This is a genomic window from Flavobacterium sp. MFBS3-15, from assembly GCF_026107645.2.
Taxonomy (GTDB): domain Bacteria; phylum Bacteroidota; class Bacteroidia; order Flavobacteriales; family Flavobacteriaceae; genus Flavobacterium.
The window spans coordinates 230,687-288,357 of sequence record NZ_JAPCHV010000003.1 but is presented as its reverse complement, the minus strand read 5'-3'; the positions used below and the strand labels follow the sequence as shown (position 1 = coordinate 288,357).

General features: G+C 46.9%; 47 protein-coding genes and 2 tRNA genes (2 of these 49 running past the window's edge). 19 read left to right on the top strand and 30 right to left on the bottom strand.

Annotated features, from left to right (window positions below; translation table 11 throughout):
- The 3 genes in view from infB to rimP are tightly spaced (at most 51 nt apart) and all read right to left on the bottom strand, a layout consistent with a single transcriptional unit that may run on beyond the window.
- Positions 1-313 carry the start of a translation initiation factor IF-2 gene (gene infB / locus OGH69_RS04915; RefSeq protein ID WP_265173334.1) on the bottom strand. 2,501 nt of this gene lie to the left of the window's left edge, so only the first 313 of its 2,814 coding nucleotides appear in the window; the start codon lies at positions 311-313; the stop codon falls past the left edge of the window.
- Between the two features lie 51 nt (positions 314-364).
- Positions 365-1,606: a transcription termination factor NusA gene (nusA, locus tag OGH69_RS04910; RefSeq protein ID WP_265173333.1), complete on the bottom strand. Its 1,242-nt coding sequence runs from the start codon at positions 1,604-1,606 to the stop codon at positions 365-367.
- Between the two features lie 17 nt (positions 1,607-1,623).
- Positions 1,624-2,088: a ribosome assembly cofactor RimP gene (gene rimP, locus OGH69_RS04905; protein WP_265173332.1), complete on the bottom strand. Its 465-nt coding sequence runs from the start codon at positions 2,086-2,088 to the stop codon at positions 1,624-1,626.
- Positions 2,089-2,278: 190 nt separating this feature from the next.
- Between rimP and OGH69_RS04900 the strand changes: the two genes are divergently transcribed.
- Positions 2,279-3,124, top strand: a complete 846-nt coding sequence (locus OGH69_RS04900; RefSeq protein WP_265173331.1) for a universal stress protein — start codon at positions 2,279-2,281, stop codon at positions 3,122-3,124.
- 259 nt (positions 3,125-3,383) lie between these two features.
- Here OGH69_RS04900 and OGH69_RS04895 read toward each other — a convergent pair.
- A tRNA-Gln gene (locus tag OGH69_RS04895) sits at positions 3,384-3,454 on the bottom strand.
- Positions 3,455-3,648: 194 nt separating this feature from the next.
- On the opposite strand from OGH69_RS04895, the gene OGH69_RS04890 reads away from it, so the two are divergent.
- The 8 genes from OGH69_RS04890 (at position 3,649) to arsB (ending at position 15,911) form a co-directional block, all read left to right on the top strand.
- Entirely contained in the window at positions 3,649-6,936 is a 3,288-nt protein-coding gene (locus OGH69_RS04890) for a glycosyltransferase family 117 protein (RefSeq protein WP_265173330.1), read from the top strand.
- A gap of 126 nt (positions 6,937-7,062) precedes the next feature.
- Positions 7,063-7,878: a GIY-YIG nuclease family protein gene (locus OGH69_RS04885; RefSeq protein WP_265173329.1), complete on the top strand. Its 816-nt coding sequence runs from the start codon at positions 7,063-7,065 to the stop codon at positions 7,876-7,878.
- A gap of 32 nt (positions 7,879-7,910) precedes the next feature.
- Positions 7,911-9,704: a serine hydrolase gene (locus tag OGH69_RS04880; RefSeq protein ID WP_265173328.1), complete on the top strand. Its 1,794-nt coding sequence runs from the start codon at positions 7,911-7,913 to the stop codon at positions 9,702-9,704.
- A 281-nt stretch (positions 9,705-9,985) separates the two neighbouring features.
- Complete coding sequence (locus OGH69_RS04875) at positions 9,986-13,267, top strand: glycosyltransferase family 117 protein (RefSeq protein ID WP_265173327.1); 3,282 nt, start codon at positions 9,986-9,988, stop codon at positions 13,265-13,267.
- Between the two features lie 113 nt (positions 13,268-13,380).
- A complete protein-coding gene (locus OGH69_RS04870) occupies positions 13,381-13,710 on the top strand; it encodes an ArsR/SmtB family transcription factor (RefSeq protein ID WP_265173326.1) in 330 nt (109 codons plus the stop codon).
- A gap of 61 nt (positions 13,711-13,771) precedes the next feature.
- Positions 13,772-14,245, top strand: coding sequence for a DUF6428 family protein (locus OGH69_RS04865; protein WP_265173325.1), 474 nt, complete (start codon positions 13,772-13,774; stop codon positions 14,243-14,245).
- A gap of 19 nt (positions 14,246-14,264) precedes the next feature.
- A complete protein-coding gene (locus tag OGH69_RS04860; RefSeq protein WP_265173324.1) occupies positions 14,265-14,876 on the top strand; it encodes an arsenate-mycothiol transferase ArsC in 612 nt (203 codons plus the stop codon).
- A 3-nt stretch (positions 14,877-14,879) separates the two neighbouring features.
- Positions 14,880-15,911 (top strand): ACR3 family arsenite efflux transporter, encoded by a 1,032-nt coding sequence (arsB, locus tag OGH69_RS04855; protein WP_265173323.1) that lies wholly within the window; start codon positions 14,880-14,882, stop codon positions 15,909-15,911.
- A gap of 92 nt (positions 15,912-16,003) precedes the next feature.
- Here the strand turns inward: arsB and kynU are convergent, their stop codons facing one another.
- Positions 16,004-17,287: a kynureninase gene (gene kynU / locus OGH69_RS04850; RefSeq protein ID WP_265173322.1), complete on the bottom strand. Its 1,284-nt coding sequence runs from the start codon at positions 17,285-17,287 to the stop codon at positions 16,004-16,006.
- A gap of 101 nt (positions 17,288-17,388) precedes the next feature.
- On the opposite strand from kynU, the gene OGH69_RS04845 reads away from it, so the two are divergent.
- Positions 17,389-18,219: a hypothetical protein gene (locus OGH69_RS04845; protein WP_265173321.1), complete on the top strand. Its 831-nt coding sequence runs from the start codon at positions 17,389-17,391 to the stop codon at positions 18,217-18,219.
- Between the two features lie 15 nt (positions 18,220-18,234).
- The gene (locus OGH69_RS04840; RefSeq protein ID WP_265173320.1) at positions 18,235-18,783 is read left to right on the top strand and encodes a hypothetical protein; all 549 of its coding nucleotides are present in this window, start codon (positions 18,235-18,237) and stop codon (positions 18,781-18,783) included.
- On the opposite strand, the gene queA is transcribed toward OGH69_RS04840, so the two are convergent.
- From queA to OGH69_RS04780, 12 genes are all read right to left on the bottom strand, one after another.
- Positions 18,750-19,799 carry a tRNA preQ1(34) S-adenosylmethionine ribosyltransferase-isomerase QueA gene (queA, locus tag OGH69_RS04835; RefSeq protein ID WP_265173319.1) on the bottom strand — a complete coding sequence of 350 codons (1,050 nt, stop codon included), beginning with the start codon at positions 19,797-19,799 and terminating at the stop codon, positions 18,750-18,752. The genes OGH69_RS04840 and queA overlap by 34 nt on opposite strands.
- 140 nt (positions 19,800-19,939) lie before the next feature.
- Complete coding sequence (locus OGH69_RS04830) at positions 19,940-21,217, bottom strand: 3-phosphoshikimate 1-carboxyvinyltransferase (protein WP_265173318.1); 1,278 nt, start codon at positions 21,215-21,217, stop codon at positions 19,940-19,942.
- Positions 21,218-21,220: 3 nt separating this feature from the next.
- Positions 21,221-21,427 (bottom strand): hypothetical protein, encoded by a 207-nt coding sequence (locus OGH69_RS04825; RefSeq protein WP_265173317.1) that lies wholly within the window; start codon positions 21,425-21,427, stop codon positions 21,221-21,223.
- A gap of 29 nt (positions 21,428-21,456) precedes the next feature.
- Entirely contained in the window at positions 21,457-21,783 is a 327-nt protein-coding gene (locus OGH69_RS04820; RefSeq protein ID WP_265173316.1) for a nucleotide pyrophosphohydrolase, read from the bottom strand.
- A gap of 1 nt (position 21,784) precedes the next feature.
- On the bottom strand, positions 21,785-23,719 hold the full coding sequence (locus OGH69_RS04815; protein WP_265173315.1) for a transglutaminase family protein: 1,935 nt from the start codon (positions 23,717-23,719) through the stop codon (positions 21,785-21,787).
- A gap of 9 nt (positions 23,720-23,728) precedes the next feature.
- A complete protein-coding gene (locus tag OGH69_RS04810) occupies positions 23,729-25,735 on the bottom strand; it encodes a transglutaminase family protein (RefSeq protein WP_265173314.1) in 2,007 nt (668 codons plus the stop codon).
- A gap of 10 nt (positions 25,736-25,745) precedes the next feature.
- A complete protein-coding gene (locus OGH69_RS04805) occupies positions 25,746-27,692 on the bottom strand; it encodes a DUF3857 and transglutaminase domain-containing protein (RefSeq protein WP_265173313.1) in 1,947 nt (648 codons plus the stop codon).
- Positions 27,692-29,596 (bottom strand): DUF3857 domain-containing protein, encoded by a 1,905-nt coding sequence (locus OGH69_RS04800; RefSeq protein WP_265173312.1) that lies wholly within the window; start codon positions 29,594-29,596, stop codon positions 27,692-27,694. Before OGH69_RS04800 ends, OGH69_RS04805 begins: the two co-directional genes overlap by 1 nt.
- A gap of 51 nt (positions 29,597-29,647) precedes the next feature.
- The gene (dtd, locus tag OGH69_RS04795; protein ID WP_265173311.1) at positions 29,648-30,100 is read right to left on the bottom strand and encodes a D-aminoacyl-tRNA deacylase; all 453 of its coding nucleotides are present in this window, start codon (positions 30,098-30,100) and stop codon (positions 29,648-29,650) included.
- On the bottom strand, positions 30,100-31,077 hold the full coding sequence (gene rsgA / locus OGH69_RS04790) for a ribosome small subunit-dependent GTPase A (RefSeq protein WP_265173310.1): 978 nt from the start codon (positions 31,075-31,077) through the stop codon (positions 30,100-30,102). The genes dtd and rsgA overlap by 1 nt, the downstream gene beginning before the upstream one ends.
- Before the next feature lie 319 nt (positions 31,078-31,396).
- Positions 31,397-33,061: a hypothetical protein gene (locus OGH69_RS04785; protein WP_265173309.1), complete on the bottom strand. Its 1,665-nt coding sequence runs from the start codon at positions 33,059-33,061 to the stop codon at positions 31,397-31,399.
- A gap of 107 nt (positions 33,062-33,168) precedes the next feature.
- Positions 33,169-34,251, bottom strand: coding sequence for a bifunctional 3-deoxy-7-phosphoheptulonate synthase/chorismate mutase type II (locus OGH69_RS04780; protein ID WP_265173358.1), 1,083 nt, complete (start codon positions 34,249-34,251; stop codon positions 33,169-33,171).
- A gap of 144 nt (positions 34,252-34,395) precedes the next feature.
- On the opposite strand from OGH69_RS04780, the gene gldA reads away from it, so the two are divergent.
- Both gldA and OGH69_RS04770 read left to right on the top strand, forming a co-directional pair.
- Positions 34,396-35,301, top strand: coding sequence for a gliding motility-associated ABC transporter ATP-binding subunit GldA (gene gldA, locus OGH69_RS04775; protein ID WP_265173308.1), 906 nt, complete (start codon positions 34,396-34,398; stop codon positions 35,299-35,301).
- A gap of 104 nt (positions 35,302-35,405) precedes the next feature.
- On the top strand, positions 35,406-36,401 hold the full coding sequence (locus OGH69_RS04770; protein ID WP_265173307.1) for a metal-dependent hydrolase: 996 nt from the start codon (positions 35,406-35,408) through the stop codon (positions 36,399-36,401).
- Between the two features lie 149 nt (positions 36,402-36,550).
- On the opposite strand, the gene OGH69_RS04765 is transcribed toward OGH69_RS04770, so the two are convergent.
- Positions 36,551-37,345 carry a DUF2797 domain-containing protein gene (locus OGH69_RS04765; protein WP_265173306.1) on the bottom strand — a complete coding sequence of 265 codons (795 nt, stop codon included), beginning with the start codon at positions 37,343-37,345 and terminating at the stop codon, positions 36,551-36,553.
- A 40-nt stretch (positions 37,346-37,385) separates the two neighbouring features.
- On the opposite strand from OGH69_RS04765, the gene OGH69_RS04760 reads away from it, so the two are divergent.
- From OGH69_RS04760 to OGH69_RS04750, 3 genes are all read left to right on the top strand, one after another.
- Positions 37,386-38,918, top strand: coding sequence for a GH3 auxin-responsive promoter family protein (locus OGH69_RS04760; RefSeq protein ID WP_265173305.1), 1,533 nt, complete (start codon positions 37,386-37,388; stop codon positions 38,916-38,918).
- Between the two features lie 10 nt (positions 38,919-38,928).
- Positions 38,929-39,513, top strand: coding sequence for a hypothetical protein (locus OGH69_RS04755; RefSeq protein ID WP_265173304.1), 585 nt, complete (start codon positions 38,929-38,931; stop codon positions 39,511-39,513).
- A gap of 104 nt (positions 39,514-39,617) precedes the next feature.
- Positions 39,618-39,800, top strand: coding sequence for a hypothetical protein (locus OGH69_RS04750; protein ID WP_265173303.1), 183 nt, complete (start codon positions 39,618-39,620; stop codon positions 39,798-39,800).
- A gap of 515 nt (positions 39,801-40,315) precedes the next feature.
- On the opposite strand, the gene clpX is transcribed toward OGH69_RS04750, so the two are convergent.
- The 7 genes from clpX to OGH69_RS04715 all read right to left on the bottom strand — a co-directional run bounded on the left by clpX (position 40,316) and on the right by OGH69_RS04715 (position 47,929).
- Complete coding sequence (gene clpX, locus OGH69_RS04745) at positions 40,316-41,548, bottom strand: ATP-dependent Clp protease ATP-binding subunit ClpX (RefSeq protein ID WP_265173302.1); 1,233 nt, start codon at positions 41,546-41,548, stop codon at positions 40,316-40,318.
- A 73-nt stretch (positions 41,549-41,621) separates the two neighbouring features.
- The gene (clpP, locus tag OGH69_RS04740) at positions 41,622-42,305 is read right to left on the bottom strand and encodes an ATP-dependent Clp endopeptidase proteolytic subunit ClpP (protein ID WP_265173301.1); all 684 of its coding nucleotides are present in this window, start codon (positions 42,303-42,305) and stop codon (positions 41,622-41,624) included.
- Between the two features lie 95 nt (positions 42,306-42,400).
- Positions 42,401-43,726: a trigger factor gene (gene tig / locus OGH69_RS04735; protein WP_265173300.1), complete on the bottom strand. Its 1,326-nt coding sequence runs from the start codon at positions 43,724-43,726 to the stop codon at positions 42,401-42,403.
- A 310-nt stretch (positions 43,727-44,036) separates the two neighbouring features.
- On the bottom strand, positions 44,037-44,387 hold the full coding sequence (locus OGH69_RS04730; protein ID WP_265173299.1) for a phage holin family protein: 351 nt from the start codon (positions 44,385-44,387) through the stop codon (positions 44,037-44,039).
- Between the two features lie 208 nt (positions 44,388-44,595).
- On the bottom strand, positions 44,596-45,696 hold the full coding sequence (locus OGH69_RS04725) for a DUF4407 domain-containing protein (RefSeq protein ID WP_265173298.1): 1,101 nt from the start codon (positions 45,694-45,696) through the stop codon (positions 44,596-44,598).
- 122 nt (positions 45,697-45,818) lie between these two features.
- The gene (locus OGH69_RS04720; RefSeq protein WP_265173297.1) at positions 45,819-47,561 is read right to left on the bottom strand and encodes a M56 family metallopeptidase; all 1,743 of its coding nucleotides are present in this window, start codon (positions 47,559-47,561) and stop codon (positions 45,819-45,821) included.
- Positions 47,558-47,929, bottom strand: a complete 372-nt coding sequence (locus OGH69_RS04715) for a BlaI/MecI/CopY family transcriptional regulator (RefSeq protein WP_265173296.1) — start codon at positions 47,927-47,929, stop codon at positions 47,558-47,560. Before OGH69_RS04715 ends, OGH69_RS04720 begins: the two co-directional genes overlap by 4 nt.
- A gap of 219 nt (positions 47,930-48,148) precedes the next feature.
- Here OGH69_RS04715 and OGH69_RS04710 point away from each other — a divergent pair, with 219 nt between their 5' ends.
- A complete protein-coding gene (locus tag OGH69_RS04710) occupies positions 48,149-48,568 on the top strand; it encodes a DoxX family protein (RefSeq protein ID WP_265173295.1) in 420 nt (139 codons plus the stop codon).
- 30 nt (positions 48,569-48,598) lie between these two features.
- Here OGH69_RS04710 and OGH69_RS04705 read toward each other — a convergent pair whose 3' ends face one another.
- From OGH69_RS04705 to OGH69_RS04685, 5 genes are all read right to left on the bottom strand, one after another.
- Positions 48,599-49,105: an endonuclease V gene (locus tag OGH69_RS04705; protein WP_265173294.1), complete on the bottom strand. Its 507-nt coding sequence runs from the start codon at positions 49,103-49,105 to the stop codon at positions 48,599-48,601.
- Entirely contained in the window at positions 49,102-49,797 is a 696-nt protein-coding gene (locus OGH69_RS04700; RefSeq protein ID WP_265173293.1) for a hypothetical protein, read from the bottom strand. Before OGH69_RS04700 ends, OGH69_RS04705 begins: the two co-directional genes overlap by 4 nt.
- Positions 49,787-50,326, bottom strand: coding sequence for an RNA polymerase sigma factor (locus tag OGH69_RS04695; protein ID WP_265173292.1), 540 nt, complete (start codon positions 50,324-50,326; stop codon positions 49,787-49,789). The genes OGH69_RS04700 and OGH69_RS04695 overlap by 11 nt, the downstream gene beginning before the upstream one ends.
- Positions 50,326-50,763, bottom strand: a complete 438-nt coding sequence (locus tag OGH69_RS04690) for a WG repeat-containing protein (RefSeq protein WP_265173291.1) — start codon at positions 50,761-50,763, stop codon at positions 50,326-50,328. The genes OGH69_RS04695 and OGH69_RS04690 overlap by 1 nt, the downstream gene beginning before the upstream one ends.
- Positions 50,764-50,877: 114 nt before the next feature.
- On the bottom strand, positions 50,878-52,266 hold the full coding sequence (locus OGH69_RS04685; protein ID WP_265173290.1) for a dipeptidase: 1,389 nt from the start codon (positions 52,264-52,266) through the stop codon (positions 50,878-50,880).
- Between the two features lie 144 nt (positions 52,267-52,410).
- Between OGH69_RS04685 and OGH69_RS04680 the strand changes: the two genes are divergently transcribed.
- Both OGH69_RS04680 and OGH69_RS04675 read left to right on the top strand, forming a co-directional pair.
- A tRNA-Leu gene (locus OGH69_RS04680) sits at positions 52,411-52,492 on the top strand.
- 450 nt (positions 52,493-52,942) lie between these two features.
- On the top strand, positions 52,943-57,671 hold the 5' portion of the coding sequence (locus OGH69_RS04675; RefSeq protein ID WP_265173289.1) for a T9SS type A sorting domain-containing protein. The gene runs 2,150 nt beyond the window's last position; only the first 4,729 of its 6,879 coding nucleotides appear in the window; the start codon lies at positions 52,943-52,945; its stop codon lies off the right edge, out of view.

The following is a 57,671-nucleotide window of genomic DNA, read 5'->3' as shown; positions in this document are numbered from 1 at the left end:
TCGCTTTTATCACTTCATGGCGCTGCCTGTCCTCTTCCTGCTTCCTCTTTTCTTCCATCTCGCGTTCGCGCTCTATGCGAAGCGCTTCCTTCTCTTTCCTCTTTTCCTCACTTACTTCGAGGGAAGCGTCTTTTTTTCCTTTGTCGGCAGAAAATTGGTTGAAAAGGGCATTGTATTCGTCGCCTGATATCTTGGCATTAGGGCTGGCCTCAATGGCGTGTCCTTTTTCCTTAAGGAACTCCACTGCCCTGTCAAGCGAAATATTCAATTCCCTTAATACTTTGTTTATTCTTATTGCTCTTTCTTCAGACATACAATCTTATTAAATTATCTTCTTTGTTGTGTTGTGTTGTGTCGGTTAGCCTTAGTCCTCGAATTCCTCCTTCAATATCCTGACAACATCAAGGATGGTTTCTTCCTCAAGGTCGGTCCTCCTCACAAGGTCGGCCACATCCTGCCTTAGTACGCTCCTGGCAGTATCAAGGCCTATTTTTGCAAACTCCTCAATGATCCAGCCCTCTATCTCGTCTGAGAATTCTGTCAGCTCAACATCTTCATCTTCTGCAGCATTGCCTTCGCGGATAACGTCAAGCTCATATCCTGTCAATAATCCTGCCAGCCTAATATTGTGCCCGCCTCGGCCTATGGCCTTTGAAACTTCCTCCAACTTAAGGAATACCTCTGCCCTGCCATTGGCCTCATCGATTTTGATGGAAGACACTTTAGCCGGACTAAGCGCCCTGGATATATACAATTGTGTATTGGTAGTATAATTGATCACGTCGATGTTCTCGTTGCCAAGCTCCCTCACGATGCCGTGGATTCGCGATCCTTTCATACCCACACAGGCACCTACCGGGTCAATCCTGTCATCATAAGAATCTACTGCCACCTTCGCTTTTTCGCCCGGGATCCTTACCACTTTTTTTACGGTAATAAGGCCGTCGAAAACCTCAGGTATCTCCTGTTCGAACAACTTCTCAAGGAACATTTCGGATGTGCGTGACATAATGATTTGCGGCTTGTTGCCTTTCAGCTCCACATTTTCAATGATGCCGCGTACGTTGTCTCCCTTCCTGAAAAAGTCGGATGGTATCTGTTTTTCTTTCGGCAAAACGATTTCGTTGCCCTCATCATCCACCAAAATTACGGCTTTTGGCCTTACGTGGTGTACTTCTGCCGTATAAATATCGCCAATAAGATCCTTAAACTGCTTGTACAGGTTGGTATTGTCGTGCTCGTGTATCTTAGAGATCAGGTTTTGTCGTAATGCCAGTATCGCCCTGCGGCCCAGCTGGATAAGCTTCACTTCTTCCGACACATCTTCTCCAACTTCAAAGTCCGGCTCGATTTTCCTGGCTTCGGTAAGTGATATTTCCTGGTTAGGATCTTCTACCTCTCCGTCGGCAACCACTACACGGTTCCTCCATATCTCCATATCGCCTTTATCAGGGTTGATGATGATGTCAAAGTTATCATCCGACCCGTATTTCTTTTTCAGCGCGTTCCTGAATACATCTTCAAGTATCGCCATCAGCGTAACGCGATCTATAAGCTTATCATCTTTAAACTCTGAAAACGAATCTATTAATGCGAGATTTTCCATGCCAACTCTTTATTTTTTTAAAATTTTATTACAACAACTGCTTCTTTAATGTCCGAATAAGGTATCTCAACCCTTTTTTGGACGGTTTCTTTTCCTTTTCCTATTTGTTTTGGCTCACGGGCCTGCCATTCCAAAACAATATGCTCGTCGTTCGCATCGGTTATTTCAGCCTCGATTTCCTGATCGGCCGTTTTAACCTTAAGCGTCCTGCCAATGTTTTTTTTGTACTGCCTCGGGTTTACCATAGGGGTCGTTGCCCCGGCCGAAGCCACTTCCAGCGAAAAGTCTTCCTCTTCACGGTCCAGGTTATGCTCTATGGCCCTGCTGATATCAATGCAGTCCTGAAGGGTTACCCCGTTATCGCCATCAAGCGTTACCACTATTTTGTTGGCCCCTGTTATGGAGAGTTCTATGAGAAAGAGCGAGGGATGCTCTTCCAGGCCCTTTTCCAACAGAGATGCCACTTTTTCCCTGAATGTCATAATTGTATAAAAAGAGGGGACTCCTGTCCCCTCATTATTTAGTGATTATTAAATAACCCTGCAAATATATGACTTTTTTTTATAACTTGAAAATCATTAGATAAATCTTGAAAATCATTGGTTAATCCGAAATTAATACCTACCTTTATTGTATTAAATTTCCAACCAAAATCTTGTTAATTTTAAAACCATGAAAAAAATCCTAGTACCTACTGACTTCTCCGAACACGCTGAATATGCCCTAAAGGTCGCAGCACAGATTGCACGCGAAAATGACGGCGAAATATTCCTGCTGCACATGCTGGAACTTCCGGCACTGGCCAGCGACGGGATTGGCGAAAGCAACGCAGTAGGCAGCAGCAGCGATCTCCCTGAGGTGATGTTCTTTATGGAAAAGACACGCGAGCGTTTTGAAGACATCCTGCGGGAACCTTTTCTTGAAGGCATACCTGTTGTTGAAGCCATCCAGTTCGACAGGGCTTTCGACGGAATCATTTCGCACAGTAAAAAACACGGCATCGACCTTGTAGTAATGGGATCGCATGGCGCCAGCGGCTTCCGCGAAATGTTCATCGGATCCAATACCGAGAAAGTTGTAAGGACATCTGACGTGCCTGTTCTTGTAATCAAAAAAGACGAAGGTGAGTTCAATCCGCAAAAATTCGTGTTTGCTTCAAATTTCACTGACGAGATCAAAAAACCGTTTGCCAAAGTGGTCGACTTCGCCAACATGTTCGGCATCCACCTTCATCTTGTGTTCGTTAACACGCCAAACGATTTTAAATCGACCCACGCCGCCGAAAAGAAAATGCACGATTTCATATCCGGGTTCCAGGTCGCTAACGGCTACACTACCCACGTATATAATGATGTGAATGTAGAAAAAGGCATCCTGCACTTTGCCAACAGCGTCAATGCCGACCTGATAGGCATGTGCACGCACGGCAGGCAGGGGCTCGCCCACTTCTTCAACGGAAGCATCAGCGAAGACCTTGTCAACCATTCGGTAAGGCCCGTGGTAACATTCAGGATATAATTTTTCGACAAAATAACATCTGCAAACCCCAAAAGTCCAAAAACCTTTGGGGTTTTATATTTTACAAAATCCCGGAATCTTATTAAGCAAGAAAACACATACAGATATTCAACATCCCGTCATTGCAAGTGGAAGCATCGAGCGCAGCAATCTTTCATTAACAACCGTATGTTTTAACCAGAAAAGATTGCTTCGTCGTTCCTCCTCGCAATAACAATAAGAAACAAAAAAACCTCTCAATTGCTTGAGAGGTTTTTTGTTGGTCTACTAGGACTCGAACCTAGAATGACTGAACCAAAATCAGTAGTGTTACCATTACACCATAGACCAATTTTTGCTTTTAAACACTACTGCTTTTGCTCGCACAACCGCTGTAGTACCTGATTGCGGGTGCAAATGTAGCACATAATTTTTTTATTGCAAATTTTTCAGGAAAAAATATCAAAAAAATAGTTTCACCGTTTGGTAAGCAGTAAAATAGCTTTTCTTTGTAATATAATTAAACCAATTTCTTACCCAATTACATGACAAACCAGGACTTCAGGAAGTGGAATACCATTACAGGATGGTGTCTCTTTGCCATAGCCTTCATTGTTTACAGCCTTACCGTAGAACGTACCCTTAGCTTTTGGGACTGCGGCGAATATATTGCCACCGCTGCCAAGCTTGAGGTGGGCCACCCCCCGGGTGCGCCGCTCTTCCAGATGGCAGGGGCATTTTTCTCTATGTTTGCACCGGGTGACGATAAAATAGCCCTGATGGTCAACATGGTTTCAGTAGTCTCGAGTGCATTCACCATCCTCCTCATGTTTTGGTCGCTTACGATACTACTTAAAAACCTGGTGTTGGGATTTGCAGAGTTTAACCGTAACAATGCCCTTATGGTACTGGGCAGCGCCGCTGTAGGGTCGCTTGCCTTTTTGTTTTCGGACAGCTTTTGGTTCAACGCTACCGAAGCCGAAGTATACTCAATGGCATCGCTCCTCATAGCCATACTTTTTTGGGCCGGCCTCAAATGGGGCGAGGAAATGCAATCCCCAAGAGGCAACAGGTGGCTGCTGCTCATATCGCTTGTCCTCGGGCTTTCGTTCGGCGTACACTTTTTGGCGTTGCTCACCATTCCTTCGATAGGGCTTATTTATTTCTTTAAAAACTACAAAACGGTAACGGTAAAGAATTTCATCATTGCCAATGTTGTTACTATAGCCATACTTTTCTTTGTATTCAAGTTTCTCCTGCCTTACACCATGGCGCTTTTCGGACGCACGGAGATATTCATGGTCAACAGCCTGGGCCTTCCGTTCAACTCAGGCACCATATTCATTTTCCTTGTCATTGCGGCCTTTTTTTATTTTGGCCTGCGCTACACACAAAAAAATGGAAAAGCCCTGTTGAATACCGTATTGCTTTGCCTGCTGTTCCTGCTCATAGGGTTTTCTACCTGGATGCTGCTCCCAATACGTGCCAATGCCGAAGTAGTGATCAACGAGAACAAGCCATCGGATGCCGCAGAGCTTTTGGCCTACTACAACCGCGAGCAGTATGGCGAACAGAAAACATTCTTCGGGCCGCTTTACACCGAAATATACAGTGGGCTTGATAAGGAGAATCCGTACAAGGATGCCAAGCCCAACTACGAACGCGATTATGCTACCGGCAAATACAAGATTGTAAACAACTACAAGAATGCCAAGCAAAACCCTGATGAAACCCACACCGCATTCCTGCCAAGGATGACCAGCACCGACCATGCTGCCAACTACATGAGTTTTTCCGGGCCGCCAAATTTCAGGATTGACCCCAATTATGACTATGGCAGTGAATTGCTGCGTTATGGCATTGACATCGAGACCATGGAACCGCAGGAAGCCGCCGCTGCCATAGGCCAGATAAAGGGTGAACTGGAAGCGGTTATCAATGAGTTCCGGGCAGCTTTTGCCAAGGGCGATGTAGGCTATAAGGAGTATGACAAGTTCCTGAGGCATTATAAAAATTACCTGACCGTGGAGAAGCCATCTTTTGGCGATAATATGGCTTATATGTTCGAATACCAATTTGGCTACATGTACTGGCGCTACCTGATGTGGAACTTTGCAGGCCGCCAGAACGATGTACAGGGCGAAATGGACAACAACGGCAACTGGCTCAGCGGCATCACCTTTATCGATGAGATGAGGCTTGGCCCGCAACATGCCCTTACCACCGACATGAAGAACAACAAGGGGCGCAATATATATTTTTTACTGCCGTTCATCCTAGGGATCATTGGTGCGGTATACCATGCCAGGAAAGACCTGAAAAGCTTTTATGTACTGCTGGCGCTCTTCCTTTTCATGGGCATTGCACTGAAAATATTCCTTAACGAAAGGCCGTTTGAGGTACGCGAACGCGATTATGTGCTTGTAGGTTCGTACTATGTATTTGCCATGTGGATCGCCTTTGGCGTATACGCCATTTACGACGGCATCAAAAAATACCTGGCTCCCAAAATTGCCATGCCTGTGGTACTTGGAGTAACGCTGCTTGCCGCACCGGTGCTGATGGCATCGCAAAACTGGGACGACCACGACCGATCTGGGCGCTACACGGCACTGTCGATGGCAAAGGCTTACCTGGATTCCTGCGAGCCGAATGCCATACTCTTTACCGTAGGCGACAACGATACTTTCCCGCTTTGGTATGCTCAGGAAATAGAAGGTTTCCGAACCGATGTGCGCATTGTATGCTCTACCCTGTTGCCAACGGACTGGTACATTGACCAGATGAAGCGTAAGGCATATATGTCGGACCCTGTACCTATCACCCTTACACACGACCAGTACGTGGATGGTACACGCGACTTCCTCTTCTACAATCCGCTGGGTAAGGCTAAGGATTCGGCCATGAACATCAACGACTTCATGAAGTTTGTGACCCTTGAAGACGAACGGGCTAAAGTCCCACTGAATAATGGGCATAGTGTAAACTACTACCCCATAAGGAATATACGCTTCCCGGTAGATAAGGAAACCGTAATCAAAAACAAGGTCGTTTCGCCACAGCGTTATGATTCCATCGTCCCGCATATGGACATTACCCTGCCGGACGAAGCCATATACAAACACAGCCTGGTGATGCTGGACATCATACGCACCAACAACTGGAAGAGGCCTATCTATTTTGCAGGCGGAAGGTTTGACGACGAAGACTATGCCTGGCTGAAAAACTACCTCCAACTGGAAGGCATGGTATACAAGCTGGTGCCGGTAAAGACCCCGATACCGGAAGATGGAAGCCCGCTGGACATGGGCTATATTGACGCGGACGATATGTACAGCATAGTCATGAAATGGGACTGGGGCAATGGTGGCGACACCGGCATATACCACGACCCGCAAACAAAGAAAAACAGCATCAGTTTCCGGAAGAACCTGGCACGGCTTGGCGATGCTCTGGTGAAGGAGGGCAAGCTTGACAAGGCCGGTAAAGTGACAGACCTGGCAATGAAGAATATGCCTGTAGATTATTACGGCTACTACTTCATCTCCGAGCCTTTTGCAGGGCTGTACTACCAGACAGGCCGCAAAAAAGAAGCGCGCGAATTACTGACAAAGCTCATAGGCAAATATACCGAAACGCTCAATTACTATAAATCATTACCTGTGGCCGACCAAAACCTTGGCGCAAGCGACATTATGAGTTCAATTGAAGCCTACAGGACGCTTCTTATCATCATGGAAGAGAATAACGATATGGAATTCTTTGAGGCATCTAAAGCGGCATTTAACAAAGCCAACGGTATGTTTGCGAGGTTTAAGAGGCCGAATGAGTAGGTAGTGATTTTAAAGAGGCTCAGTAGTAGCAATCTATTGAATTCTAGTGCTAAAATTTGCCACATTGCGAAGCAGTAAAATTTTTCACAATTCAGGACGAAACCCGAAAAGAAAAGATTATATAAAATGGACAAAATTAAATTAAACGACATATTACTACTTGACAATCTTAACGATGTGAAGATTCGTTTCAATTTAATGTTCGCCCAAAACTGGAATCCGATAGAGCTTTTTAAAAATGGCGATATATCTACAATGCTTGGTGGTCAATATTGGAATTATAACAAGAACAAATCATACAAAGCAGGACAAATCACTATTGGATTTGTTAAGATAAAACGCAATGAAGATCTTTGGTTGTTGTTTCATATTGGAAAAGTAACTAATGACTTGAATATACTTAACGGAGTTGGTTACGAATATCAAGATCTGCCCGAATACAAAAAATATCTAGGTCGTTTAATCGTAACGTTTAAGAACAAAGCACAGACAATGATTCGTAATGCTGAATCGGTTATTGACGATTGTTATGTATATCAAATTTTGCCTGACACTTTTGACAACGACATATTTCCAGGCTACGAAAAAGTAAATATCTCTTGGAACGAAATGAACCGAGTATTAGAAAAGGACACTTGGAAAACTGCACTTCAAAATCAAAAAGGAGTTTACTTAATGACCGACATTTCAAACGGAAAAAAATATGTTGGATCAGCATACGGAGATAACATGATTTTAGGACGCTGGATATCATATGCAAACAATGGTCACGGGGGAAATGCCGGACTTAAAAAGCTAACTTTTGACCACATTAAACAAAATTTCAAATACTCAATTCTTAGCATTTACAAATCAACTACTGACGACCAAATTATTATTAACAATGAAAGTTGGTGGAAAGAAGTTTTACAAAGCAGACAATTTGGTTATAATGAAAATTGAGCAACGAAAAAGAACCAATAAAACACACCTTTATGAATAAATACATTACGCTTACCTTATTACTTTTAATCGGCCTTTCGGCGAATGCCCAAACCGACAAACGCCTGAAAGGCATTGACAAAGACCTGAACGCACTATTGCAGACCGCTCAGGCAGCCGGGTTTTCGGTAGCTGTAGTTGAAAAAGACAAAGTGATCTACTCAGCCGGGTTTGGCTACAGGGACTACGAGAAGAAATTACCTGCCGATGCCAACACGCTCTTCGCAATCGGTTCAAGCACCAAGGCATTTACCTCGGCAGTGCTGGGATTGCTCAGGGCCGACGGAAAGCTGGACTTTGATGACAGCCCACTGAAATATGTTCCGGAACTCCAGTTTTACAACAACGACCTGAACGGCAACGTGAACATTACCGACCTGATGAGCCACCGTACCGGCATACCGCGCCACGACTTTTCGTGGTACCTTTTCCCTACCCACAGCAGGGACAGCATCATACAGCGTATAAAATACCAGGAACCGTTTGCAGGATTGAGGGAACAGTGGCATTACAACAACTTCATGTTTACCGTGCAGGGAGTGATTGCCGAAAAGATAACCGGCAAAAGCTGGGAGGATAACATCCGCGAGCGTTTTCTTACACCGCTGGGAATGTCGCGCACCAATGTTTCGATAGCCGAGATGAAGGCAGCCGACAATGCTGCCTTTGGGTACGACCTGACAAAAGATGTGATAACCAAAACCGATTATTATGACATTGCGGCCATGGCACCGGCAGGAGCCATCAACAGCAGCGCAAACGACATGGCCAAATGGCTCATCATGTGGATCAATAAAGGAAAGTACAACGGCAAAGAGATACTGCCGGAAAACTACACCAGTGAGGCGATGAGTTCGCACGCCGTTATCCATGGCGGGCTGCCGTCGAAGGAATTCCCGAATACCTTCCTGGCCAATTACGGATACGGCTGGATGCTGTCGTCGTACAAAGGGCATTACAGGGTTGAGCATGGTGGCAACATCGACGGCTTTTCGGCCAGCGTGGTGTTTTTCCCCGCTGATGAGATAGGCATCGTGGTGCTCGCCAACCAAAATGGATCGTCGATACCATCACTGGTTCGCAACACCATTGCCGACAGGATGCTGGGCGTAAAGACTACCAACTGGAATGAAGAGCTGAAAAAAAACCTTAGGAAAGAAAAGGAAGCCGAAGAAGAAGCTAAAAAGAGCATGAAAAAAGAGGAAACCGCTTCTAAAGGCGCTTCACACCCGCTGGACGATTATACAGGACTGTTTACCAACCCGGGATACGGCACCTTTGAAATCGTAAAGAAAAACGATTCGCTGTTCGCCGAATTCCAACAGACGAAATTTTACCTGAAGCACAAACACTACGACATCTTTGCACCGTATGATGCTAAGGATGGCATCGATACTTCGGAGGAAAGTAACGGTATGTTCTTTAATTTCTCATCAAATGATGCCGGCGAAATATCAGGTGTAAAAATAAAAGTAGAGCAATCATTGGACCACCCGATAGAATTTAAGCGTACGCCGAAAACCATAACGGTAGAGAACGATGTACTTAACGATTATACCGGGAATTACGAGATTGCCGGAATGACGGTGAAAGTTTCGGTTAGAGAGGGCAAGCTGTATATGTTTGTTCCCGGCCAGCCCGAATATGAGCTTAACCCAACTTCGAAAACAATGTATGTGATCCCGACACTTGACGGTTACAAAGCGGAATTCATTAGTGAAAACGGCAAGGTTAAGGAACTGGTGCTGCACCAGCCTAACGGCAAATTCACGGCAGTAAAGAAGTAAGTAATTACTTAAACAGCATACGAAAGGCCACTTAGCTATATACAGCTTTGTGGCCTTTGCTTTTGATCCTCATGTGGCTGTCACTGCGAGGCACAAAGCAGCCTTTCCTTATAAACCGCAGTCTGAGCAGAAAGATCGCTCCATGACATGCGATGACAAATGCGTAGTCATATCTAATGGAATTTAGGTTAAATTCCTAACATCACTCAAAAAACAGCATAACCTTACACAAAAAAATAGTTTCTTTGCAGTTAGATTAATTCGGAATAACCCATATCTTCATGATAACATTCAATTTCAAAAAATGGAATACCATCCTCGGGTGGGCCGTTTTTGCCATTGCACTGATCACCTATTCGCTTACTGTAGAGCCCACCCTGAGCTTTTGGGATTGTGGCGAATACATTGCCACTGCCGCCAAGCTTGAGGTAGGCCACCCTCCGGGAGCACCGCTTTTCCAGATGATGGGGGCATTCTTTGCCATGTTTGCAACGGGCGACGACAAGGTAGCCCTGATGGTAAACATGATGTCGGTATTCTCCAGCGCCTTTACCATATTGTTCATGTTCTGGTCCCTTACGATCGTGCTTCGCACCGTGATCAGTAAATTTTCCGAATTCAATAACAATAATGCCATAGCGGTTCTGGGCGCGTCTGCCGTGGGAGCGCTGGCGTACACATTCTCTGACAGTTTCTGGTTCAATGCCGTGGAAGCCGAGGTTTATGCCATGGCATCGCTGCTCATTGCGCTGCTGTTATGGCTCGGGTTACGATGGGAACAGGAAATGCATACCCCCCGCGGGCACAAATGGCTGCTAATCATATCGCTGGTAGTAGGGCTTTCGTTTGGCGTTCACTTTATGGCGCTGCTTACCATACCGTCGATAGGGTTCATCTATTTCTTTAAAAATTATAAGACCGTTACGGTTAAGAACTTCATCATTGCGAATGCAATCATTGTAGCAATACTCCTTTTCATCTTTAAATTACTGCTGCCGTACACTATGGCGCTGTTCGGGAAAACCGAAATATTCATGGTGAACAGCCTGGGAATGCCTTTCAACTCGGGTACCATTTTCATGGCGCTGCTCATCATTGCAGGCTTTTACTTCGGCTTGAATTATACCAGGAAAAAAGGCCTTGCCCTATACAACACGATATTGCTTTGCGTACTGTTTATCCTCATAGGCTTCTCTACCTGGATGATGCTCCCGATACGGGCTAATGCCAACGTGGTCATCAACGAAAACAGGCCTTCGGATGCTGCCGAAGTACTGGCCTACTACAACAGGGAACAATATGGCGAGCAAAAGCTTTTTTACGGGCCTATGTATACCGATACTTATGCCGGCCTTGACAAAGACAACCCGTATGAAGACGAAAAACCCAACTACCAAAGGGATTATAAAACCGGTAAATATGTTATTGTAAACAACTACATAAATGCCAGGCAAAATACCGACGACAACCACAAAGGCTTTATGCCAAGGATGTGGAGCACCGAGCATGCGGCCAACTACATGAGGTTTACCAAGCCGGTTACCTTCCGCATAGACCCTAACTACGATTTTGCCGAAGAGCTGATGCGCTACGGGCTTCCGGTTGACCAGCTGAGCGACGAAGAGCTGGGCATGGCCATGGCCGAAGCACGCGGCCAGATTGAGGCCGAACTGAACCAGTTCAGGGCCGAATTCAACAAAGGAAATGTGGATCTGCAGGATTATGACAAATTCCTGAAGCGTTACAGCAGGTATATCCTGGTGGAGAAGCCATCGTTTATGGACAATATGCAGTATATGGTCCAATACCAGTTTGGCTATATGTACTGGCGCTACCTGATGTGGAACTTTTCCGGAAGGCAAAACGACATACAGGGCCGCTGGGACAAGATTGACGGCAACTGGATAAGCGGCATCAAGCCGATAGACACAATGATGTATGGCCCGCAGGACAACCTGCCGTCTGACCAGGCTAACAACAAAGGCCGCAACGTATACTTCCTGCTGCCATTCATCCTCGGAGTGATTGGTTTTGTATTCCATGCCAGAAAGGACGCGAAAAGCTTCTATGTATTGCTGGCGCTGTTCCTGTTTACAGGCCTTGCACTGAAAATATACCTTAACGAAAGGCCGTTTGAACCCCGCGAGCGCGACTATGCGCTGGTTGGCTCGTTCTACGTGTTTGCCATGTGGATAGGCCTTGGGGTGTATGCCATTTATGACGGCGTTAAAAAATACCTCCAGCCAAAAGTGGCCGGGCCGGTAGTAATCGGGGTTACCCTTCTTGCCGCACCGGTACTCATGGCTTCGCAAAACTGGGACGACCACGACCGCTCAGGCCGTTATACAGCATTGGCCATGGCAAAAGCCTATCTTTCGTCATGCGACAAGGATGCCATACTGTTTACCATTGGCGATAACGACACCTTCCCATTGTGGTACGCCCAGGAAATTGAAGGCTACCGCACCGATGTGCGCATTGTGAACACCAGCCTCCTGATGACCGACTGGTACATTGACCAGATGAAGGCAAAAGCGTATGAGTCGGAACCTATGCCAATATCATTTACCCACGAGCAGTATAAGCCGGGTACGCGCGACTACATTTTCTTTAATAAAACTACCGATGCCCGCTGGGCACTTGGTGACTTCCTGCAGTTCCTGGGTACCGATGACCCAAGGGCCCAGAGAGAAATGAGCAATGGCCACATGGTGAACTTTTACCCTACCAACAAGGTTAGGATGACGGTAAACAGGGATGAGATCATACGCAATAAGGCTGTTGCCCCTGCACTGTACGACTCTATAGTTCCGTATATCGACATTGACATTAAGGGCGATGCACTGTACAAGAACCGCATGATCATGCTCGATATTTTCCACAAGAACAACTGGAAACGCCCGATATACTTCACAGGCGGAAGCTTTGGCGACGACGACTACCTGTGGATGAAGGATTACCTGGAGTTGGACGGCATGGTGTATAAGCTGGTACCGGTGCGCACGCCGATACCAAAAGACGGCAGCCCGCTGGACATGGGCCACATTGATGCCGATAAGATGTACGACATTGTAATGTCGTGGGACTGGGGCAACAGCGAGAGCCCCGACATATACCATGACCCGGAAACCCGCAAAAACAGCATTACCTACCGCACCAACCTGGCCAGGCTGATGGAAACGCTGATAAACGAAGGCAAGCGCGACAAGGCTAAAAAGGTTATTGACCTGGCGATGAAAAAAATGCCGGTAGAGTATTTTGGCTACTACACCCTGCTCGAGCCGTTTGTACAGGGCTACTACGAAACCGGGCAAAGGGATGAGGCACGCAGGCTATTGGACAAGCTCATTAAAAAATATCAGGAAAACCTGGACTTTTATGCCGGTTATTCACCATCGGAGCAGCAGGCAGAGCATATGGAGATCATAACCAACATAGAGCGTTACAGGGGACTGCTCTTCCTGATGGAAGACCACCAGGACATGCAATATTATGAAAAGGAAAAGGCCGTATTCAATAAATACAATGCGAAATTCAGGATGCATAAAAGAGAGGACCTGTAAAGATTCTCTTTAGATACATAGAAAGCAGCGGGAGTACCTGCTGCTTTTTTTTTATGGAAAATTAATTGGAGATAAAAATTATTATCGTAATATTGCAATATAAACATACTAATATGGGCATTACAAAAACCGAGATACACACGGATGAACAAAACAAGCTGGCATCGTTCCTGAAAGTTTTGGGCCATCCTGCAAGGATAGCCATACTGCAGCACATCATTAACCAAAAAGCCTGCATATGCAACGACCTGGTAGAAGAACTGGGACTGGCACAGCCTACTATTTCGCAGCATTTAAAAGAACTGAAGAACATTGGCATCATCAGGGGATCGATAGAAGGCAAATCGGTTTGCTACTGCATTGAAGAAGAAGCATGGAAAAATATCCGGGAGGAATTCAATGCGTTCTTCAACCAGGAAATCACCACAACCCAATGCTGCTAAGGCATTTTTTTATCATCATTAATCGCAATATTGCTATATATAATTATTAAAAACACTTTTTATGAAACTATCTGAAATCAAAGAAATATTGCCTGCTCTCGAAGATGTCGCATTTCAGCTGGAGAACGGCGCAATGGTACCCGAACATTTCCATGTGACAGAAGTGGGGCAGATTGATAAGCGCTTTATTGACTGTGGCGGGGTGATAAGGCATGAAAAAGCCGTAAACTTCCAGCTATGGGATGCCAATGATTATGAGCACAGGCTTAAACCGTCTAAATTGCTGAACATCATAAGGCTGTCTGAAGAAAAGCTGGGCCTGGAAGACGGGGAAATTGAAGTAGAGTACCAAAGCGGTACCATAGGGAAATACAGCCTTGACTTTAACGGAAGGGCTTTTATCCTTAAAAATAAGATGACCGCCTGCCTCGCAAGCGATGCCTGCGGTGTGCCGGCCGAAAAGCAAAAGAAAAATTTAGCCGTCCTTACACCGGCCCAATCTGCCGGATGCACACCGGGTTCAGGATGCTGTTAAACACCTATCAGGAAAAAAAATGAACACAACATTATCCAATACAATCGCATCCCTCCAATGGGAGCAAACCGCTGAAGACCGCAAAGCTGTGCTGGAGCCATTGATCAGCTACATCCGCCAAAAAGCAAATAGCAATCTTCCTGTAAACCTCAATTTTATCTGTACCCATAATTCGCGCAGGAGCCACCTGTCGCAAGTGTGGGCTCAGGCAGCGGCAGCTTACTTTGGCATTGCCAATGTGGCCTGCTATTCCGGCGGGACAGAAGAAACCGCTTTATATCCTAAAGTTGCCGAAACGATGGCGGCACAGGGTTTTTCAGTCCTTTCCCTCAGTGGGGGTGATAATCCGGTATATGCCATAAAATACGATGGCAATTCGGTTCCTGTCATTGGTTTTTCTAAAAAGTACGACAGCCCGTTCAACCCCGATTCGGCCTTTGCTGCTATAATGACGTGTTCGCAGGCCGATGGAGGCTGCCCGTTTATAGCCGGAGCTGAAAAAAGGATTGCCGTAACCTATGAAGACCCGAAGGTATCCGACGGTACCCCGCAGCAGGAGCAGGTTTACGCCGAAAGAAGCCTGCAGATAGCCGCAGAAATGTTTTATGTATTTTCCCAAATCAGCAAATAGCCCATGCAGCCCAGATTAAAGTTCCTCGACCGTTACCTTACGCTATGGATTTTCCTTGCAATGGCATTCGGCATCGCTTTGGGGTATTATTTCCCGGACATATCCAATAGTACCGATTCATTAACGATCGGCACAACCAATGTACCTTTGGCTATCGGGCTCATACTGATGATGTACCCGCCTTTGGCAAAAGTTGATTACTCACTGCTGCCTGTAGCGCTACGGGACAAAAAAGCAATCGGCACCTCTTTACTGCTCAACTGGATCATAGGGCCTGTGCTTATGTTTGCACTGGCGATCCTGTTTTTAAGCGATGAACCCGATTACATGACAGGCCTCATACTCATAGGCCTGGCAAGGTGCATTGCCATGGTAATCGTGTGGAATGACCTTGCCAAAGGGAACAGGGAATATGCCGCACTGCTCATTGCCCTCAACAGCATTTTCCAGGTATTTACCTATAGCTTCATGGTTTGGCTTTTGATAAACGTACTGCCGCAATGGCTGGGGCTGGCCAGCTTCAATGTAAGCGTGTCTATGGAAGAAGTTACCCAAAGCGTAATGATTTATTTGGGCATACCGTTCCTGATGGGTTTTATCAGCCGTTATGCTTTGGTGAAATTAAAAGGCATCGAATGGTATAACCGCAAATTTATACCCGTCATATCGCCCATAACCCTGTACGCGCTCCTGTTTACCATCGTCGTGATGTTCAGCCTTAAAGGAGACAAGATTGTCGCTTTGCCCATGGACGTGATCAAAGTAGCGGTGCCATTGGTCATCTACTTTGTCCTTATGTTCTTCATGAGCTTTTTCATCAACAGGTCCTTCGGCATACCTTATGACCGGAATGCTTCCATAGCATTTACAGCGACAGGCAATAATTTTGAACTAGCCATAGCCGTTTCCATAGCAGTGTTCGGTATCCATTCCCCCCAGGCTTTTGTAGGCGTTATCGGGCCTCTGGTAGAGGTGCCTGTACTCATACTGCTTGTGCGGGCAAGCCTGTGGCTGAAAAAGAAATACTACAGCTGAACCATACCGGGCAGCAGTGGCAATTTTATATAAAAAGGGTAAAGCTGTGGAGCTTTGCCCTTTTTATATCGTAAAAATCCTTTACAGGTAAATTACTTTTTATGCGACAATATGCCTGCTTTGAGCACCTGCCCAAACTCGTACATATCCTCATACGAGCAGTACAGCGGCACCGGTGCCAGGCGGATTACATTGGGTTCGCGCCAGTCGGTTATTACGCCGTTTTGCATCAGGTAGTCGAACAGGCTCCTGCCTTCGCCATGGAGGAATACCGATAGCTGGCATGCTCTTTCGGACGGTTCCGACGGGGTAATGATCTCAAATGTGCTGTCAACTTCCTTGTCGATCTCATGCAGGATAAATTCGAGGTAGGAAGTGATGCAATCCCTCTTTTTGATAAGCGCGTCCATACCCACTTCGTCAAACATCTCGACCGATGCAAGGTAAGGCGCTAACGACAGTACCGGGAGGTTGCTCACCTGCCAGCCATGCGCCCCGCGAACCGGGTCGAATTCCGGCTCCATCAGGAAACGGCGCTCTTTGTTATGGCCCCACCATCCGGCAAAGCGCGGCAGGTCGAGGTCGTTGTGGTGCATTTCATGTACAAAGGCTCCCGAGGCATTGCCCGGCCCGGAATTCATGTACTTGTAGCTGCACCAGGCAGCAAAGTCCACATTCCATTCGTGCAGCTCCAGCTTGATGTTCCCTGCGGCATGCGCCAGGTCCCAGCCTACATAGGCACCGGCATCCTGACCTGCTTTGGTGATGGTCTTCATGTCGAAAACCTGGCCGGTGTAGTAATTTACGCCGCCTATGAGCACGAGGGCCAGCTCATCGCCTACTTCTTTTATTTTATCCAGTACATCTTCCAGGCGGATATTGTGCTCGCCCTCCCTTCGCTTAATCTCGACTATGGCATCATTGGGCTCCAGGCCATGGAAGCGCACCTGGCTCCTGATCATGTACTGGTCGCTTGGGAAAGCCTTCTCCTCGCAGATGATCTTAAAACGTTTTGCCGTAGGGTGGTAAAACGTCACCATCAGCAGGTGGAGGTTTACCGTAAGGGTATTCATCACCGTCACTTCCGATGGCAGTGCGCCCACAATGCGGCTCAGCGGCGCTGAGAAGCGCTCATGGTAGTCCCACCATGGCTTGTCGGCATAAAAGTGGCCCTCTACGGCCAGCTTTGCCCAGTCGTCCATTACCTCATCTACGTATGCTTTGGTGCGTTTGGGCTGCAGCCCGAGGGAGTTGCCCGTAAAATAAATGACCTGCTTGCCGTTAACGTGCGGAAACAGGAACTCGTCCCTGTATTTTGCGAGCTTGTCAGCGGCATCCAGCCCTTTTGCGAATTCGCGTGTATTCTGAAATTCCATGTGTTGTTTGTTTGGAGGGTAAAAATATGATTTTAATCATTTTGGAACAAACTTAAAAGCCGCTTAAAATTTTTTGTAGCTTTATCAAAATCTGTAGAACAATGAAACTATTGCTACCCACTGCGGCATTCCTGCTATTAGTGCTGGCTTCGTGTAAAAAAGAAAATACTGCCGGCAATACCGTCACAGGAAATGCCACAACCGCCGATACCATCAACACGCAATTAAAAAGCGTGGCAAGAGCAATGGACGGCCTGTGGATAAGTGACAACTACCTCAGCGGCATCGAAAAAACAAAATCAATTTACAGCAATAAAGAATATGGCACGGTAAACCGCCTGTTGGGCTTTACGCTTTACAAGGACAGCCTGTCTACCGGGACGACAGAACTTTTAGGCTTTACAGAGCATGAAGGCGGCATAGTATATCCATTACTTTATAACGAAGCCAACAAGCAATTTGTTTACGACCCAAAGCGGGCATACGAACTTGACGGGCCAACGCAGCTTTCCCTATACCCTGCTGAGGGTGGCCTCATCGAAATCGCCTACACCCAACCCAAGTCGCAAAAAGACCGGTTCAGGAAAATTGGCGATTCGAAAAGTGACATTGACCTGCTTGACGAAACGCTAAACCAAATGCTGTTTGAAGGAAACTATACCGATGGGGCAGGCAATACCGTAAGTTTTACCCGTGCAGGGAAGGTATCAGGCATCAAGGGGATTGACCACTACTACCTGCTGTATGATTTTGGTGAAGGCCTGGAGTTTGATACTGTTTTCTTTTGGCAGGGCGAAAGCAACGGCGACCGCGTTACGTATCATTTTAAAATTGACGGAAAAACTATAAAGCTCTATGCTACCGGACTAAACGAGGAAAAAATGGAATATGCCATTAGTAAAGAGCCGGTGTTTATATTTTCAAGACAATAACAACCAATTTAAATCATGAGAAAAGCAATTTACCTTGTTGTACTGCTTATTTTTACGGCATCCGCATTTGCCCAAAAGATCACTGAAAAAGACCTGTTAGGCACATGGGATCTCAACACGTTTGAGACTGATGGTGTGACAATCGATTATAAAAATTCTGAAATTCTCCTTTCCAAAAAGATGAAGGAAAAGTATGGGGACAAGGCTGAATCGTTCCGGAAAATGATGTCCGATGAATTAAAAAAGGACAAGCCGAAGCCGCAGGAATTTTTTTTTGAAAACGAAAGCAAAGTAGTGTTCCGCAAGGAAGGCGATGAACCCCTGATATGGCATTACTCCCTATTTGAAAAGGACGGAGCGCAATACATTAAAATGAATGGCGGCGACTTTAAAATGACCATCGCCGGTAAAGTGATTACCCTTTCGGGCACACAAAACAACGGGGAGGAAATAACAATGACCTACGAAAAAAAGAGAAAAGAAATAAAGCAGCCCGAAAGAGCTGCTTTATTTCTATATAAAATCTGTACTTACAGTATCAGCATTGCATCGCCATACGTATAGAAACGGTAGCCTTCCTTGATGGCTTCGTCATACGCCTTGCGCATAAGGTCGTGGCCAACAAATGCCGAGATCATCATGAGCAGGGTCGATTTTGGCGTATGGAAGTTGGTGATCATGCAGTCGGCTACGCTAAAATCATATGGCGGGAAGATAAACTTGTTGGTCCATCCCACATAGGGGTTTAGCGTCTTTGCCGATGATACCGAGCTTTCCATGGCACGCATGGTAGTAGTACCTACGGCACATACCTTTTTCTTGCCCAGCTTGGCCTTGTTCACGATATCACAGGCTTCCTGCTTAATGATAAGCTCTTCAGAATCCATTTTGTGCTTGGAAAGGTCCTCCACCTCAACCGGGTTGAACGTACCAAGGCCCACGTGCAGGGTAATCTCAGCGAACTCAATGCCCTTTATCTCCAGCCTTTTCAGCAGGTGCTTCGAAAAGTGAAGCCCGGCAGTAGGGGCCGCAACGGCACCTTCCTCTTTAGCATATATCGTTTGGTAGCGCTCGGCATCTTCCGGTGTTACCTCGCGGTTGATGTATTTCGGTATCGGGGTTTCGCCCAGCTCGGTAAGCTTGTTGCGGAATTCCTCATACGAGCCGTCATAAAGGAAACGCAGCGTACGCCCGCGCGATGTAGTATTGTCAATCACTTCAGCCACAAGCGAATCGTCGTCGCCAAAGTACAGCTTGTTGCCTATGCGTATTTTCCTTGCAGGGTCTACAAGCACATCCCAAAGGCGCTGCTCTGAGTTCAGTTCCCTCAAAAGGAACACCTCGATCCTGGCGCCGGTCTTTTCCTTGTTGCCATACAGGCGCGCAGGGAATACCTTGGTGTTGTTGAGCACCATTACGTCGCCTTCTTCAAAATAATCCAGTACGTCCTTAAACAGTTTGTGCTCTATGGTCTTTGTTTTCCTGTCTACCACCATAAGGCGTGCTTCGTCCCTGTTTTCCGCAGGAAATTCGGCAAGAAGCTCCTTCGGCAGGTTGAAATTGAAGTTTGATAATTTCATGTATGTAGCTTTCTAATCTAACAGGCCGCCTTAATTGGCATGCCCGGCATTTTTTTAGTTGCGTGCAAATATACTACCCCGAAACAGGCGTTGTCAAGTGTTTTGCCATTTATTTATGAAATCCCTTTGAAAACAAGCCTTTACAATGCCGTAATTTCGAAGCCGAGACGCTTTAGGTCGTCCCAGAATACCGGGTAGGATTTCGACACGACTCCCGCATCCTGTATGATGATGTCCCTTTTTATGGCGAGCGGCGCAAAGGCCATGGCCATCCGGTGGTCGTTGTAGGTTTGGATGGGATCCTCTCCCCAGCCCTCTCCAAAGGAGAAGGAGCCAAGATGCAACACTCCTGCTGTAAATAAGCTGTGTGGGTATAGTGTTAGGGTATCATCGGTTATGTCGACCTTTGCGCCCAGTTTCCCGAGTTCGGCCTTAAGGGCGGAAAGACGGTCGGTTTCTTTTATTTTCAGGGTATGAAGTCCCGTGAGGTGGCAGCCTATGCCCAGGCCGAAGCAGGTTACGGCGATGGTTTGGGCGATATCCGGAGTGTTGTTTAGTTGACAGTTGACAGTTGACAGTTGCCGGTTTTCCTTTCGTAGTGTAATAGTGTCGTTGTCAAATTTCGTTTCCACGCCCAGTTTCCTGTAGATATGCTGCAATGCGCTATCACCCTGGAGGCTGTCTTTTTTATAGGATGATAATGTTATGGCCGTGCCTTCCGGTGACAATGCGATTATCGAATAAAAGTAGGATGCCGAACTCCAGTCGCTTTCCACGGTAAGGTTGATGGTTGCCGGTTGCCGGTTGCCGGTTGCCGGCTGAACAATAATCCTGTTACCTTGGAAATTTGCGGCAATGCCGATTTCCTTCAACAAGGCAAGCGTCATTTCGATATAGGGCCGGGAGGTGATTTCGCCTTCAAGGGTAAGTTCAAGGCCGTTATCAAGCCTTCCTGCAATTAGGAGCAACGCGGTAATGTACTGGCTGCTGATGTTGGCCGGCAGGGTCACCCTGCCACCGGAAAGTTTTCTTCCGATAATCTTCAAAGGCGGAAAACCTTCCTCTTCGGCATATTCTATTGAAGCGCCAAGGCTGCGAAGCGCATCAACCAAAATGGCTATGGGGCGCTCCTTCATCCGTGCCGAACCGGTAAGCACCACTTCCCTGCTTTCCTGCTGGGCATAATAGGCGGTAAGGAAACGCATGGCTGTACCGGCATGGTGAATGTCAACCACATCGTCATTGCCCGCAAGGGCTTTCAGCATCACCTCGCTGTCATCTGACGAGGAGGCATTTTCTATTGTAATACCGGGAAAAAGCGCCTGTAACAGCAACAGCCGGTTGGTCTCGCTCTTGGAACCGGAGATCTTAATATGGCGGTTGGCAACAGCGACAGGTAATGTGAGCCGGATATCCATGGCTTATCGTTTTAGCTTTTCCCTCCTGGCCACCATGCGCTTGCGGAATGGCTCCATGACAAAGGTGTGCATCAATGCCATGCCAAGAGTCCAAATCATGATGAAGCCCCAATTTGACGCAAGGCTTCCCATGGCAATGTATACCATGAGTATTCCAAAAAGGAAGTAAATGATAATGCCTGCTATGAACTGGGCTAATTTGGCTTTCATAAAAAATGCTTTTGCTAAAAGTAGCGATTTTAGCGCAGCTTTTCGTTGTTATGATGGCGGTCGTGGTCGCGTTTGGATTTCAGGTCCATTTTTTTATCAAAGGCTTCCTGAAGGTTTACCCCTGTCTGGTTGGCCAGGCAAAGCACTACAAATACTACGTCGGCCAGCTCTTCGCCCAGGTCTTTGGCTTTGTCGCTTTCCTTTTCGCTCTGCTCGCCATAGCGGCGGGCAATGATGCGGGCCACCTCGCCTACTTCTTCGGTAAGCTGGGCCATGTTGGTAAGCTCGTTAAAATAGCGTACACCGTGTTCCTTTATCCAGTTGTCTACAGCTACCTGTGCATCCTGTATGTTCATCTTATTTCTTTTTAAGTACTATTTTCTCGTTTTGTTTTTCCACTACTTTCGCAAAAAAGTCCCTCAGCGTGCTGTAATAGCTTTGCGATACATTGGCAAAATTGATCTCGAGCGATATGCCCAGCTGGATCACGTTGCCCTTAGCGGTACTGTTGTATTTAAAGCTGCCTATGTTTTCTTCCATGTTTATCACTACAGGCTTGGGAAGAAACTCTACGGTATAGCCATCGGGCAACGTTAGCGTAATGACATACCTGTCCTGGTACGGAAAGCCAAAATCTACCGGATACTCGCGGGTTTCTTTAGTAAACGGGTTCTGCTCCATGGTAAAGAACAGCATCGGGTCAAGGTAGATCTTATCCCCCGCCGCTTCGGCACTGCCGGTACTGACAAACGAATAGGTCTCTGATGCCGGTTTTGACACATCGTTCAGGTTTTCTACACTATAGTCAGTGATTTCGATGCTCCTAAATTTCTTCTCCTTTTTTTCGGCCTGGCTTTGGGTTGCCAAGCCTGCATTTTTCTCCCTGAAAATGTAGCCGTAATAATCATAATGCTGTTCCCTGGCCCGCCCTGAAACCTTTCCGTCGGCATCTACGGCAGCAGTTATGCTTGTAATGTCGCGCGAGCCCGTGCCCGGCATCAGGTCAACTTTAAGGCTCGAACCGTCATTGCGTATCATGCGCCCCTCCCAGTTCAGCACCCTTAGCGGCAATATTCCTGCCGGCGCGTGCCTGCTTGTGGCATCGAGCAATACAATATCTTTACCATTTTCAACCCCCGCCACCACATAGTTATAGGCGGCACGGTTCGGAAACATTGCCACACCGTTCGACCTTGTGCTTACCAGCACCGGATTGGCCGGTATACCTGCTTCCCTCAGCATCGCGGTAAGCATCAGGTTAATTTCCGCCGAATTGCCGGTTTTGTCCTCATAAGCCTTCCGGACACCTTTCTCGCAGTAATAGCTGGTTTCTCCATTCCAGTTCATCCGAGAACTTACATACCTTAAAATGGCATCGGCTTTTTCGGCCTGGGCGACACCCTTCAGCAGCGTTGCCAGATCTTCCTTAAAGTAGGCTGCCTGGCGCAGTTCCTTGCCAAAATCATCGTCATCGTATATCCTTTTTGTTACCGACTCCCACGTAGTGGCATATTCCTCGGTACCCGACGGGAAATGGGTCGATGCCAGTTCGTGCATCAGTATGGAAGTATAATTTTTAAGGTTGTTCACATAGTTCTCTTCCTTAATGGCTTTTACCTCTTTGGCCGTAAAGGTAATCACCGATTCATTAAACCGGCCGCCCTGGCCCAAACGTACTTTGGGTTCGGTCTGGTCTACTTTTACATACCCGCTCAGCACCCGGTTATAATTGAAGTATAACGGCACGGCAATTTCATACGAAACAAAATTGGCAGGGATGTCGTACTGGAAGTACCAGTCCCTGAAAACGGTAAAATAAGGCGTAACTATGGTGTATTTGTATTCAATCACGCTGCCTTCCTTCACGTTGGGCAGCGTTATGGTACGCTGGCTGTAATTTTCCTCTACCTTTTCCTTAAACTCACCGTCGCCTTTCAGCTTCGTCTTTTCTATTTCGCCATTAACAAGGTTATAGGTGCATGCATCCGAGTAAAATGCCTTTACCGTCTTGCCGCCCGTATAGTAGGTAAGCTTATCGGTGGCATACTTATACCCTTCTTTCTTATAAATCTTTATCCTGTACTCTACATCGGTCACCATGGTCCAGTACCCGTCGATGTCGAGCACAAAATAGGTTTGCCCCTTTTTACTGAGTATCGCCGCCGGGGCCGATGTATCTGCCGGGTGGAATTTTTCTTCCAGTTCTTTACGGCTGACTTTCCCCAATTTAAAATCCTGGGCAACGGAAGCAGCAGATGTAAAAAGCAATAAAAGCAGCAATAATCTCTTCATGCTACTAAATTATACTTTTTTCAGCACAACCTTCTCGTTTTGCTTATCAATCATCTTTTGGAAGAAATCCTTAATGGTTGGGTAATAATCCTGCGATATTGCAGCACGGTTGATGTCCATTACCACACCCAGCTGCAGGCTGTTATTTGACACGGCAATGTTGTATTTGAACGACCCCATGCCATCTTCCATAACCACATTAACCGGTGCAGGTGAGGACTCTACCACATAACCGGCAGGCAGTGCTATGGTTATCATGTATTTATCCTGGCGCGGAAAGATGAAGTCAATCGGGTATTCCCTTTTTTCCTGCCTGAACGGGTTTTCATTCTGCGTCAGGAACAGCATCGGGTTAATATAAATCTTATCGCCAATGATGTCGCAAACACTGCTGTGGCTGAACTCATATTCCTCGAGTACGGGCTTACTGCTCAATTTGTCGTCCACAATGTTATAATTGCTCACCTCAAGGCCCTTATGTTTTTTCTCCAGGCGCTCCATGTTGCTTTCCTTGGTCACCCCGCTAAAGTTTTCCCTGAAATAGTACGCATTGTGGTCGTAAAACTGCCCGCGTGCCTTGCCTGTAAGCTTGCCCTGGGCATCAAGCTGTGCAGCAACATTCACTACCTCCCTGGCACTTGCCTGCGGCATAAGGTCTATAGCCTCCGAGCTTCCGTCTTTCCTTATCAGTCTGCCCATCCAGTTGATGGCACGGGTTGGCAGGATGTTCGGCATGGCCGATTTTGATGTAGCATCCAGCAGCAGCAGCTTGCCGTCTGCCTCAACCGCCGCAATAACATAGTTGAACGCTGTCCTGTTCGGGAAAAGCGCAATCATTTTCGAGCGCGTGCTTACCAGTACCGGATTGGCATTCAGGCCCGCATAGCGCAGCATTGCCGTAAGCATCAGGTTGATCTCGGCAATGTTGCCTACTTTGTCAGTATAAGCCTTCCTTACGCCATCGTTGCAGGAATAGCCGGTATAGCTGTTCCAGTTCATCCTTTCCTTCACGTACCCAAAAATGGCATTTACCTTATCGGCAGCCGTAGTTTTACCGGCCAGCAGCGCATCGATATCTTTATCAAAATAGCCTGTCTTGTTGAGTTCAGGGCCAAAATCGTCATATTTGTATATGGTGTTCACCACATCTTCCCATGTTGACGAATAGGACTTCACGGGAGAATTCGGGTACTTCACCATTGTCAGCTCATGCTCTACCCCCGCAGTATAATTCAGGATGTTGTTTACAAAGCTCTCATCTTTCAGGGCAGGCAGGTTTTCCAGCACATAGGTTACCTGCGCCTCGTTATATTCAATCTTGTCGGAAGAGAACGTGGTTTTGGTTACACGGCCGTCGGAGCGCTCTTTTGAGTTGATGATTATCGACCTGCTGTTTGATGTCCTGTTAACTTTTGGCACAAGGAATCCCCTGAAGTTGACATTGTACATGTAGTATTCCGGAATTTTGGTAACATATTCCGAATGGTTTACCGGAATGCTCTCCTGGAACTGCCAGTACGGGAACTTTTCGATGAATGGCGACCTTATGGTATACCGGTACTCAATGATGCTGCCTTCCTTCACATCAGGCAAGACGATCTTTTTCTGCTTCCAGTATTTATTAACCTGTTCGTCAAATTCGCCCTCGCTTCTTAGCTTGGTTTTTTTAACAGCGCCGTCCACAAGGTTGTAGGTCACGGCTTTCGAAATGTCAATGGCTTCCTTAGCGCCCGATGTGCTGTAGTACGGAATTTCCTTATTGGCCCATTGATAGCCGTCCTTATTGTAAATCTTTATTTTCACTTCCACTTCGGTCATCAGCTCAAATCCGTTCTGGTCAGAATATACCATATAGGTTTGCCCTTTGCTGAACAATATGGCGGCAGGAGCCGATGGATCAGTCGCATGCGCTTTCTCTTCCAGTTCGGCTTTGGTCACTTCGCCAAGCTCATATTTTTGGGCTTCGGCAGAAAAACCGGTAATGAGGAATGCGGCAATTAATTTTAAAAGTTTCATTATGGTTGGTTTATTGGTTTTTTACAAGTACTATCTTTTCTTTTTGCTTTTCAATCATTTTGCTGAAGAAATCTTTCAGCGTACGGTAATATTCGTGCGACACCGTAGGGAAATTAATGTCGAAAAACGACGAAAGCTGGATGGTGTTCCCCTGTGCAGTGATGTTGTATTTATAACTCCCTATGTTTTCTTCCATTACCATCGTAACAGGTTCAGGCATCGATTCTACCCTGTACCCTTCAGGCAGCGTTACGGTAATTATATGCCTTTTTTGCAGGGGGTATATAAAATCTACCGGATAGTTTCGGGTTTCGCCGGTAAACGGGTTCTCCTGTTCGCTAAAATGCAGCATGGGGCTAAAGTATATCTTCCCTCCCATCAGGTCGGCATGCATTGAATCAGTAAAACCGTATGATTCCGACAATGGTTTTGCCGGGTTCTTATCGTTGGACAATTTATAGTTGCTTATGGTCACCCCTTTGTTCATCGACTCCAGCTTTTCCACATACTCCTCCATTTGCAATGTTGCCAGCATTTCCCTCAAAACATAGGCTACATAGTCTGCATACAAATCGCGTACCTGCCCGGAAACCGTTCCGTCGGCAGCTATCGCCGCAATTACATTCACCGTTTCCCTCGAATTCATTTTCGGGGTCAGGCTTATTTCACTGCTTTCCCCGTCCTTTTTAATCAGCCGCCCAACCCAGTTCAGTGTACGGGCCGGCAGGACGTCGGGCATGGAATACTTGCTTGTAGCGTCCATAAGCACGGTATTCCCATCTATCGTTACGGATGCAATAACATAGTCATAGGCATATCGGGTAGGAAATAATGCCACCCCGTTTGACCGCGTGCTTACCAGCACAGGGTTGGCATCAAGCCCGGCATGGCGCAGCATGGCTGTAAGCATCAGGTTGATTTCAGCCGCATTGCCCGACTTTTCAGAATAAGCTTTTTTCACACCCCTGTAGCAAAGGTAGCCAGCCCGTTTGTTCCACGACATTCTTCCCCTCACAAACGAGAAAATGCTGTCTGCCTTCTGCCTGGCCGTATATTCCGGCTTTACAACCAAATCGATATCTTTCTCAAAATAGGAATTAAATTTAAGCTCCCTCCCAAAACGATCGTCTTCATATATTTTTTTCGCAACGGTAACCCAGTCTGTCGAGAGTTTCAACGGCGGAAAGTCGGGAAATTGTACGGATGCGATCTCATGCTTTAATATCGATGTGTAATTATCAATATTGTTCACATACTCCTCATCTTTTATTGCCGGGACATTAACCGCTTTATACGAATAATGCCTTTCGCTCACATCCGTCTTTTTATTGAATGTAATGCTAAGTGGCTTCTCTTCTATTTCGACGAAGCCCGTCGAATAAATATTATAGGTGAAATAGGTCGGTATGATAACATCATACCTTACATCATCTACAGGTATGTCAAACTGGAAGTACCAATCATTCAGCGCACCAAAATGAGGTGTCTTTATTGTGTACTTATATTCTATTATGCTACCCTCCTTCACATTGGGCATTGCAATTTTTTTTATGGTGAATTCCTCCTCAAACTCTTCCTCAAACTGGCTTTCTTCGTTAAGAGGTGTTTTCTCAATTGCGCCGTTTACAAGGTTATAAGTAGCTGCTTCGGAGAAAAACCCTTTTGCCCTCCTGCTGTCAGAAAAGTATAAAATCTCGGCGTTGGCATATTCATAGCCTGCCTTGCGGTATATTTTCAGGCGCGTATAGACCTCTGTGACCATCACCCAATCATCGTTTTTCTTTTCAAACCAGGTTTTGCCGTAACGGTATTTGTAAGCCGCCGAAGCGGTGCTGTCCACCGGGTGTGCGGCTTCCGAAAGATCGCTTACCGTAACCGGCGGCGGCTTTGGGGTAGCTACCTGGGCCTTCAGCGGCAGGGTGGCAAAAAGTATGGTGACAAGGAATGCCCTAAACATTATTTTGTATTTTTAACCAATACCACTTTCGCATTGTCATTCCTGGCAATCTTCTCGCGAAACTGCCTGTAATTCTCATACTCCGCGCTGTCATAAAAGCCTTCATTGATGGTTAGCGAACGCTTAAACAGCATCTGCGTAGGGCTTACCATGGCATACTCGGCGGTATAGGTGCCAAATTTTTCGGTAATGGTAATGTTCTCCGGCCTGGCGTCCATGGTAAATCCTTCCGGCAGCGATATGGTTATCTCATCCGTATCATAAAAACCCCTCGGTATCTCAAACGGGTTTTTGCGGTCGCGGTACCTTTGCGGCACGTGCGAGAACTGGTTGAATGCATTTACGGCAAACATCATCATGTTGCCGCTCCTGCTGCAATAGTTCTCTGCTTCAAGGGCAATGTCCTCCACAAATTCCTGGCTGTCCTTATTGTTTTTAAGCGCTGTTTTCTTCAGTTTCAGGTTACTTATGTTGCTAAAGCCCGATTTGTAAAATTCATCCAGCTCATCTTTGGGCTTCGATTCCAGCACATACTTGCTGTCATACTGCGTGCCTTTCGAAGTAATCACTACCCCGCCGGCCAATGCCCCGTTTTCAGTTATCGTATAATTACCCTTAGAAACCTGGCTATTGCCCATTTTGTCATATATGGATGTGCGTACCAGCTCACTCTTTTCCGGCTTGACCACCAGTGCCATCCTGTCGTCGGTAAAGTCGCCCTGGAACCCAAACGGCGTCACCTGGCTTGTACATTCCAGCCAGGTATATTTCTTTCCGTCCGGAACGGCAAGTATCATGTGGTTGCCCTGCATGCTCACAAAGTCTTCCCTCATGTCGCGCTTGTCATTGCCACCGTATACCACGACACAGTAGGAGTCTACGCCCACAGCCTTCAGCAGCGCCCTGGCATAATTGCTCAGCGCCTTGCAATCGCCGTATCCAAGCCGGTCCACATCTTTGGCCAGCATGGGTTTCCATCCGCCTATGCCCAGCTGTATGCTCACATAGCGGGTTTTCCCCTGCATGTATTCGTACACTATTTTTGCTTTTTTCAGCGGGTCGGTCTCGCCGCCCACCAGCGTTTTGATCTTGGCCTGCGTTTCGGGCGAAAGCTCATCGGTGCCGGCAATCAGGCTGCTGTACATCCACGAACCCAGGTTTTCCCAGGTGTCTGCCTCGCCATCCACGCCCTCAAGCTGGAATTTCTTCACACCAAACAGCACATGGGGTACAAACCTTTGGTACGATGGCGAAAAATCCTCACGCTTTGGCGCCGGGATATTGGCCGCCGACAATGAAAGCCCGTTGGGGATTTCCTTTTTTTCGAAGGGCTGCCCCTCAAAATTGAATTCCTTATGCCGCAACCCAAGCTCAGGGTTGCAGGTAATCGTAAATTCCGACTTCTCAACTGATGCGTAAGACCCCTCCAGGGGCGACCAGCGTGGCAGGAATGCCGTATTGGAGGTTTGTGTTTCGCTTGTGTACACTACGGTAAACGGGTAGGTCACCGGTGTATAATCAAGATATATCATCCTGTTATCAGTGATCACCGAACCTTCCGAAACAGCCCTGTCCTTAAAATCCTTCTGCTTTATTTTTTTGATCTCCTGCCCGGCGGCGTTGTATATCACCACCCGGATGTCTTTTATGCTTGTCGACTTGTCGTAGTATTCCGATGCGTCAATAAAATCCTGCCCATTTGCATTAAGTACGGTAACCACGCGGGTTTTCTTTACGTTCATCGACCTGCGGGATGACAATGCAATATCGGTGCGGTCCAGCCGTATTATGGCATTGGCATTTTCGGTTAACGGCTTTGGGATTGAGGAAACTGCCAGATTTTCCTGCGCAACGGCATTAAGCTGCAAAAACAGCATCAAAAACAGGGAAATTCTTAAAAACATGTTAAAGTTGATTTTTGTCAAAAATAGTTGATTTTACTAAAAATCAAAATTTTATTCCCTGTTTTTGGTATCGATGAGGATGGTTACCGGGCCGTCATTCAGGAGTGCCACCTTCATATCGGCGCCAAACTCCCCGGTTTGAATCTTTTTACCCAGCTCCTGCTCCATTTGGGCTACAAATTTCTCATACATAGGGATGGCAAATTCGGGTTTGGCAGCTTTTATGTACGATGGGCGGTTGCCTTTTTTGGTTGCAGCGTGCAATGTAAACTGGCTTACCACAATGATGTCGCCATCCACATCCTGAACCGATAAGTTCATTACCCCGCCGTCATCGCCAAAAATGCGCAGCTTCACGATCTTGGCTGCCAGCCAGTCGATGTCTTCCTGTGTATCGGCATCCTCAACACCTACCAGGATCAGCAGACCGGTGCCAATCTCGGCTACTTTATTACCCGATATGGTTACCGATGCTTCGGTTACGCGCTGGATAACGGCCCTCATTATTCTTCCATGCCGTTATCGTTATTTTTCCCGTCGGCATACTGGTCGGTGCGATAATGCTCGTCTTCGCCTTCCAGCATCTGGAGGTAGCTGCGGTAGCGGGACCATGCGATTTCGTCATTTTCCAGCGCATCTTTTACAGCACACTGCGGCTCTTCCTTGTGAAGGCAGTTATTGAATTTACACTGGTCCTTGAGCGCGAAAAATTCCGGGAAATAATCGCCTATTTCCTCCTTTTCCATGTCTACAATGCCAAAGCCGCGTATCCCCGGGGTATCGATGATCTTCGCGTCAAAATCAAGGTCGAACATCTCGGCAAATGTAGTAGTATGCTGCCCCTGGCTGTGCTGCTCGCTAATCTGCTTCGTTTTGAGGTTCAGGCCCGGCTGCAGGGCATTCACTAGGGTCGATTTCCCAACGCCCGAATGGCCTGAGAACATGCTCACGCTGCCCGTCATTTCCTCTTTCAGCTTTTCGATGCCCTTGCCTGTCGTCGATGAAACGCGAAGGCATTTATAGCCGATCCTTTCATAGATGAACTGCAGGTACAACTGCTCATCGAGCATGGGGTCGTCAAACGTATCGATCTTGTTGAAGATGATGACGGCTTCTATGTCATACGCCTCGGCAGTAACCAGGAAACGGTCGATGAAGCTGGTGGTGGTTGGCGGGTTGTTGATGGTAACCAGCAGGAAAACCTTGTCGATATTCGACGCGATGATGTGCACCTGCTTGGACAGGTTGACCGACTTTCGCACAATGTAGTTCTTGCGCTCGTGGATGTTTTGTATCACACCGGTAGTAGCATCGGAAGTCTCATCCAGGTCAAAATCCACAATGTCGCCCACGGCAACGGGGTTGGTGCTCTTGATGCCCTGTATGCGGAATTTCCCCTTGATGCGGCATTCATACACTTCGCCCTGCTCCGTTCTTACGGTATACCAGCTGCCTGTAGATTTATAAACCAGTCCTGTCATGCCGCAAAGATAAAGAAAAACAGGGGTAAACTGCGTTAGATTTTTTTGTCGCGAACCTGTCCTGCGGCTGGCAGGGTTACACAAATTGTAAGGAGATATAATTTCATCTTGCTGGTCATTTCGAGGAGGCACGACCCCGCCAACGCGGGGTAAACTAAAGCGATCTTTCCATGTGACATGCCTAAATTACGAATGAAAGATTGCCGCGCTCCGTAAACTGCGCTCGCAATGACGGTGACAGAATCATATCTCTAATTAAATAGTAAAAAAAATGCCGCTACTACTGCAGCGGCATTTCAACAATATGGAGAAAGGTTAGTTAATCTTCGAGCACCATCCTGCCCAGCTTGTCGGCTTTTTTCCTGGAAGAATAGATGATGTATTCGTTATCCGACACCTCATAGCTCACCCCCGGCCTTAGCACCAGGGCATCCTTAACAGCCTCTTCGGGGTCTTTGCGTACAAAGTTGCCATCCTTATCAAAAATGAACAAAGTTGGCACTGCTTTGTTGGGGCTATCCATTTTCTTCATGTCATCTCCATTGGTAATTCCTTTGTTCTTCACATTATCATTGAACATGATACTCAGCTCACCATTCTTGTATATGGGCAGCGCGCCAAGGTACTCCGGCCCGCTTCCCATTTGTGCGATGGGGATAGCAATAGCGCCGCCTACAGAAAAATTATCACTAATACTACCTGCGCCAAGTCCTAAAAACATGGTGCTTACCGTAGCCACCTGTGCTTTAGGCACGACATTGCTCCATTCGTGGGTGCCGTCTGCCGAGAGTGACGTCACAATGATTGAGGCCTTTACATATGTTATTGACGAAACACCAACGCCAACACCCCCTATACCAATGCCAGCGCCCTGTCCTACCATCCTCATCTGGAATTCCGACAGTATGGTCATACCCCCGTCGGCTCTTCCTATTACATGGATGATGTTATACATCGGGGCGACATCCTTGTCTTTTTTTGCCCTGCGCTCGCCTATCAGCTTCGCTTTGGTCTTTTGGTCAAACTGGTTGAACTTTAGTGCAGTTGTAGTGTTGGTTTTCAGGTCGATGGTTGCAGCATATACACCCTCCAGGTCTTGATTTACCCTCCCTTTTTCATCAACACTCAGGTAAAAGCCCATAAGGTGCAATTCATTACCCGATGGCACAATCTGGCAGTTTTGCGGGTAGCGACCTTCGGAATTGATCGTAATTACCTCTTTGGCATAGCCTTTTGTGCTTTTGTACGCATGCACTTCAAATGTTTCAAAGCGCTTCTTGCTCTTCTTGTCGCGGTAGCCCTCGTTTACCACAACATATATGTCGTCGTTAAGCCCCACCTGGAAATCAGGGATATTAAAGGTTACTTCTTTTTTCTTGTCGTCTTCAAAAACAACTTTCTCTGTAGTATCAAAAATGGTGGTGAGGTTATCATCAAAAAACTTGATCTGGTAGTTTACCGCATCCTCTTTTTTGATTTTCGCCGCATGCATGACAAGAAGGCCTGCCTCGTCCTGTGTGGTCCTGAAAAAGAAACTTCCCATTTCGCTTTTCTTTTCCACCGGCACTTTAAACAGTACTGTACCATCCGTACCAAGTTTACCGGCTTCTGAAAGCGGTGTGGCTACAAGGCTGTAAGCCTTTTCCTTGCGGTTATACACGCTGCCCAAGGCATACAGCTTGCCGTTAAGCAGGTATATATTCTCAAATTCTACTTCCTTGTCTTTAAGATCCGGAAGCTTTATTGGACTGGATGACAAAAGCTTCATGCTTTTTCCATCGAAAATCTTCAGGAAATAGTCGTCTTTTTTAAGGCCTACCCCGTAAATTTTGCCATTGGCCTCGCCTAAAATTTCAACAAGCGCCTGCTTGTCGTCGGGCAGTTCTTCACCGTAGGTAATATTGACTTTGTCGAGTTTGTTTTGGGCATGCAGCGAACCCAGCCCCAAAAGCAGGGCGGCCAAAACGATTTTTGCTTTCTTCATTGTGTAATGGTTGGTTTAATAGGGTATTTTTCAGTACGCTATACTACAAAAAGAAATTGATGTGAAGAAAGCTGAAAATGTTAAATTTTAACTTTTTGTTAGGAATTCTAGTCGTTGATGATTTTTTCCTGGTGCATGATGCTTTCCTGGTGTATGGCCCTGAAAAGCCGCAGGATAAATTCCTCGCTCAGGTTCTCCGTAAGCCCTTCTTCCTTCATCTTTTCGAGCACCTCTTTCCACCGCATGTTTTGAAGCACGGCCACATTGTTTTCCTTTTTCAGGCTGCCTATCTCATCGGCAATGCGCATCCGTTTGCCCAGCAGCTCGATGATCTTGGTGTCCAGCCCGTCGATACGGAAACGCATTTCGCGCAGGTACCCGTTGAATTCGTGCGAATCATCAATCCGCTCCCGTACCACAAGGCTTTCGAGTATTTCCTTCAGCCGTTGCGGGGTTACCTGCTGTGCGGCATCGCTCCAGGCTTTGTCGGGATTGTTGTGGGTCTCGATCATGAGGCCGTCGTAGTTCAGGTCGAGCGCCTGCTGCGATACCTGCTGTATCATGTCGCGCCTGCCGGTTATGTGCGACGGGTCGCAGATAATGGGCAGGTCGGGAAAACGCCCGTGCAATTCTATTGCCAGCTGCCATTCGGGAATGTTGCGGTATTTGGTTTTTTCGTAGGTGGAAAACCCGCGGTGTATCACGCCCAGCTTACGGATGCCCGCATTGTACAGCCGTTCCACGCCGCCCAGCCAAAGTGCCAGGTCGGGGTTCACTGGGTTCTTAACGAGGACTATCTTATCGGTTCCCGCCAGCGCATCGGCTATTTCCTGCACGGCAAAAGGGTTTACCGTGGTGCGCGCGCCTATCCAAAGCACATCGATATCGTGTTCCAGCGCCAGCTTTACGTGGGTAGCGTTGGCCACTTCCACCGCCATCAGCAGTCCGGTTTCGGCTTTGGCCTTTTGCAACCAGCCCAGCCCTATTGCCCCAACCCCTTCAAAACCGCCGGGGCGGGTGCGCGGCTTCCATATCCCTGCACGGTAAATGCTTACTTCCGAATCTTTCAGCTGCCTCGCGATGTCCAGCACCTGCTCCTCGGTCTCGGCGCTGCACGGCCCTGCTATTACCAGCGGGCGCGACAGCTTAAAGTCGTCAAGCCACCGGCGCAGGCTTTTGTCGTTTTCCATTTTATCGATCATGGTACAAAATTACGGGATTTGGGGGAATAAATTTAGTCTTGTGTCCGATGTCAGAAGTCCGATGTAGAATTTGTGATTTGGAATTTGCGATTTGGAATTTGGAATTGTTATTTTTGCTCAAAATCAAAGGCTATGTCTATAGAGGTTAAGGATATTTCCAAAAGCTACGGCGAGCAGAAAGCGCTCGATGCCGTTTCATTTTCTGTCAGTAAAGGGGAGATTGTGGGCTTCCTGGGACCCAACGGTGCCGGAAAATCGACCCTGATGAAAATCCTTACCACCTACATCAATGCCGATGGCGGAATGGCAGCTGTAAATGGCAACGACGTAACCGAACAGCAAAAGGCGGTGCAACAGTCGGTAGGCTACCTGCCCGAGCACAACCCCCTGTACCTGGACCTGTACGTACGGGAATACCTTGCCTTTAACGCCGATGTGTACAAAGTGAAAAAATCGCGCATCGACGAGGTGATCGCCCTTACCGGCCTTACCCCCGAAGCGCACAAAAAAATAGGACAGCTTTCCAAAGGCTACCGACAGCGTGTGGGCCTTGCCACGGCACTGCTGCACGACCCGGAAGTGCTGATACTCGACGAACCCACCACCGGGCTCGACCCCAACCAGATCGTTGAGATACGCGACCTGATAAAGAACATCGGCAAAGATAAAACGGTATTCCTCTCCACGCACATCATGCAGGAGGTAGAGGCGATTTGCGACCGTGTGATCATCATCAACCACGGGAAGATCGTAACCGACAAAAAACTGAAGAACCTTGTAAAAGAAGATAAAAAAGGCCAGGTGATCGAGGTGGAGTTCGACAAGGCCGTTACTACCGAGCTATTGCAGACGCTGCCCAACCTTGCGGCATCCAACAATACCAAAGGCAACACCTGGGAACTTGCATTCACTACTGAAGACGACATGCGCCCCGTGCTGTTCGACTTCGCGCAGGCGAACGGGCTCAAGACCTTACAGCTTTCGCTGAAGAACAAGAATTTAGAGACGGTGTTCCGGGAAATGACGAGGAAGAAGTAGTTTTCAGTCACAGTCGCAGTTTACAGCAGACCTCACCCCCAACCCCTCTCCTTTGGAGAGGGGAGCGAGCTTCACTCATTCCCTAAAATCAGCACAATCATTTTATGGACTCCCTTACCCAAATTGCCCTCGGTATCGCTACCGCCGAACTATACGCCGGCGATAAGCTCGGCCGCAGGACCTTTTTGTATGGGGCTATATTGGGAACACTACCCGATCTTGATATTGTAGTTGGTAAATTCCTCGATCCGGTTAGTGGGGTTGCCATCCATCGCGGACTGAGCCATTCGCTGTTTTTATTCATGGCGATTGCACCGCTGCTTGGCAGAATCATTGCAAGAATGGAGAAGGGCCGCATAAGCTTATCGAATGCGTCAACGTTAGCTTTCTGGTGCCTGCTTACGCATGTGTTGCTGGATATGTTCACTTCGTGGGGCACGCAGGTATTCTGGCCGCTGCCGCACCGTGTTGCTTTTAAAACCATCTTTGTGGTCGACCCGCTGTATACCGTGCCGCTGCTCACCTGCATCATCATCGCCTGGCGCAAGAAAGACTTTGGTTTACGCAAAAAGTATGTCCTTCGGGGTGTTTACATCAGTTCGGCCTACCTGGCGCTGACGTGCGGCATCAAGCTGTATGCATGGCAAAAATTCGCGAATGCACTCGAACAGCAAAACATCGCCTACAGCGGACTCATCGTAAAGCCTACCGCCTTCAACTGCATTTTATGGAATGCCAATGTGGAGACTGAAGATGCCTACTTGCTCGGGGATTACTCCTTATTCGACAGCCGGCCCATTACGTTTAAGCGTTACCAAAAGAATATCGCATTAGCAAAAGACCTTGCCCGCAACCGCGATTTCCAAACCCTGCAAGACGTGAGCGAAGGCTGGTACATCGTAACCAAAAACAACGGGCAGTACTACTTCAACGACCTGCGTTTCGGGTTGCTGAATGACGACCCGGCACATCCGCAATTTGCTTTTAGCTATGTTTTTAAAGAGGAGAACGGGATCCTGAAAGCTTACGAAGTGCCTAAGGAAAAACGTGATGGCAAAAAATTGCTGAAGGGGATTTTGGAAAGGATTGGAGGGAATTAGTTCGCAGTCGCAGTTTTCAGAAGTCCTCACCCCCAACCCCCTCTACAAAGGAGAAGGGGCAGCTTCACTCGGAGCGGAAGTTTGGAATGCTTTTATTTTGTTTGCCTGAAAACCTGCACTAAGCTGAGAATTGCGACTGCGACTTAAGACTACACATTCACCTGCACCACAAACCCCTCATACGAGCGCACATTAAACACCGTACCATCCTCAAAGATCAGGTATTGCCCCTTGATGCCTACAAGCTTTCCGCTAAAAATCGGCGTGGTGGCTATGTTGAGGCTTTTTATCTTTTTAGGATATTCCAGAACGGGATATTCAAGGGTGTATAATTTCTCAGGGGTGGTATCGAAATAGTCTTTAACCTCATCCGGCAGGTGGGCGCGGAACCGGTTGCGGTGCAATATCAGGTCGATGGCATTGATCTCATTGCACAGCATCTTTTTCCAGTTGATCTTATCCGAGCAATGGTTTTTCATGGCCACCTCGGTGATACCGGCCAGATAACGGTTGGGTACCTCTACAAACGGAATGGCCCACGAGGCCCCCTGGTCGATCCAGCGTGTGGGCACCTGGGTTTTGCGCGTTACGCCCACTTTAATGTCGGATGCCGCGGCAAGGTACACCACGTGCGGCTGCAGTTGTACTTTCTTTTCGTAGTCCAGGTCGCGGTCAGCAATATCCAGGTGCGCGGTGCTCAGTTCGGGGCGCATGATCCAGTCGCCGGCAGCAGGCGAGCTGTAAAAGCAGTCGTAGCAAAAGCCTGTGCGGTATATCTTCTTCTTCTTGGCGCAGTTCAGGCAGCTGTAGCCCATGAAATTGATCTCAATGTCCTTTCCCAATAACTGGTTCACGTTCAAAAAGCTATTTTCGAAAACCATGTAGTATTGTATCGGGCTGCCGGGCTCGGTTTGCATTTTTGTGAGTACGCCTTCGTATTGCATTGAAAAAATTGGTATATTTAGGGCATAAAGATACTAAAATATGGCATTGCCGATCATCAATTCGATTGCTTCCTGGATACTGAAAAAACGTATCCACCAAATGGAATTGTTCATGAAGTACCCTAATGAAGTGCAGGAAGAGCTGCTGATGAACCTCATCCGCAACGCCGAAAGCACGCTCATAGGGTTGAAATACGACTTTGCAACCGCACGCAACTACAGGGCCTTCGCCGAAAGGGTGCCGGTGTCGACCTACGAGGACCTCGAGCCGCATATTGAGCAGACCCGCCGTGGCGAGCAGAACGTTTTTTGGCCTACGCCGATAAAATGGTTTGCCAAATCGAGCGGCACGACCAACGCCAAATCAAAATTCATTCCCGTGAGCACCGAAGCGCTCGAAGACTGCCATTACAAGGCCGGGAAAGACCTGCTGTGCCTGTACCTCAACAACAACGAGGACTCGCAGCTGTTTACCGGCAAAAGCCTCCGCCTGGGCGGGAGCAAGCAGCTGTATGAAGACAACAATACGTTCTTTGGCGACCTTTCGGCCATCCTTATCGATAATATGCCGATATGGGCCGAGTTCAGCAGCACGCCAAGCAACCGCGTATCGCTGATGAGCGAGTGGGAGAGCAAGCTGGCCGCCATCGTACAGGAAACCATACACGAAAATGTAACCAGCTTTGCCGGCGTACCGTCGTGGATGATGGTACTGCTCAACCGCATACTCGAGGAAACCGGGAAAACCAACCTGCTTGAGATATGGCCCAACCTCGAAGTATACTTCCACGGCGGGGTGAGCTTTGAGCCCTACCGCGAGCAATACAAGAAGATACTGCCGAAAAGCGATTTCCAATACTACGAGATATACAATGCCTCCGAAGGCTTTTTTGCGATACAGGATTCCAACGACAGCAATGAACTGCTGCTGATGCTGGACTACGGCATTTTCTACGAGTTCATCCCGATGGATACCTTCGGGACACCCAACCAGAGGGTCATCCGCCTGGCCGATGTGGAACTGAATAAAAACTACGCCATCGTCATTACCACCAATGCGGGGCTGTGGCGCTACATGATAGGCGACACGGTACGCTTTACGTCGCTCAACCCGTACCGTATCAAGGTGACAGGCCGTACCAAGCACCACATCAACGTGTTTGGCGAGGAGTTGATGGTGGAGAATACCGATACCGCCATTGCCAAAGCCTGCGCCATAACCGGGCTGGAAGTGATCGACTATACCGTGGCCCCCGTATTCATGCAGGGAAGAGAGAAAGGCGCGCACGAATGGATCATCGAGTTCAGGCAGGCGCCTGCCGACGCGGAACATTTCCGCACCGTGCTGGACGAAGCATTGCAAACACTCAACTCCGACTACGAAGCCAAGCGCTACAACAACATGACACTGAACCCACTGGTGCTCAACGTAGCACGGCCAAAGCTGTTTTACGACTGGCTCAAGGAGCAGGACAAGCTGGGCGGGCAGCACAAGATACCAAGGCTTTCGAACGAAAGGCATTACCTGGAACAGCTTAAGGCGATGCAGCTTGAGGACGGACTGATGGCTTAAAAACATCCTTATGACAAAAAGAGTATTATACTGCCTGCTATTCTGTACTGCATTGGCAAATGCGCAGGAAAAACAACTCAGGAATAATGAGGAGCGGGAAAATGATTCGGCTATACAATTATTCGAAAAAGAATACCTAAAACAGGAATACGACACTTTTGAAGGCAAGATCACGGTAATTGACCACAACACCATCTTGTTTGACAACAAAACGTTGCTTGGCAACATTCCTGCTGAATATCTGTCGATTTTTACAAAAGGAATATTCTACCCCCAGCTATTGCTCGGAAACGCCGAAAACACCCCTGTTAAAAGCGACTCTGAATATAAGTCATTAAGCGAGAAGGAAAAATTCGCCTATATCATTTCACGCAATGACACCATGAAAATCTATGGGTTTGAAGAACTAAAGTTTCTTCAGGTGTCGCCAAAAGTAAAGCGTTTCAGGTTCCGCTATTACAGGCAGGGATTTACCAATCCGACGATCTACTTTATTGAACTGACCAATGAGGAAGCGAATGAGCAAACCAGCCCGGAAACTTTTATCAAAGGTGCAAGGCTGACTTTTTTAACAGATGGCTGGATCATGGTATAGAAAGAGTGCAGGACCGGAAGGTAAAAAACTTTAACACAAACATTAACAGCAATTTATACTTTGGCATTACCTTTGCAATTAGTATAATAAACCGAAATGATATAATGAAAAGGAAAACGCTCTTAACACTTGCCGCTACCGGATTAGTATTATTAACCTCCTGCGGGCCCCAGGTACACCGCTACGGCTGCAACAGGCGCCGCTGCATCGTACAGAACGAAACGAAAGAAAAAACACCACTGCCCGCCGCCGGGCAGATAGCCAAAAAAGTAAAAGCCACCGTATAAGGGTGGCTTTTTTTGTTATTTTATTCTAATGAGTTAGCATTTTTCCATTTCGAACGGAGTTTACGGAGTGAGAAATCTCGACTAACTGAAACCTTTTGAGATTTCTCCTGACGTCGAAATGGAAGAACGTGTTCCGATTACGATGCCGTTTTCAAACGTTTCAATGCCGTAGGTTTCTGTCATTTCGACCGTAGCGCAGCGGAGTGGAGAAATCTCAATTTATCTTATCAAAGCCAGATTTCGTGTCATTTAGACCGCAGCGGAGTAGAGAAACCTCACATCCGCAATTACTTCTGAGATTTCTCCTATCGTCGAAATGACAGAGTCCATGTCACTTCGAGTGCAACGCATTGGAATCGAGAAACCTAACGAAGTGGTTCAGCGAAGGTAAATCTCAGTATGAAATAAATCTTGTCCATTTCCATAATTGCAAAAGCCACCGTGTAAACGATGGCTTTGTTTGCTTTTTACTATTGAGATTTCTCCTGGCGTCGAAATGGAAGAACGTGTTCCGGCTAGGATGCCGTTTTCAAACGTTTCAACAACGTGCGGTTCAGGTGGTGCTCCACATAATCGCGGTCGATGTGCAGTTCCTTGTCGTCTGATCCCGGCAGCTCGTACATCGCTTCGGTAAGGATGGCCTCGCATAGCGAACGCAGTCCCCTTGCTCCCAGCTTGTATTCCAGCGCTTTTTCCACAATATAGTCGAGTGCATCGTCTTCCACGGTGAGCGCTACGTCGTCCATTGCAAATAGTTTCTGGTACTGCTTTACCAGGGCGTTCTTCGGCTCAGTCAGGATGGCGCGCAGCGTTTCCCTGTCCAGCGGGTCCATGTGCGTAAGCACCGGCATACGCCCGATGATCTCGGGTATAAGCCCGAAGTCCTTTACGTCCTTAGGTATGAGGTACTGCAACAGGTTGTCCTTGTCGATGTTGTCCGCATTTTTGGAGCTGGCATAGCCCACCGCCTGGCGGCCCAGCCTTTTGGATATGATGCGCTCAATACCGTCGAACGCGCCGCCGGCAATAAACAGGATGTTTTGGGTATCTACCTCGATGAACTTCTGGTCCGGGTGCTTCCTTCCCCCTTTCGGCGGAACGTTTACCACAGTACCCTCCAACAGCTTGAGCATGGCCTGCTGTACGCCCTCTCCCGATACGTCGCGGGTAATAGACGGGTTATCGCTCTTGCGGGCAATCTTGTCAATCTCGTCGATGAACACGATGCCGCGCTCGGCTTTCTTCACATCATAATCGGCGGCCTGCAAAAGGCGCGTCAAGATGCTCTCCACGTCCTCGCCCACATAACCGGCTTCGGTCAGTACCGTGGCATCCACAATGGTAAGCGGCACGTTCAGCATGCGCGCAATGGTTTTTGCCACCAGCGTTTTGCCCGTACCCGTTTGCCCCACCATCAGGATGTTGCTTTTTTCAATTTCCACGTCATCGTCGCCCTGTTGCTGCATCAGCCTCTTGTAGTGGTTGTACACTGCTACCGACAACACTTTCTTCGTCTGGTCCTGCCCTATCACATACTGGTCAAGGAAGGCCCTGATCTCTTTTGGTTTTTTAAGTTCCAGTTCGGCAGCCATGGCGGTCGACCCGCTCTGGCGCAATTCTTCCAGCACAATGCCGTGCGCCTGCTCAATGCAACGGTCGCAAATGTGTGCGCTGATCCCTGCTATGAGCAGGTTGGTTTCCGGCTTTTTCCTGCCGCAAAAGGAACATTCTAATACTTCTTTCGCCATCTGTTTGTTTGCTTATACAACCTAAGACGCATTTATAGCGGCTAAGGTTGCGATAAGCTTAAAATTTTATTTTTTATTCCCTGATCAAAACCTCATCTACCATCCCGTACTCCTTAGCTTCGTGGGCCTTCATCCAGTAATCCCTTTCGCTGTCCTTGTGTACCTTCTCAAAGCTTTGGCCGGAATGCTTGGATATGATCTCATACAATTCCTCCTTCAGCTTCAGCATTTCGCGAAGGTTGATCTCCATGTCGGTAGCCACGCCCTGCGCACCGCCTGACGGCTGGTGGATCATTACCCTTGAATGCGGCAGTGCCGAACGCTTGCCCGCGGCGCCTGCACAAAGCAGTACCGCACCCATAGATGCCGCCATGCCGGTACAGATGGTAGCCACATCGGGCTTGATGTACTGCATGGTGTCATACATGCCAAGGCCCGCATATACGCTTCCGCCCGGCGAGTTGATATAAATCTGGATATCCTTCGAAGCATCGGTGCTCTCAAGGAACAACAATTGTGCCTGCACGATGTTGGCCACCTGGTCGTCGATGCCTGTGCCCAGGAAAATGATCCTGTCCATCATGAGGCGCGAGAATACGTCGATCTGCGCAACGTTCATCTGGCGCTCCTCCATGATGTAGGGCGTAAGGTTCGTTGGGTTCATCGGCGTAACGCGGCCAATCATCTTGTCATAATATAAGTTATTCACACCGTGGTGCTTGGTGGCATATTTCCTGAATTCTTTACCGTAATCCATAGTTTGTGTAATAATTTTTTTAGTTTATTAAAAGAAACGAAAAAACGTCAGCCCGTTATGGCCTGACGTTCAAAGATACTCATTTTTCACGAGAATTATTCCCCGTACATTTCTTTAATAAAGTCCTGATAAGTAACCTCTTTGGTTTTATATTTTACTTTTTCCCTGAAAAGGTTAAGCATTTTTTCGCTCATCACCTGCTCCGAAAGGCGCTTCACTTCATCCTTGTTCGAAAGTACCCTTGCCACGATTCCGTCAACATCGGCATCGCTTGGGTTCAGCTGGCCAAACTGTGCCATCTGCTTTTTGATAACCTCAGCTGTATAGGCTTTAAGGTCCTCAAAAGAAAGCTGAAGGCCGTTTTCATTAATCACTTTGCCTTCAATCAGTTGGTAACGCAGCCCGTTCTCTGATTTTTTGAACTCTTCCTCCGCCTGCTCAGGAGTAAGCGTCTGCTCACCTGCCGTCTGGAGCCATTTTACAAGGAATTCAGCCGGAAGGTCGAACTTCGTGTTTTCTATAAGCGACTCGGTAACATCGTTAAGGAACTTTTGGTCGGCCTGCTGTGCAAATTGCTGCTCGGCATCTTCCTTGATCTTTGCTTTAAGCTCTTCTACCGAAGACACCACGCCTTCGCCAAACAGCTTATCGAAAAGCTCCTGGTTAAGTTCCGTCTTCTCGTGCGTGTTGATTTCGTCGATAGTGAAGTTCACCTCAACATCAAGGCCGTGCACGTCGTCATGTCCTACCGCAAGGTAATCCATCAATTTGTGGTCGTCGTCAAAAAGGCCTTTGGTACCGATGGTCACCACATCGCCTACTTTCTTGCCGATGAATTTTTTGGCAGTCTTCTTATCTTTGAAAATCTCAGTCGTGATCGTTGTCCTGTTGTTGATGCCTTTTTCCTCGTTAGAGAAGGTACCTACGATGTCGTCGCCCTCCTCTACCGTATCCTTAGACACCAGCTTGCCGTATTGCTTCTGGATGCGCTCTACCTGCTCATCAAGCATTTTGTCGTCGGCAACAATGTTGTATTTCGTTACTTTGTTCTTGGCGCCAAGGTCTACAGAGAACTCAGGGGCAAGGCCAAGCTCAAACTCAAAAGAGAAATCGTCAGCATCCCAGTTGAAGTCTTCCGTAACTTTCGGAAGCGGGTTGCCAAGGATGTCAAGCTTCTCCTCAACAAGGTAATCGTTAAGCGATGATTGAAGCAGCTTGTTCACTTCGTCAAGAAGCACGGCTTTGCCATATTGCTTCTGGATAAGGCTCATTGGCACAGCGCCTTTCCTGAATCCGGGGATAGAAGCGTTCTTCCTGTAGTCTGCAAGCACTTTATCTACTTTCGGCTTGTAATCGTCTTTCGTAACCGATACGGTAACCACCGCATTCAATGCATCTTTATTCTCTCTTGTAATATTCATTCTACTATGTGTTTATACCATAAAATTGGGTGCAAAAGTACTTTTTTTTTGCAACGTGTACAAGTTTTTAAGTCCGGGCAGAAAAAAAACAAAAAAGGGTGTTTTTCGTTATGCAGGGTTACCTTGTCCGGTTTTCGGAAAATGGGACGGGATTTCAAAAATGGGTTTAGAATTTTGGACAGAAAAGCGGGTGGTATCCAATTTTTTAAAAAATGAGGAACCATTACCTCAAAAATCATCCTGAATACCCTCAGGATTCCTATTGGCTATACCCTAAAATCATCATGTTTGGGTCGTAAATTACTCCTGTTTACCCCCTTTTATCCTCTTTTTTCATCCCCGATACCAGCGACTGGCAGAATGAAAGCACGAGACTGAAAAGCAGCGCATACCAAAACCCGTCGACGGTAAATCCGGGCACCAATTCGGCACATAGCAGGATGATGACCGCATTGATAACCAGCAGGAACAGGCCAAGGGTAAAGATGGTCGCCGGGAGCGTAAACAGCACCAGCAGCGGCTTTACAAAGATGTTGAGCAAACCCAGCACCACCGCAACCAGCAGCGCCACCATGAGGTTGGGCACATTGACACCGGGCAGCAGTTGCGATAAGATCAGTACGAAAACCGTCGTAAAGAATATATTGATAAGCGTTCTCATAATTGTAAAGGATTACTGTAAAAATACAAAAACCCTTGTGAATACAGAGGGTTTTTAGGGAAATTTTAAACGTACTCTCACCGGCCCTTTCCAAAGGAGAGGGTGATGGAACGTGACACTCATACTGATAATCTACTTGGATACATTGAGATTTCTCCTGCCGTCGAAATGGAAAAGCTCAAAACTTCCGCAATCTCAAAATTGAAGACTACATAACCCCTTTCTGCTTTTCGGCAAACTTATCAGCCTGCATTTCAAGCATTTCAATAGCTTTCTTCTTTTTGTAATTGTAGAGTTCGCGGTCATTGCGTATCTCGGCATATACATCATCATAAATACCTGCATCAGTTGATTTTAGCAGTTCACGCTGGTAATTGTTTTGGTCCAGGTTGGTCTTTATGGCCATTTCGGCATCCTCCAGCTTAAAGTCGTATTCCCCTTTCGGAGAAAGCAATTTAGCGATGATCGGTGAAGTCTCGATAGCCAGGAATAACAGCATGATGAAAAATGAGGGCAGCCACGGCAGTTTATTGAGTGCGTTGATGCGCGCCATCAGGCCGTCAAAGCTATCGATGACGGGTTCCGAAGCAGTTACTTTCTTGTCGAGGTCAGCCTTGAGGGTGGCGGCTTCTTTCTCTTTAGCGGCTATTTTATCGTTATTAGTTTTCCGAAGGGCTTCAAGCTCTTTCAATGCAGCATCATGTTTATCGCGCTTTTCTTTATACACAGGGCCTTTACCCAGCTTCATGGTGCCTTTGGTACCTTCGGCCTCGGTAATGTAGGTACTGTAAAGCGTATTTACTTCCTTCTCCTTTTGGGCAATTGCCGATTTCAGGCTGTCTGTCTCCGCTTTGTTTTTGTCGAGGTCACCCTGAAAGTAGCTGGCCACCTGCTTTTTATTAGCTAAGGCCATATCGTTTTTCTCCTTTAGCAGTACAGTATCGATTTCCTTTTGGAAGATCTTTATCTCCAACGGCTTTGATATTACGATGGCAATAATCATTGCCAGGATAATACGCGGCGTAGCCTGCAAAAGCTCCTGGCCGAAGCGGTCACGCTTGCGGATAGTGGATACAATGTAACGGTCAAGGTTAAAGATGAGCAGTCCCCAAATAAGGCCGAAGAATGCCGCCATCCACACATTATCGAAGACTGTATAAAGTGCATAGCCTGCCGCTATCCATGCCATGACTGCGGTAAAGAGTACGGTTGCGCCAATACCGGCGTACTTGTTCTGCTCGCCATTGGAGCAACTGTAAATGAGGTCTTTGTCGGCCCCGGAACAGGTGATGAAAAAGCGTTTTAACATGGTGCTCGTTTTTGATGATGATGATTGATATACAAATGTAACGCGTTTTTCAATACAATGTTATAAACAGGTAGTATGTTTTACCAAATAGTGCGAAATCCGCCACAAGGGCGGATTTAAATTTATTTTTTTATAACTATTGGCAGGTTAAATAAAGTTCTTACAGGTTTACCCTTTTTCATGCCAGGCTTCCACTTTTCAGCGATTGCCTTCAACACCCTTTCAGCTTCTTGCCCCATTCCACTTGCGGGATCCCTAAGAATTTTGATATTTGACATGGTACCTTCCTTTTCTACTATAAAGCTTACATAAATTTTCAAAGCATTTATCTCTTCAACATCAGGCACTTTAAAGTTTTTAGCTATGACAGTAAAAAAACCTGTCATGCCTCCCGGGAATTCCGGCTGTTCGTCCAGGTCAGCCGGATTGTAAGGTATGTCTTGTTTCAGGTAAAATTCCACATCTTCCCAATCACCACCTTTGACAATTTTCCTATCCGCGACAACCTTATCATCTTTAAATTCTTTAGTGATTATCATAGTAAAAGTATCGCCCGGATAATGATCGTTTGAACCTTTAAGATGCTTTTCAAAATATTCCGGTGTGTAAAGCTGATAACGGAATATCTGTGGCTTTTCTTTGGTTAGTGCCTTCCTGCTCATAGTATAGCCCGAGTAATAAGCAAAATCTTCCGGTTTGTACTTATTCAGGATTGCATTATCAACTTCTTTACCGTCAATTTGCAGGGCATAGCCTTTTTTATCCTTAAAACGTTCATACTCCTCTTTTGTAGGATGTTTTATCATGTATGCCTCAGGTGCATAAAAATGATATTTTTGCTTTTGCTCTTCGGTCAGGTTTTCAAACACTTTATCTATCCTTACATCATTGGCTTTGTCATCTATGATTACACGAACGCCTTTATAATATGCGTCACGCCTTTCGTTATTGGTTTGCCGGGCATCAAGCATAACCTGAACTGATTCCTTACTTACAGGTTTCTCCTGCGCAACGGTCTCAATGCAAAGCAAGGCAATCAACCCCGTAATAACAGGCACTGCCGATAGCTTCAGCATTAGCGCCTTGGATTGTGTAGTGGCTTTTGTCATCATGGTAAAACGTTTTTTGGTTATAGAAAAATTAAGGCTGCTGGCCAGTGGGTACAGGGTGGCCGGATGGGCCTTTTGCAGCAATAGCATTTGGTAGCCGGCAACATCGGCTCCGGCGACCACCACTTCATCCGCAAGAAATTCATGGTTGAGCTGCATGGCCTTCTTGTAAAAATACAGTGCCGGATTAAACCAGAACACGACTTTCAGCATCTCGATAAAAAGTACGTCCAGCGTGTGTTTTTGGTTTACATGTACCAGTTCATGCGTGAATAATTCCGGCTCAATGGCCCGGAGGCTATATCCTTCTTTATTAATGAAAATGCAATTAAGGAATGTGTGCGGCAGTATTTCCTCTTCCACCAATACCAGCCGGGCATTTTTGTATGGAATGATTTCATTGCTACGGATCTTCACCATCATTCGTGATATATTGACCTTAAACCGTAGTATTAAGACAATCGCCACCAATATGTAAATGCCCAAGATTATATAAGACAGATAATCAGTTTCTTCGACTACAGGAGCAGCAAAGGCAACCGGGGCATACGGCAGGTTTTCCATAACCGGCATAGATTCGGTAACAGCTTCAGTATACACTTCAATGGTCAGGAACGGAAGTACTAATGAGAAAACGACCGAGGCCAGCAGATAAAACCTGTTGAAACGGTGCATTTTCTCCCTTTCTAAAAGCAAATGGTACAGCCCGAGCAAGGCCGCCATGCTTATGGTTGATGTGATGAGGAAATGGCTCATTGCTTTTTCTTTTGGATTTCCTTGTCGATGATTTTGAGGAGTTCTTCGAGTTCCGATGCGCTTAGGTCGGTTTCTTTCGTAAAGAAAGACGCAAACTGCGCTGCCGAATTATTGAAGAAGCTTTTTATCATTCCGTTTACCTGTTTCGAGAAGTAACTGGATTTTTCCACCAGCGGAAAGTACTCCCTGCTCTTACCATACTCTTTATACCCCACAAAACCCTTATCAGCCATTCGCTTCAACAAAGTTGCTACGGTAGTTGTGGCCGGCTTGGGTTCAGGGAAAAGGTCGAGCAAGTCTTTCATGAATGCCTTTTCCTGTTTCCAAAGGAGTTCCATTAGTTGTTCTTCAGTTTTTGTTAATTGCATTGCTCTACAGTTTTAGAGTTATTTCTACAAATGTAGAATAAATATTTATATGTGCAATAAGTGTCAGGATTTTTTCTTCATTTTAACGTTTTGACAAAATAAAATGAGTTTTCAATATCAAAACTCATTAAGACTCAAATATCTTACTTTAAGCAACTTACACTTGCTAATAAAAACATTTTCTTATCTTTAATGCATCAACCAATCAATCATTATGAAATGAAAAACAATGTACACACCTCAAAAACCCAGGATGCCTTAAGGGTATTGCTGGGCCTGTTGCTGCTGTTTACCGGTACCAGCCACCTCACGTTCGCCCGCACCGACTTTTTGGCGCAGGTCCCGGACTGGGTGCCGCTGGAAGACGACCTCGTAGTACTATTATCCGGCATTGCAGAAATAGCTTTGGGACTAATGCTTGTGGGTCTTGGAAAATACAAAGTGTATGTGGGTTGGCTTGCGGCAGTATTCTTCATTGCCATATTTCCGGGCAACTACGCGCAATACAAAAACCAGGCGGATGCTTTTGGCCTGAATACAGATAATTTAAGGCTGATTCGCTTGTTCCTTCATCCGTTATTGGTGATATGGCCATTGTGGAGCACAGGCGCATGGAAGGCGGCCTTTGGAAAAAAATAGTTTTCAGACTCAGTGTTATAAAGCAAAACTTTAATCAATCGCCTTTGTCAGTCCATCGAGCTTTTGGAGCAGTGTGGGCATACGATAAGCACCATGCATCTTTATGATGTTATGGGCAGCTACAGCAATTTCCAAACCAATGGCCGTAACAAACATCGGATTTTTGCTTTCGCCCCGGTATACCGGCGCCTTGAGTTTTTCGATGGTAGCAAAGTTGGTTTTAGCTATACCAACGACAGGTATTTTACCACGCAAGGCGCTGTACAAATGGCCGCCAAGACCGTATGTGCCATTATCATCCAGAAAGACAAATCCATCAACAATGATACAGTCAATTTGCCCAGTGTCAATTTGCTTTAGCAGGCTGAGAATGCAGGGCAGTTCCCTTTTGTAAAAATTTCCCGGTTCATACTCTGCTATGCCCTCTATTATTTGAGAATATACGCCAACCGGCTCCGCATCCTGCCAGTTGGTGAATTTCAGAGCTACGGTTTTTGCCTTATTGTCAAAGTAGTAGGTGTCGAATGCAAGTATCATTCTGCTAAAATAGTGAAAGTACCTTTACTAGGCTTAGCAGGGAGTGAGTCTCTCGATATTGCTACTGTTTCATGAACAATAAGGGGTTTTGCCTTGCTGCGGTTTACTGTATCGCTGCTTTTAAATTTTATGGTCTGGGGAGCTATCGGCAAGACAACCGAATTAATTGTAATGGTTTCAGTCTCTATGGTTTCATTCAAAAGTTTAAATGTTGCAGGCTCTGACCGGAACTTACTTTCGACCAATTTTAATGAATCCGAAAAAAAATGCGTTTCAGGTATAACCGGCAGTTTTTGCACACCGGTTAGCGGCAACAACCGAATATGTACCGGGGCAGGCTTTAATACATTTGTCTTTTTCTTTTTTACGGTGTCTGTTATACGGTTTATATCCTTCTGTTCCGGTTTAATGACTACAGGAACTGTTATTTGCCCTGCGGCCTTCACATCCATCTTAGTTTCTTTACCCACTTTTCCCCGGTTGTTTGCTATAATCCAAATTACAAGAGCCATTACAATAGACCCTGAGAGCAACAGGAATTTGCCGGACAACCCCTGCCTGCCCGTTTTCGAAGACAGAGCCGAGGGTTCTGCAAGCTTTTTTTCGATTCTGTGCCACAAATCATTCGAGGGAACTTCGTCAAAGTCCACTGCCCTGCCTTTAAAAAATTCATATAATTCATTATCTTTCATGGCTTCCCTTGTTAGTAGCAGGACTGAAAAAAGCCTGCTTTAGTTTTTCTTTTGCGTAATGTAGCTGTGATTTTGAGGTGCCTTCGGATATGTTTAGCTGCTTAGCTATTTCGGTATGTTTATATCCTTCAATTGCATAAAGGTTGAATATTATTCTTGCTCCTTCAGGCAGTGTCCGCAGCATCGCATCTATATCGCCGCATTGTGTTAGCCTTTCATCGTAGACAGGTATTTGCACAGCATCTGTAGTTACTTCCGTATTGAAATTGGTTTTTTTACGCAGTTCCATCAGGCAGCAATTCACAGCAATTTTCAGTATCCAGCCCTCAAAACTGCCATCCCTTTTGTACTGAGAAATATTTTTAAACACGGCGAGGAAAGCGTTCATAACCATTTCTTCTGCGCGCTCTTTATCTTTCATATAACGCTTACAAACACCAAATACCTTATCGCCATATCGTTGGTAGACATGGTTTTGAGATGACCTGTCCTGTCTTAAGCAACCGGCAATGAATTCATGTTCAAGCATTAGTTTGTTTTGAGTTTGCCACGCTTTATTTCAACTTGGGTGTATGCCGGTTCTACTACAACTATTCCGCTGCAATCTATGAAACCGTAAAGTCCGTCGAATTTTACCAATATCCAATCGCTATTGTATTCACCCGGCTTGCCTATCTCGTCATAAATTACATCCGTTACCGGATTGCCGTCCACATCAATAAGGCCGAATAAATTCTCTTTCTTAACAATCGCCATGCTTCCGCAGTAATCACCAAATCGCCCTATCTCATCATAAACCGGTGGTATTACCTCCTGTCCCATGTCATCTATATAGCCAATGTTCCCGTCTCTGTAAACTTTGACCCATCCTTCAGTAAGCGGTTCTTGCACTATTACAGTTTCAATTACCTGTCCTGATGCAGCCGCTGTAAAAGCAAATAAAATTGGTAAAATGATCTTTTTCATAAAAATGTATCTAATGGTTCTATTCTTAAAGATGCGGGACAATATATAAAAGGTTGGAATTCCTATAAAAAAATCCGCCGAAGCGGATTATATATATTTCATCAATATCAATAACTACTTAGACATTTCAGTAAAATGCTTGTAGAACAATGGAATCGTCTCGATACCTTTCATGTAGTTGAAAATGCCGTAGTGCTCGTTCGGCGAGTGTATCGCATCGCTGTCAAGGCCAAAGCCCATCATGATGGTTTTGCTTTTAAGCTCTTTCTCGAACAGCGCTACAATAGGGATACTGCCTCCGGAGCGCACCGGTATCGGCTTAATACCAAAGCTCTCTTCGTAGGCTGCGGCGGCGGCACGATATCCAATGCTATCGATAGGTGTAACATAAGCCTGACCTCCGTGGTGCGGCTTCACTTTTACGCGCACGCCTTTTGGGGCAATGCTTTCAAAATGCTTTGTGAACAATTCTGTAATCTCGTTCCAGTCCTGGTCAGGCACCAGGCGCATCGATATTTTGGCGTAAGCCTTGCTGGCAATTACCGTTTTGGCCCCTTCGCCGGTATAGCCTCCCCAAATACCATTCACATCAAGTGTCGGGCGGATGGAGTTGCGCTCGTTGGTTGTATACGTCGCTTCACCGTAAATATCCTCTATATCCAATGCTTTCTTGTAATTCTCTAAAGAGAATGGCGCTTTTGCCATCTCGTCACGTTCTTCGCGGGAAAGTTCCTGCACCCTGTCATAAAAACCCGGAATGGTAATATGGTTGTTCTCATCGTGCAGCTGCGCAATCATCTTTGCAAGGATGTTGATTGGGTTAGCTACCGCACCACCATACAAACCGGAGTGCAGGTCGCGGTTAGGGCCGGTTACCTCTACCTCTACATAGCTAAGGCCACGAAGCCCGGTGGTGATAGATGGCTGCTGATTGGAGATCATCCCTGTATCAGAGATAAGGATCACGTCATTAGCCAATTTTTCCTGATTGCGCTCTACAAACCACGCAAGGCTTGGCGAACCTACTTCCTCCTCACCTTCTATCATGAACTTTACGTTGCAGGGCAGGGAGTTGTTTTGCACCATATACTCCAGAGCTTTTACGTGCATATACATTTGGCCTTTGTCGTCGCAGGCACCGCGGGCAAATATGGCACCTTCCGGGTGAAGCTCCGTTTTTTTGATCACAGGTTCAAACGGGGGTGAATCCCAAAGGTCGATCGGGTCCGGTGGCTGAACATCGTAGTGGCCATAAACAAGTACAGTTGGAAGATTGGGATCAATTATCTTCTCGCCATATACAATAGGATAGCCTGGCGTTTCGCAAAGCTCTACATTGTCACAGCCTGCTTTTTCGAGGCTTTCCTTAACGGCATCCGCCGTATTAATAACATCCTGCGAGTAGGCGCTGTCTGCGCTGACAGATGGTATTTTGAGTAATTCTATAAGTTCGTCAATAAATCTTTGCCTGTGCTGCTGCACATAGTTTTTTATGTTATCCATTTAAAATTAGTAATATACGTTTGTCAGTCAAAAGTACGAAAAAATAAATTTTAAAAATTTTCGATTTTCGCTTGCAAAGCTGGAAAACGTTCGTATATTTGCACTCGCAATAATGAAACAACGCTACTTGTTCATTTAAAGCCTGCGGGTGTGGTGAAATTGGTAGACACGCCAGACTTAGGATCTGGTGCCTCACGGTGTGTAGGTTCGAGTCCTATCACCCGCACAAAAGCCTCTGACTAATCAGGGGCTTTTTTTATGCACTTAAATGATTTGTAATATTAGGACACAGAATTATATTACAGTTAATATTTACTTTTTAAATAATTTATTTAAAAAGTAAATATCTTACAAAAAAAATGAAAAAATTTGTATTTTATCTGTTAAACTTCTATATTTGAATTGTTAAAACTGCTTTTAGCCCCTTATAAAAGCTCCCGAAAGGAACAAGTTTTAATTACGGTGTTTAATTTTTTATAAATCATTACCAACGCATTTAGCATTGACGAATCCATACACTGTTTGGATAGCTTTTTGATAACGACCAACTAAATACTATAATATAAAAAAGGTGTAAATTCTCACATATTTCCTAAGCCGGCTCTGGCACTAAACAAATTTCAATAACTAAATCCAGCACAACCAAAACCAAATAAATAAACCAAAACCAACCAATATGAAAAAAACATTACTTTATTGCTGGCTGCTGGCATTATTTGCCACAACCCATATTTACAGCCAGGCTTTTACCGAAAATTTTAATGACATTACTACTCTTTCCGGGAGCGGATGGTTTACACAAAACAATAGCCAACCTGTAGGAGTATTATCGTGGTTTCAGGGAACCAATATTGGCGCTGGAGGACCTTTTGACGCCTATAATGGTGCAGCAAATGCTTACTTGGGAGTTAATTTTAACAGCACCAGCGGGGGGACCGGAACGATTAGTAATTGGTATCTGATGCCAAACAGAACAATCCGCAATGGTGATGTACTGACTTTTTATACCCGCAACTATGGTGTTGGACAAGTTTATCCTGACAGATTGGAAGTAAGACTTAGTACTAACGGCGCCAGCACCAACGTAGGGACAGGAGCGTCAGCACTTGGCGATTTTACAACGCTCTTACTATCTATAAATCCTACGCTTACAACAACAGGGTATCCGAGTAGTTGGACACAATACACCATCACTGTAAGTGGACTTTCTGCTCCTACTTCGGGCCGGATGGCTTTCAGGTATTTTGTAACCGCTGCAGGACCTACCGGAACAAATTCTGATTACATAGGTATTGATGCTGTAAATTACACACCTTATACCTGCCCTACATTAACCGTAAGCGCACCTGCAGGAGGGATGACCAACGGCTACGAAGGAGTGCCTTATTCAAAGCAATTTTCACAAACCGGAGCACTGGGAACACCAACTTATAATGTTACAGGAGGAGCTTTACCTCCCGGCATGACGCTTTCTGCCTCGGGATTACTAAGCGGTTCTGCAACAGCCATTGGGACATTTAATTTTACGGTGACCGTGAATGATAATAGCGGATGTTCTGCATCCCAGGCATTTTCAATTACAATCAATCCCTGTACTGTAGCTGCAACGCTATCGCAAACCAATGTCTCTGTAAATGGTGGCGTAAATGGTACTGCGACAGCCATTGTAACCGGTGGTGCAGGGCCTTATACTTATTCCTGGACACCATCAGGCGGTACAGGTGCCTCCGCAAACGGCCTTTCTGCAGGGACGTATACCGTTACGGTAACTGATGCCGTAGGATGCACCACAACTGCAACAGCAACAATTACTGAACCACCGCTTATTTCGGTAACTGTTACAGGAAATGAAACCTGCGAAGACACCGCGGCTACACTTACTGCAAGCGGAGCTGACAGCTATATTTGGTATGACTTGCCGGCAGGAGGCACACCTATAGGCTCCGAAAATCCGTTTACAACTCCTGTACTCACAACTGATACAACTATATATGTTGAAGGTGTTAATCTTGGGCCACAAAATACAGTTGAAACTACTTTTGCTTCGGGAAATAACCATAGAGGTAATATGTTCAACGTAGTTTTTACTTCAGATCGGGTTATTACCGGATTTGATGTAAGTCCAATGGGAAATACTACAATCGAGGTGTACTACAAGGCTGGCACCTATTCAGGATTTGAAAACAATCCCGCAGCATGGACATTATTGGGAAGCGCCCCTGTAATAGCTACTGGTTCAGCTGTTACAATATCAGTAGGTAACCTATCCGTACCGGCGGGCCAGACCTATGGTATATATGTTACTTCAAACTCATCATCAGTAAGTCTCAATTACTCCAATAATGCAGGTACATATACCGACGGTACACTGACAATAAATACAGGTGTCGGGCTTGAATATCCTTTCACGCAGGGAACAGGAGCAGTGTTCAATCCACGTACATGGAATGGACGCATACATTATGCTGCCACCTCCGGATCCGGTATACGTGTACCCATTGATATTACTGTAAACCCTGCACCATCTGTAAGTTATAACACTACAAACGCTAGCTGCAACGGAGGAAGCAATGGCACTATAGACCTTACAGTATCCGGTGGAACACCTCCATTTACCTATTTGTGGAGTAATGCTGCAACTACACAGGACATTTCAGGACTGGCGGCAGCAAATTATACAGTTACTGTAACCGATGCCAATGGATGTATTGATACTGCAACAATAGCCATTACAGAACCTGCGGTACTAAATGCTACTGCAGGCGCGCAAACCAATGTATCCTGCAACGGCGGAACTAACGGTTCGGCTACTGTAGCAGTAACGGGAGGAACTCCGGGGTATACCTACTCATGGGCACCATCGGGGGGCACGGCAGCAACAGCTACGGGCCTTGCGGTAGGTACCTACACTGTGACCGTTACAGATGCTAATGGCTGTACCGATACGCAATCTTTTACTATAACACAGCCTCCTGCATTAAGCCTTACTCCGGCTTCGCAAACCAACATTGCCTGCAATGGCGGATCAACCGGTGCAGCCACAGTAAATGCGGCTACGGGCGGAACAGGGCCTTATACTTATAACTGGACGCCGGGCAACCCAACGGGCGACGGGACAACTTCGGTAACTGGCCTTACAGCAGGCACATGGACTGTAACCGTGACCGATGCAAACGGGTGTACAGCTACACAATCATTCACATTAACACAGCCTCCTGCATTAAGCCTTACACCGGCTTCGCAAACCAACATTGCATGCAATGGCGGATCAACCGGTGCAGCCACGGTAAATGCGGCTACGGGCGGAACAGGGCCTTATACTTATAACTGGACGCCGGGCAACCCAACGGGCGACGGGACAACTTCGGTAACCGGCCTTGCCGCAGGAACATGGACCGTAACAGTGACCGATGCAAATGGATGTACAGCAACACAGTCATTCACCATAACACAGCCGCCAGCCTTAAGCCTTACACCGGCTTCACAAACCAACATTGCATGCAATGGCGGATCAACCGGGGCAGCTACGGTAAATGCAGCTACAGGCGGAACAGGGCCTTATACTTATAACTGGACGCCGGGCAACCCAACTGGTGACGGGACAACTTCGGTAACCGGCCTTGCCGCAGGAACATGGACCGTAACAGTGACCGATGCAAACGGGTGTACAGCAACACAGTCATTCACCATAACACAGCCGCCAGCCTTAAGCCTTACACCGGCTTCGCAAACCAACATTGCCTGCAATGGCGGATCAACCGGTGCAGCCACAGTAAATGCGGCTACGGGCGGAACAGGGCCTTATACTTATAACTGGACGCCGGGCAACCCAACTGGCGACGGAACAACTTCGGTAACCGGCCTTACAGCAGGCACATGGGCCGTAACAGTGACCGATGCCAACGGATGTACAGCTACACAATCATTCACATTAACACAGCCTCCTGCATTAAGCCTTACTCCGGCTTCGCAAACCAACATTGCCTGCAATGGCGGATCAACCGGTGCAGCCACAGTAAATGCGGCTACGGGCGGAACAGGGCCTTATACCTACAACTGGACGCCGGGCAACCCGACAGGTGACGGAACAACTTCGGTAACCGGCCTTACAGCAGGCACATGGACCGTAACCGTGACCGATGCAAACGGGTGTACAGCTACACAGTCGTTCACCATAACACAGCCTACGGTGCTCAACGCAACGGCAGGCGCGCAAACCAACGTATCCTGCAACGGCGGAACTAACGGTTCGGCTACTGTAGCAGTAACGGGAGGAACTCCGGGCTATACCTACTCATGGGCACCATCGGGGGGCACCGCAGCGACAGCTACGGGCCTTGCGGCAGGTACTTACACCGTAACGGTGACGGATGCCAACGGATGTACCGATACACAGGCATTCACCATAACACAGCCTACGGTGCTTAACGCAACCGCAGGCGCACAAACCAACGTATCCTGCAACGGAGGAACTAACGGTTCGGCTACTGTAGCAGTAACGGGAGGAACTCCGGGCTATACCTACTCATGGGCACCATCGGGGGGCACAGCAGCGACAGCTACAGGCCTTGCAGCCGGTACTTACACCGTAACCGTGACGGACGCCAACGGATGTACCGATACACAGGCATTCACCATAACACAGCCTACGGTGCTTAACGCAACCGCAGGCGCGCAAACCAATGTATCCTGCAACGGCGGAACTAACGGTTCGGCTACTGTAGCAGTAACAGGAGGAACTCCCGGATATACCTACTCATGGGCACCATCGGGGGGCACAGCAGCAACAGCTACGGGCCTTGCGGCAGGTACTTACACCGTAACGGTGACGGATGCCAACGGATGTACCGATACACAGGCATTTACGATCACCCAGCCTACGGTGCTTAACGCAACGGCAGGCGCGCAAACCAACATATCCTGCAACGGCGGAACTAACGGTTCGGCTACTGTAGCAGTAACAGGAGGAACTCCCGGATATACCTACTCATGGGCGCCATCGGGGGGCACCGCAGCAACAGCGACAGGCCTTACGGCAGGTACTTACACAGTAACGGTGACGGATGCCAACGGATGTACCGATACACAGGCATTCACAATAACTCAGCCTACGGTGCTTAACGCAACGGCAGGCGCGCAAACCAACATATCCTGCAACGGCGGAACTAACGGTTCCGCTACTGTAGCAGTAACAGGAGGAACTCCCGGATATACCTACTCATGGGCGCCATCGGGGGGCACGGCAGCAACAGCTACGGGCCTTGCAGCCGGTACTTACACCGTAACGGTGACGGATGCCAACGGATGTACCGATACACAGGCATTCACAATAACTCAGCCTACGGTGCTTAACGCAACCGCAGGCGGGCAAACCAACGTATCCTGCAACGGAGGAACTAACGGTT

Bases quoted from the DNA above. Each gene is read 5' to 3' on its own strand.
- tig (WP_265173300.1), bottom strand. From the start codon at position 43,726: ATGAATATTACAAGAGAGAATAAAGATGCATTGAATGCGGTGGTTACC.
- OGH69_RS04730 (WP_265173299.1), bottom strand. From the start codon at position 44,387: ATGAGAACGCTTATCAATATATTCTTTACGACGGTTTTCGTACTGATC.
- OGH69_RS04845 (WP_265173321.1), top strand. From the start codon at position 17,389: ATGAAACTATTGCTACCCACTGCGGCATTCCTGCTATTAGTGCTGGCT.
- OGH69_RS04755 (WP_265173304.1), top strand. From the start codon at position 38,929: ATGACAAAAAGAGTATTATACTGCCTGCTATTCTGTACTGCATTGGCA.
- dtd (WP_265173311.1), bottom strand. From the start codon at position 30,100: ATGAGGGCCGTTATCCAGCGCGTAACCGAAGCATCGGTAACCATATCG.
- OGH69_RS04860 (WP_265173324.1), top strand. From the start codon at position 14,265: ATGAACACAACATTATCCAATACAATCGCATCCCTCCAATGGGAGCAA.
- OGH69_RS04685 (WP_265173290.1), bottom strand. From the start codon at position 52,266: ATGGATAACATAAAAAACTATGTGCAGCAGCACAGGCAAAGATTTATT.
- arsB (WP_265173323.1), top strand. From the start codon at position 14,880: ATGCAGCCCAGATTAAAGTTCCTCGACCGTTACCTTACGCTATGGATT.
- OGH69_RS04725 (WP_265173298.1), bottom strand. From the start codon at position 45,696: ATGTTAAAACGCTTTTTCATCACCTGTTCCGGGGCCGACAAAGACCTC.
- gldA (WP_265173308.1), top strand. From the start codon at position 34,396: ATGTCTATAGAGGTTAAGGATATTTCCAAAAGCTACGGCGAGCAGAAA.
- OGH69_RS04815 (WP_265173315.1), bottom strand. From the start codon at position 23,719: ATGAAGAGATTATTGCTGCTTTTATTGCTTTTTACATCTGCTGCTTCC.
- OGH69_RS04760 (WP_265173305.1), top strand. From the start codon at position 37,386: ATGGCATTGCCGATCATCAATTCGATTGCTTCCTGGATACTGAAAAAA.
- OGH69_RS04865 (WP_265173325.1), top strand. From the start codon at position 13,772: ATGAAACTATCTGAAATCAAAGAAATATTGCCTGCTCTCGAAGATGTC.
- rsgA (WP_265173310.1), bottom strand. From the start codon at position 31,077: ATGACAGGACTGGTTTATAAATCTACAGGCAGCTGGTATACCGTAAGA.
- clpP (WP_265173301.1), bottom strand. From the start codon at position 42,305: ATGGATTACGGTAAAGAATTCAGGAAATATGCCACCAAGCACCACGGT.
- OGH69_RS04870 (WP_265173326.1), top strand. From the start codon at position 13,381: ATGGGCATTACAAAAACCGAGATACACACGGATGAACAAAACAAGCTG.
- OGH69_RS04765 (WP_265173306.1), bottom strand. From the start codon at position 37,345: ATGCAATACGAAGGCGTACTCACAAAAATGCAAACCGAGCCCGGCAGC.
- OGH69_RS04690 (WP_265173291.1), bottom strand. From the start codon at position 50,763: ATGAAAAAGATCATTTTACCAATTTTATTTGCTTTTACAGCGGCTGCA.
- OGH69_RS04885 (WP_265173329.1), top strand. From the start codon at position 7,063: ATGGACAAAATTAAATTAAACGACATATTACTACTTGACAATCTTAAC.
- OGH69_RS04825 (WP_265173317.1), bottom strand. From the start codon at position 21,427: ATGAAAGCCAAATTAGCCCAGTTCATAGCAGGCATTATCATTTACTTC.
- OGH69_RS04720 (WP_265173297.1), bottom strand. From the start codon at position 47,561: ATGAGCCATTTCCTCATCACATCAACCATAAGCATGGCGGCCTTGCTC.
- OGH69_RS04800 (WP_265173312.1), bottom strand. From the start codon at position 29,596: ATGTTTTTAAGAATTTCCCTGTTTTTGATGCTGTTTTTGCAGCTTAAT.
- nusA (WP_265173333.1), bottom strand. From the start codon at position 1,606: ATGGAAAATCTCGCATTAATAGATTCGTTTTCAGAGTTTAAAGATGAT.
- OGH69_RS04715 (WP_265173296.1), bottom strand. From the start codon at position 47,929: ATGCAATTAACAAAAACTGAAGAACAACTAATGGAACTCCTTTGGAAA.
- OGH69_RS04785 (WP_265173309.1), bottom strand. From the start codon at position 33,061: ATGAAGAAAGCAAAAATCGTTTTGGCCGCCCTGCTTTTGGGGCTGGGT.
- OGH69_RS04810 (WP_265173314.1), bottom strand. From the start codon at position 25,735: ATGAAACTTTTAAAATTAATTGCCGCATTCCTCATTACCGGTTTTTCT.
- OGH69_RS04705 (WP_265173294.1), bottom strand. From the start codon at position 49,105: ATGATACTTGCATTCGACACCTACTACTTTGACAATAAGGCAAAAACC.
- OGH69_RS04890 (WP_265173330.1), top strand. From the start codon at position 3,649: ATGACAAACCAGGACTTCAGGAAGTGGAATACCATTACAGGATGGTGT.
- OGH69_RS04695 (WP_265173292.1), bottom strand. From the start codon at position 50,326: ATGCTTGAACATGAATTCATTGCCGGTTGCTTAAGACAGGACAGGTCA.
- OGH69_RS04750 (WP_265173303.1), top strand. From the start codon at position 39,618: ATGAAAAGGAAAACGCTCTTAACACTTGCCGCTACCGGATTAGTATTA.
- rimP (WP_265173332.1), bottom strand. From the start codon at position 2,088: ATGACATTCAGGGAAAAAGTGGCATCTCTGTTGGAAAAGGGCCTGGAA.
- OGH69_RS04700 (WP_265173293.1), bottom strand. From the start codon at position 49,797: ATGAAAGATAATGAATTATATGAATTTTTTAAAGGCAGGGCAGTGGAC.
- OGH69_RS04770 (WP_265173307.1), top strand. From the start codon at position 35,406: ATGGACTCCCTTACCCAAATTGCCCTCGGTATCGCTACCGCCGAACTA.
- OGH69_RS04805 (WP_265173313.1), bottom strand. From the start codon at position 27,692: ATGTTTAGGGCATTCCTTGTCACCATACTTTTTGCCACCCTGCCGCTG.
- OGH69_RS04830 (WP_265173318.1), bottom strand. From the start codon at position 21,217: ATGGATATCCGGCTCACATTACCTGTCGCTGTTGCCAACCGCCATATT.
- OGH69_RS04900 (WP_265173331.1), top strand. From the start codon at position 2,279: ATGAAAAAAATCCTAGTACCTACTGACTTCTCCGAACACGCTGAATAT.
- OGH69_RS04880 (WP_265173328.1), top strand. From the start codon at position 7,911: ATGAATAAATACATTACGCTTACCTTATTACTTTTAATCGGCCTTTCG.
- OGH69_RS04820 (WP_265173316.1), bottom strand. From the start codon at position 21,783: ATGAACATACAGGATGCACAGGTAGCTGTAGACAACTGGATAAAGGAA.
- OGH69_RS04710 (WP_265173295.1), top strand. From the start codon at position 48,149: ATGAAAAACAATGTACACACCTCAAAAACCCAGGATGCCTTAAGGGTA.
- kynU (WP_265173322.1), bottom strand. From the start codon at position 17,287: ATGGAATTTCAGAATACACGCGAATTCGCAAAAGGGCTGGATGCCGCT.
- clpX (WP_265173302.1), bottom strand. From the start codon at position 41,548: ATGGCGAAAGAAGTATTAGAATGTTCCTTTTGCGGCAGGAAAAAGCCG.
- OGH69_RS04780 (WP_265173358.1), bottom strand. From the start codon at position 34,251: ATGGAAAACGACAAAAGCCTGCGCCGGTGGCTTGACGACTTTAAGCTG.
- OGH69_RS04875 (WP_265173327.1), top strand. From the start codon at position 9,986: ATGATAACATTCAATTTCAAAAAATGGAATACCATCCTCGGGTGGGCC.
- OGH69_RS04840 (WP_265173320.1), top strand. From the start codon at position 18,235: ATGAGAAAAGCAATTTACCTTGTTGTACTGCTTATTTTTACGGCATCC.
- queA (WP_265173319.1), bottom strand. From the start codon at position 19,799: ATGAAATTATCAAACTTCAATTTCAACCTGCCGAAGGAGCTTCTTGCC.